Consider the following 57,671-nt stretch of genomic DNA (forward strand, 5'->3'; position numbering starts at 1 on the left):
CGTGCGGCTTGCCGCACACCCCGACAATGGTGCAGCCAGTACCCTTGGATGCCTCCTGGCATTGGAAGCAGAACATGGATGGCTGATGGTTCACGGTCATGTCCCCCGCGTTGTTATTCATTATTATTCCTCCCAGTTTCAGGTTAGTAATTGGTTCTGATCAACCTAAGTCCACCTTGCAATGGAACTGTCAGATTGAAGTATACCCTGCCGCTCTAGCCGGATTGGTGATTGGAATCACTGCATTTCAATTTGTGACAGAAATCACTAATCTTGCCGGCCTCTTCTTTTACACTGGAGTTATTACCCTATGGATGAACGGAGAACGTGTGATCAACGCCTGTGCCGGGCAAATGATAACCTTGGTTCACACGTCCTTCCTGCAGCCCAATCCATATAGAACAAGATGAAATGGGGAGAGAGCGTGTCTATTTTGCCTCACACAAATGAACTGGGATTCTACGAGATTCGTCTCGAATCCATTGGTGGACTTGGGGCCAACCTGGCTGGTAAAATGCTGGCCGAAGCCGGGGTAACCGGCGCTGGGCTTAACGGCTCCAACTTCTCAAGTTACGGTTCGGAGAAAAAAGGGTCGCCGGTCAAAAGCTTCGTGAGATTCTGCGATCCCCAGGTGGAGATCCGCGATCACAGCCCCATCGAGCAGCCGCATGTGATCGGCGTATTTCATGAAGCGTTATACAAGACAGTAGATGTGATTAGCGGATTACGGCCTAATGGAACGGTGCTTGTGAATACCGCGCGTGATCTTGCCGCAGTAGCCGCGGATCTGAAGATGACGCGAGGCACGCTGGCCGCGATTGATGCGCTGAGAATCTCCGTCGAGGAGAAGACGAAGGTCAATACGGCGATGCTGGGCGCGCTGTTCCGGATCTGCAGCTTCCTTGACCCGGACGACATGCGGCGGGTGATCCGCAGGACTTTTGAGAAAAAGCTGCCTCATCTCGTGGAACCGAACCTGCGGACTTTTGACAGAGGATATCACGAAGTCCAATTCCTTACCATAGGAGACGGAACAGGTCTTATGGACCCATCTACCTTCACAAGAATGCAGCCGGTTCTTGGATATGAGACACAGGAACTCGGCGGTATTCTCAAGGTTACGGCCAACAGTGTCCTGAAAGATCTTAGCGGGTCCCGGCAGGGATATCTGCCGGAATACAAGATGGAGGACTGCATTAACTGTGCCGCCTGCGATACGGTATGCCCGGACTTCTGCATCGTATGGGAGCAGAGACCGGATAAGCGCGGCAATCTGCAGATGTTCATGAAGGGCATTGATTACCAATATTGCAAAGGCTGCCTGAAGTGTGTGGAGGCCTGCCCGACCACCGCGCTGGCTGCCATGCTGGAAGAGCCGCAGTATGCGGAGCAGCACCGTGTGCCGCAGGTATTCCCCTATTTAAGTATGGAGGGAGTCAGATCATGACCTTACAGACCAAAGACTTAACAGAGCAAAGGGTGCCAGCCGCCCAGACAGCAGTCTTCGAATCAGGCAACGAAATGGCCGCAATGGCGGCTGCCCAGATTAACTACCACATCATGGGTTATTTCCCGATTACGCCATCTACGGAGATCGCTCAATACCTTGACATGATGCGTACGCGCGGCGAACACGACATCAAGCTGATTCCGGCCGACGGTGAACATGGCTCGGCGGGGATCTGCTACGGCGCGGCCGCAGCGGGCGCGCGGGTATTCAACGCTACCAGCGCGAACGGCTTCCTGTATATGATCGAACAGCTGCCCGTGCAGGCGGGAACCCGCTTCCCGATGGTCATGAACCTGGTGACGCGTGCGGTCAGCGGCCCGCTGGATATCCGCGGCGACCACTCGGATCTGTACTACGGACTGAATACCGGCTGGGTCATTCTGACCGCCCGTTCGCCGCAGGCCGTGTACGACATGAATATCATGGCGCTTCGCATCGCCGAGCACGCGGACGTACGCCTGCCGGTCATCGTAGCCTATGACGGCTTCTTCACCTCGCACCAGAAACGCCGGGTGCAGATTTTTGCGGACCGGGAGACCGTGCAGGAATTCGTAGGGGAACAGCCGGAATTCCCGCACGTGCTGGACGAGAACAAACCGATTGTCGTTGGGGCTTATATGAACGGCGACGACCTTATGAACAACCACTTCCAGCAGTCGGAGGCCATGTACCGGGCGGGCGAGGTGTTCAAGGAAGTGGCGGAGGAATATGCAGCATTGTCGGGAAGATCCTACTCGCCGCTGGATCTGTACCGCATGGAAGATGCTGAAGTGGCCTTGTTCCTGCTCAATTCTGCGGCGGAATCCTCGAAGGATGTGGTGGATCGTCTGCGGGCGCAAGGAATCAAGGCGGGCGTAATCAGCCCGAATATAATCCGGCCGTTCCCGGCGCGGGAGATCCGCGAGGCGCTGACGGGAGTCAAAGCGCTGCTGGTCGGCGAACGCGCCGATTCGTACGGCGCGAACGGTGCCAATTTGACACATGAGGTCAAATCGGCCCTGCAGGAGATTCGCGGCCCGCAGCCGATTGTCCTCTCCCGCATATTCGGGCTTGGCGGCAAAGATTATTACGCGGATGACGCGGAGGCTTTCTTTGCCCTGACGCTGGAGGCGATTGAGCTTGGGTACGCCCAGGTGCCGTTCGATTATTACGGGCACACGCCGGGCGATGAGGCGCACAAGCTGCAGCCGGTCATTGCGCCGATGAACGGGGACAGCTTCACATCCGGCCTGATCACCGTCAAGGTGGAGGAGGCAACGGGCAAGCTGGCCGTTAAAGTGCCGCCGATGCGCGCGCTTGCCGCGAAGCCCAAACGCTTTGCTTCCGGACATGGAGCTTGTCCGGGCTGCGGGATTTTCCCGGGGCTGGAGCTGTTCTTCAAAGGGATCGAAGGCAATGTCGTAACTCTGTTCCATACCGGCTGCGCGTATATCACCACTACAGGTTATCCATATAACTCGCACAAGCAGAGTTTCATTCATAATCTGTTTCAGAACGGGCCGGCTACGTTATCCGGTACAGTAGAGGCGTTCCTTGAACGGAAACGCCGGGGAGAGATTGAAGTTCCCGAGGACTTCACTTTTGTGATGGTGACCGGCGACGGCGGTATGGACATCGGGATGGGTTCAGCCATCGGGACGGCACTTCGGGGCCATAAGCTGATCATTCTGGAGTACGACAATGAAGGCTATATGAACACGGGTGCACAGCTGTCGTACTCCACGCCTCTAGGCCACATGACAAGCACGTCTGGCGTCGGCAAGCAGCAGCAGGGCAAGACCTTCCACCACAAAGATACTGTGCAAATGATGGCGGCGGCGCATGTTCCGTATGTATTTACGGGGACAGAAGCTTTCCCGCAGGACCTTGTGAAAAAGGCGGCCAAAGCGCAGTGGTACGCCCAGAATGTGGGTACCGTCTACGGCAAGCTGCTGATCGCATGCCCGCTGAACTGGAAGTCCGATGACAAAGAAGGCGAGAATATCGTCCGCGCGGCGGTTAACTCGTGCTTTTTCCCGCTGTATGAAGTGGAGCAGGGGGAGACGAACATTACGTACAACCCGGAGGAAAAGAACAAACGGGTGCCGCTCGGCGACTGGCTGAAATATATGGGCAAATCAAAGCATTTGCTCAAGGAAGAGAACCAGGAGACGCTCAGCGAATTCGAGCGCGAAGTAGAGCGGCGCTGGTCGATTCTGAAGGCGAAGCACGAGAGTCCGCTGCTGTAGCGGGGGCGGAGTTTAAGCAGGGGAGCAGTAATTAGTAAGTAATTTAGAAGTTAGTAGTAAGGAGATACCAAGCGAAGTAGTTATCAATGAAGCAATTAGCAAAAAGCAGTAAGCAGTACGAAATTAAAATAATTACCAATAAGCATTTAGCAATAAAGAAATTATCAGTAAGCAATAAGCAGTCAAATTGCAAAGCTGTAAAGCTTCAGCACCGGCGTCCGGCCAAGTTGGTTGGCTGTCGGTGTTTTTTCTAATGAACAACTAACTGACTGGTTATGAGAAGTTGCTGGCAATGACTGTCTCCGCAGTTCAACCCCCGAAATCCACTCAAGCAGGATATCCACCGGTACATACATAATCGCAAAATTCACGAATGTCGCATCATACGTCCAAGGTAACAAAAAAAGGATGCATCCTGCCCAGTACAGGATGCATCCTTTTCAACGTTCCACTACTTTTCTGTTTTAAATTGACCCACCTGAGCCTGGAGCTCCTCTGCCATCTTGGAAAGAGCGGATGACGCGGCGGAGATCTCTTCCATGGAAGCCAGTTGTTCCTCTGAAGCGGAAGCAACGTTCTGAATATTGGTGGCGGAGTTCTGTGCAATATGGGCAATCTCGTCGATGGAGGCGCTCACCTGCTCCGCGCTGGCGGACATCTCTTGTGAGACCGCGGAAGCTTCCTGTATCTGATCCGCAACCTGCTCAATAAGCTGAAGGATCTTGTTAAATCCTATTTCCGCCACGTGAACCACGTCTACCCCTTGCTTCACTTCCTGGGTTCCCTTATCCATGACGTCCACGGCAAGGGAGGTGTCCCTTTGAATTTTGTTGATCAATCCCGTGATTTGATTAGCCGAATCCCTGGACTGCTCAGCAAGCTTTCTGACCTCATTAGCTACAACCGCAAAGCCTTTCCCATGCTCGCCTGCACGAGCAGACTCGATGGCCGCGTTAAGAGCTAACAGATTCGTTTGATTCGCGATGGAAGTAATAACCTCCGTTATTTTGCCAATTTCCTCCGCGTGTTCTCTTAAATCTCTGACTACCGAAGCGGAGTTGTGGACAGCTTCATCTATGGAGCTCATCTGGTTAATCACCTGCCGCAGAGACTCATGCCCGCTGCTTGCTTCTCTACTAGTTGCCATCGCGAGTTCAGTCACAGAAGAAGTTGTCTCTGCGACATGCTGAATGCCGACCGCCATCTCATTCATAGCTGTTGAGCTTTCAATCGCTCCTTGACCCTGAGTATCCGCCCCGCCTGCAACCTCCTGAATGGATGTGGTAATTTGATTCGTTGCCTGGGTGGTCTGGGCGGCGCTTGCTGTTAATTCTTCAGAAGAAGCGGCCACCTGCTCCGAGATAGTTCCAATCTGACCAATCATCCTGCGGAGATTGCCAAGCATTTTATTAAATGAAGTGGCTAAATCACCAATCTCATCTTGTGATTTGACCTGAAGCTCTTTCGTAAGATCTCCTTCTCCTTCCGCAATCTCATTCAATTGTTTGTTGATTGTAAGAATCGGACGTACCATGGAACGGGTGAACAGGATGCTCAATACAACCGCAATAGCCGCTACGATTACGAGGGTAACAGCGAACATGATCATTAGCGATAGCACGGTCTCATTAATAACTTGAAGCTTTGGTCCTACCAGCCACATTCCGATTACGGTTCCGTCTCTGTCTTTAATAGGCTTATACAGGGTTAAGTGCTCTGTCCCCACCACGTTGGCTTTCCCGAGGTAAGTCTGCCCGGTCTTCAATACCGTATCCGTTACTTGGGGGTCTGCTTTTGTTCCGATTTGTCTCTGGCCCTTATTCATTACATTGGTCGCAATTCTCGTATCCCCCAGGAAGATGGTAACCGCTCCATTTGTAATCTTTCCTATTTGATCAGGGATTTCGTTATTATTGTTGATCTTGGTACTGCCTTTATATAATTCTCCACCTTTCACAGACCAGTCACCCGGGTAAGTCGTATTCAACCAGCTGTACCCCAGTGCGGAGACAATCTTCACCCGGCTTGTGAACACGTCCAGCATTGCTTTTTCGATTTGGTACTTCGCCGTGAGACTGATAACAATAGATAAAAATACAACAATTCCGATTACTAATAGATTGAATTTCGTTCCGATTTTAAGTTTGTTCAAACGCATTATTCATTGCTCCTCTGTCGATTCTAGCCCTATTGCTGAGGAATATTCCCATAATAAAGGCTGGTGTTGTGGATTTTGCAAGATACATATTTGCTATAAATTACCATGGTAAGTGTTCATTATAAGATCGTGCTGAAGAATTGGCAATGATTTCTGTCGGTTTTACTCGAAAAAATAGGAAAATTATCGTATTTAGACACAAAATAGTTAAATAACCTGGATTCACTATATGGAGTGCAAGTATCCTTCCCCCAGGGTTATGATATAATTTGATTTAATATGCACTAGAGAGGTTTTTGACATGACAACTAACTTTTGGCGTGACTTGCCACGCCCCTTTTTTATACTGGCGCCCATGGAGGATGTTACGGATGTGGTGTTTCGCCATGTCGTGAGTGAGGCGGCCAGACCGGATGTGTTTTTTACAGAGTTCGCAAATACAGAAAGCTATTGTCACCCGGAGGGGAACCATAGCGTGCGCGGCCGGTTGACGTTCACTGAGGATGAACAGCCCATTGTGGCGCATATCTGGGGAGACAAGCCGGAATACTTCCGGCAGATGAGTATCGGCATGGCGAAGGAAGGCTTCAAGGGCATAGATATTAATATGGGTTGTCCTGTAGCGAATGTAGCGGAGAATGGAAAAGGTAGCGGCCTGATCTGCCGGCCGGAGCTCGCGGCGGATATTATCCAGGCGGCCAAAGCCGGGGGACTGCCCGTCAGTGTCAAGACAAGGCTCGGCTTCACTGACGTTGAGGAATGGCGCGGCTGGTTAACCCATATTTTGCGGCAGGACATTGTGAATCTGTCTATTCATCTGCGCACAAGAGAAGAAATGAGCAAAGTAGCTGCCCACTGGGAGCTGATTCCAGAGATCAAAAAGCTCCGGGATGAGATAGCGCCAGACACCCTGCTGACCATTAACGGGGATATCCCTGACCGTCAGACCGGCCTCCGGCTCGCTGAGCAGTATGGTGTGGATGGGATTATGATTGGGCGCGGTATTTTTCATAATCCATTTGCTTTTGAGAAGGAACAGAGAGAGCATACCAGCGAGGAATTGCTTGATCTGCTGCGGCTGCATCTGGATCTTCATGATCAATATTCGGCACAGGAACTACGTTCGTTTCGGCCACTTGCCCGATTCTTTAAAATATACGTTCGCGGATTCCGCGGGGCAAGTGAATTAAGAAATAACTTAATGAACGCCAAGTCTACAAGCGAAGTGCGTGCGCTGCTTGATGAGTTTGGAAGCAGGGAGCATGATGAGGCTGAGGAACGAGAGAACTAAGCTGCCAAGATTGGAGAAACATCGGACGATTTAGGTAAATACGGGTTAGTTCACTATATAAGTTGAAATTTAAGAATTACTAATAGGCAAGAGTGTGAAATGATTCCGGAGAAGCGGAGCGTTCGCCTACAAGCTTTCTGAAAGAAAGCTACATCGAAAGCATATGCTTTGTGATTAGACTTCTACCTTAGAAAATGAATAAAGAAGTCTGAGAACAACAGCGATCGTAGGAACATTTCACACGGCAGCCTAGCACGTAAATCATTAGTTCGACTTATATAGTAAGAATAAATCTGTCTAGAAATATTAAATACATGAACAGATTGAGGATCGGACGAATGGAGAGGGTTACAAACCTGAGCCAGCAAGCCTTTCCTCTGTTTTTATATAGAGGGGGATTATATGTCCTGGAGCAAATTGAAGCAGCAGCTTGAGAGCTTTCTCTGTCCTGCGTTGAATGGAAGGGTAGAATACCGCGCCCCGGCTTACCGTTATTTAGCGGATAAACCGGGGACTTGCTATATCTCGGTAGATAAAAAGAATGTACTCAATATGAGTGATAAAGCCAGCTTCATCAAATGGTATCTAACGGAGTTGGAAATTAAGAATGATCCGGATATCCAAATCCCTGTCACCCAAGACGAAATTGAAGCTGTCAGACAAGCCAGCAAGGGGCCGGTGCCAGAGGATCGTCTAGTAGTCATGGCCAGAAGCAGAAAAAGCTCAGAACATGCCAAAGAGCTGTTGTCAGCACAGGCTTCATTAAGTAGATCGAATTTCATCGTTGTGGCGAATAAGTATCTTTCTACCTCTGTAGAGGAAAGCATAGAGAGCCATGATATCCTATTGAATGTTCTAGCTTTGTTGGACCGGAGAGTTGGGAAAAAGCGGATTGTGAACTTGTCCGAGAAGATGAAGTTAAAGCATCCGATTGTGCAGTATTTTTATGGACTACGGCGTAGTACATTGTGAAGTGAATGGACATATCGAAAAGGGCTGGATATGCCATAAGGGAAAATTAACGATCTGTCATGAACATTATTGGGCATAACAAGATCTATGGCTTGGTACTTAAAGGACCTTCGGTTTGCTGCGAAGTGGCAGCAGGTGTTAGCGGTAATGGTTATATGGAGTGTTGAAGTTGATAGCTATATATTTATGGTCGTCGCTATGTTGCCATCTTTATTAGCTTGAGGTTACTTTTTGTATGAATTAAATAGTTAATGATATAAGGCGCCAGGAATCCTGGCGTCTATGTAACGTTAATTGGTTTTCCAGACTGCAAAAAATGAAATGTTAAATTGCTGCCTTGATTTAGGGTATTCTCCCGAGTTCACACTGACCTTTCCTCCTTCTCTCCGATTTCTTTCTCAATTCTCCGATAAAAATCCCGAAAGTCACTTGCCAGAACTGGCTTCTTCTCGATTAACAAAAATATATTACAATTTTCTCAGTTACTTATTGCATTATTAGGTTTATATACCCAGATTATAATAGCTAGATTAAGGAGTTTAATGTTAATATTACTTGAGAATTAGTTCTTTTGGTGGAAGGAGCACGTAACATGTACTGTACAAACTGTGGAAAAAAATTAAACTCTAACATCTTATTTTGCGGTGAATGTGGACAACAAGTAATTCAATCTGAACCAAGGTCGGTTGAAGAACAGGATTCCAATACTTCCCCCATAGGAGGCAATGGCATAGTTATAGATGTATTATCTGAGGAGAGGCAGGATTCCCTGAATACCGGAAATAGAACGACTTCAAAGAGGACTTATCCCAAATGGGTAATGATATCGGCAGCAGCTTTAGTTCTTATTGGGGGAGTATCAGGAGTATGGTATTGGAATTCATCCAAGGGTCCTTCCGATGTACAGGTTGTAAACACGGCAAAGCAAAATTCAAATAATGCCCCATCAACTAGCGAATCACCTAAGGAGTCAACTAGTGAACCAACTGAAAAACCGATGAATGTGAAATTAGAACCTGCGTTTATCCAAGTGAACCAAGTTGATTCATCTAATTATGAAAATGGACAAGTCGATGTGTACTTTTCTCTTTTTGCTGATGACGCATTCTCTGTTGCATTAGATTCAGAGAATTTGACTCGAGAAATGTTCAAAGTTAATGGCTCACCAGTAACTCAGGTTTCCAAGGTTAACGAGATAGATCCCGTTAGTGTGAATTTAGTAATAGACAAGAGTGGCAGTATGATGGACCCGCCAAACGAAATGACGGAACAATCCAAAATAGACCTAGTACGAAGTGCGGCAATACAATTCCTACATAATGTTCCGAGTAATAGCAGAGGGCAATTTGAGTTATTAACCTTCTCTAGTTTCGCACCTGATGCTGCAGACATTCCATTTAATTCAAATCGACAATATATTACCTCCTACTTAAGCACTTTAGAGTCTGATAATGGCAAGACAGCTTTGTACGATTCGTTAACTAAAGCGTTATATGATACGAATTTACAAGATGGGCCTAAATACATAATAGCGTTTACTGATGGTGAAAATACGGAAGTTTCGGACTATGGTTCTTCAGCACAATCTGTGATCGACCTGTCAAAACAATTGGGCATACCTATCTATACGATTGGTTTTGGAGGTACTTCTACAGATCTGCAATGGATTTCTGATGAGACTGGAGGCAGCTATTTTTCGATCGATGAACAAGATGATCTTCAGTCAGAACTGCAGAATATATATCAGAATGTATTTCAGAAGTATGTGAAGCAATATAAATTGACCTTTAAGCCGGCCCAAACCATCGACCCAGGAGGGGATTTCCCAATTACAGTTGAGATGAACTCAAATACTCATACTGCGAAAACCTCAACATTAGAATATACACGTAAAATTGATACAGAATCTATTCAAGTTATGAACGGATTGTTTGAATATCAAGTCAATTACGCTAATGCGGTGAACAATCTTGATTTTAGTCTGGTTAGCGATAATGTGATGAGTAATTCGAACTTTTACCAGAATTTAAAGAATAGGATAGAAATAGATTATGTCAACTTAAGAAACGAGGGTACTCCGAAGATAATAGACCCCCTTGAGAATTACAGAACAGTGTCTATTGAGCCACAGCCTGATGGTAGCTATAAAGTTAAGTTTTTCAAACTGTTTCCATTAGAACTAAATCAGGAACGGGTATACGAGGCAGATTTGAATTCCTATACCTTAATCCAGGATCCCGAGTCCAGCAAATGGAAAGTTGGAGATTTTGGTAGAAGCGAATGTTCAATTTATAAAAATGAATCAGATCCGGGTTCAACATGCAAAAGTGTAAACGGAACATCCGCATTGTATAGTGGCGATCCTTGGCCTAAGAACTAGTAGTAAATGCCGATAAGTAATAACAGACGCATGTCAATCTTGCTGTACTATACATATGACACTCAATGGGGGAAACGAAGAATGAAGAGGATGTTTGGTTTGCTGCTAGTTTTGTTAATCGTAACACCGGCATTTGGCACCACAACCTTTGCAAGTAATACCGTGAAGGCTACGGTGACCGGGAGCAGCACTTATTTTGACGGGGAGGAGAAGAGTTCTCACGGCTTCAATATTGCGGGCAGCAATTACTTCAATCTGCGTGATTTGGCCCGAAATTTCTCGGGAACACCGAGTCAATTTGACATCACCTGGAATCAGAAGAATAAGGCTATCGAAATCGTGACAGGAAAAGCTTATACGGCTCAGGGGACTGAGGACAGTCTCTACTTTAGCCCGGGCAGGACTTATGCTGCCGCTCTGTCCACCTCCAAGGTCATGGTCGACGGGGTGCTGCAGTCCATTAAGGCTTACACGATAGAGGGGAACAATTATTTTCAATTAAGAGATTTGGCCGGCAAAATCCCTTTCGAGCTGTCGTATAACAGTCAGCAGAATCAGCTGGTCATGTCCTCCAGAACACCGGACAATGCTTACCGGGTTGCAGTATCCAGCGAAACGAAGGGGAATGCCGAATCTTCCTATTTTCCGAGATGGAAAAGCACAGTGTCGTCCTATCTTGTTAACAATTCCGATGGGACGGTAAGTGTCGTGGAAGCGGGCAGCAACATTACAATAGATACCTATAATACTCGGAATGAGCTAACGGCAACTCAAAAGATCGCTTATGAGCTTCCATTGTTCGGCGGGTTTTATAGCGGGAAGCAATATAATTATATTGCTTTTGGACAAGAGAACCGCGAAGAGAACGACAGCAAGGAAGTGATCCGCATTGTCCGTTATGATAAAAGCTTTAAAAGAATTGACAGCGTCTCTATAACAGGGGGGCAGAGCTATACGGTGGTACCTTTTGATGCCGGTTCCGGAAGAATGGCCGAGTCAGGGAATACCCTGGTGTTCCATACCTCGCGTACAAGATATACCACAGAGGACAAGCTGAATCATCAATCCCAACTTACCATTATCGTCAATACCTCAAATATGACAGTAACCAACGATCTGGGGCGCTTCCAGGAGAACCATGTCAGCCACTCTTTCGATCAATACGTGTTGTTTGACGGCAGTTCGCAAGTGCTTGTGGATCATGGGGATGCCTATCCCCGCTCCGTAGTTCTTCATAAGGGTGACGGAACGAGTTACAACGAGGTGGATTTGTTTAAGATTCCGGGCGAAACTGGAGCGAATGCGACTGGGGTATCTATTGGCGGGGTTGAGATGTCCTCCAGCAGCTATATTGTCGCAATGAACTCGGTTGACCATTCCTTGGTCAAGGACTATACCTCATATGAGATGGTAGGGCTTAAAAGTGACCAACGGGATATCATCCTGAATGTATTGCCAAGGACCAGCATGGACAGCACCTCCGTTCATACGATTACACTGGCTAAATATGTAGGCACCGACCGGATCGCCTCCATTCCGAAGCTTGTTCGCATCTCTGATGAACAAATGATGGTGCTGTGGCAGGAATTCGATAAAGAAAACCATCCGGGTGATGTGAAATATGTGCTTATCGATGGCAAGGGTAAGGCTGTTGGTAATATTCAGAGTATCAAGTATTTTATGCTGTCCGAATGTAATCCGGTTGTCAGCGGCGGGAAGGTTGTCTGGTACACCAACAGTCATGGAAGCCAGATGTTTTATACGATCCCTATGAAGGGAGTCTGATTCAGACTTAAACCCTCGATATACGTTCATGGGAACATATCGAGGGTTTATTTTTGAGTGTGAAAAGGGGGAGGATAGGAGAAATGTAAATTAATGATGCAGCGAGAATACATAATGAAGGTTATGACGATTTTCCTTATATTCATCGTATTGATAAAGATTGCGTTGGAATTTTATCATTATAATGATAAAATAAAACAGGAAAGGAGAGATGCCCTTTGCCTAAAATTAGACCTAGATCCGATTTGAGAAATAATTTCGCTGAAATATCAAAGCTTGTTCATGAGAGTGGCGAGCCGGTGTTTCTCACAAAAAATGGACATGGCGATATGGTGGTTATGAGCATAGAGAAATATGAGAGTATGAAATTTGAAAGCGAAATTTATGAGAAGTTGAAAGAAGCTGAAGTAGAAGCTAATCAATCGGATGAGCGGTTTAGTCATGCTGAGGTATTTCATTCTTTAAGGCAGCGAATTCGTAAGGAGAATTAAAATATAGTTGCTGAGATGAACCGGAGAAAGTACTTCTTCGGTTTTTATCTTTTGACAACAAACTTTACCAAGGATATTAGGCATAAACATACATATTTTTTTGATTATATTTATTAGGTATGTCCATACCTAGACGAGGCGGATTTAATTGAAAGATAAAGAAGAAGCAATACTGCGTAAATTTGCATTAAACGGATGGGAATATAAATAAAACTTTAAAGGGGGAGAACTAATGGGGAAGAGGTATGAAGTAAGTTACCTTGCTGTTGCGAAAAAAGACCTATTTGACATTATCTTATATATTAGTGATGAACTTTGTGCGCCTGAGGCTGCGTTTAAATTAGCTGATAGGTTTGAAGAAGCGATATCTGTGTTAGAGGACTTTCCTTTATCGGGATATATTTACAAACATACAAAAGGATTAAAGGATGAGTATCGGGTGCTTGTTGTCGAGAGTTATCTTGTTTTTTATGTTGTTATGAACAATGCAGTCGAAATCCGACGTATCGTTTATAGTAAACGCGATCATAACAGTTTATTATGAATGTGATAGAGGCAGTTTGTTAAAGAAATTATAGCTTAGAGGTAATGAAGATTTTAAGGCAACGGTGGATGCCAAAAATAAAGGAGCTAAGCGGGCTTGACCGCTTAGCTCCTTGTTGCTCACTGCATTTCATTATTTCTCTATTCCGCCGGGGGTTCCGGAATAAATTATTGGATACCCTGATCCATCACGCCCCCAAGAACATCTTCATGTCGTCTTCTACATTAGTAATACCACCAATTCCGAAGTTCTCAACGAGAACTTTGGCAACGTTAGGCGAGAGGAAGGCAGGAAGGGTAGGGCCAAGATGAATATTTTTGACGCCGAGATAGAGCAGGGCGAGCAGTACGATCACCGCTTTTTGCTCGTACCAGGCAATGTTGTAGGAAATCGGCAGTTCGTTGATATCTTCAAGGCCGAATACTTCCTTTAGCTTCATGGCGATTACGACCAGGGAGTAAGAATCATTGCATTGTCCGGCGTCCAGTACGCGCGGGATTCCGCCAATTTCTCCGAGATCCAGCTTATTGTATTTGTACTTGGCGCAGCCCGCAGTCATGATGACGGTATCCTGTGGAAGCTGAGCTGCAAAGTCAGTGTAATAGTTGCGGGATTTCATCCGCCCGTCACAGCCGGCCATGACGAAGAAGCGGCGGATGGCGCCGGATTTCACGGCATCGACGACTTGATCGGCTACGTTCATCACCGCAGCGTGAGCGAAGCCTCCGATAATTTCGCCGGTTTCAATCTCCGTAGGAGCTGGGCATCCTTTCGCTTGCTCGATCAGCGCAGAGAAGTCCTTGGCAGCGCCGTTCTCTCCTTCAGGGATATGGCGGACGCCCGGGAAGCCCGTGTTACCTGTCGTATAAATGCGGTCCTTATAGCTGTCCTTCGGCGGAACGATACAGTTGGTCGTCATTAGAATCGGTCCGTTAAAGGCTTCAAATTCGCTATTCTGCTTCCACCAGGCATTTCCGTAATTGCCTACGAAATGCTCATATTTCTTAAATGCCGGATAGTAGTGGGCAGGCAGCATTTCGCTGTGCGTATACACATCCACGCCGGTTCCTTCCGTCTGCTTCAGCAGCTCTTCCATGTCCTTCAGGTCATGGCCGCTGATAAGTATGCCCGGACGATTTCCAACCCCGATATTCACCTTCGTAATTTCCGGATTTCCGTAAGCGGAAGTGTTCGCATTGTCGAGCATCGCCATGGCATCTACGCCGTACTTACCGGTCTCCATCGTCAAAGCGATCAGATCCTGCACTTCAAGACTGTCGTCCAGCGTAGCCGCAAGCGCACGGCGCATGAACCGGTTAAGCTCGCCATCGTCCTTCTCCAGGTGCAGCGCATGGTACGTATAAGCGGCCATTCCCTTGAGGCCGTAAATGATCAATTCGCGGAGCGAGCGAACGTCTTCGTTACGGGTGGAGAGGACGCCAACGGTACGTGCTTTTACATCAAAATCAGCTTCTTTATCCGCTTCCCAGACGGCAGCATCCGGGAGATTAGCCGTTCCTTCGGGATACTGTTCGTCATAATAAGCGCGCACCTCGCTGCGGAGCGCCATAGCATCGCGGACTTTCCCCACAAATACCTCGCGGTCAAAGTTGGCATTGGTGATGGTTGCGAACAAGGAGTCCATGATAAACAGCGATACGCGCTGTTCAAGCACCTCAGGCAATTGGACATCCAGACTGAGCCAAGAGATCCCCTTCAGCAGGTAAATGAGCAAATCCTGTAAGTTCGCCACGTCATGCGGTTTGCCGCATACCCCGACAATGGTGCAGCCTGTTCCTTTGGATGCTTCCTGGCATTGAAAGCAGAACATGGATGGCTGATGGTTTATGGTCATTTTCGCTTCGTTGTTATTCATTATTTCTCCTCCTATTATCGCGTTTCTATATTGTTAAATGTCGTCATAAGTTTGCCTTGCAATGGACTGTCAGACTGAAGTATACCCTGCCTCCAAAGTCGGTTTAGTGATTAAGATCACTGCAACTCATTTTGTGATACAAATCACTAACTTGGTGTGATTCTTCTTTTACACTTGAGCTATTAACCTTTTATGAATTGAACTAAAGAAGCATGTTTGTCTAGTTCATTCCATATAGAACAAGAAGAAATGAGGGAGAGCACGTGTCAATTTTGCCTCACAAAAATGAACTCGGATTCTACGAGATTCGTCTCGAATCCATCGGCGGACTTGGCGCCAATCTGGCCGGGAAGATGCTGGCTGAAGCCGGAGTAACAGGCTCTGGACTTAACGGGTCCAACTTTTCAAGTTATGGCTCGGAGAAGAAAGGGTCGCCGGTCAAAAGCTTCGTAAGATTCTGCGATCCCCAGGTGGAAATCCGCGATCACAGCCCGATTGAGCAGCCGCATGTGGTCGGCGTATTTCATGAAGCGTTATATAAGACGATAGATGTGATAAGCGGTTTACGGTCTGATGGGACGGTGCTTGTGAATACAGCGCGAAATCTTGCCGAAGTGGCCGCGGATCTGAAGATGACGCAAGGAACGCTGGCTGCGATCGATGCGCTAAGAATTGCCGTCGAGGAGAAGACCAAAGTCAATACGGCGATGCTGGGCGCCTTGTTCCGGATCTGCAGCTTCCTTGACCCGGACGACATGCGGCGGGTGATCCGCAAGACCTTTGAGAAAAAGCTGCCTCATCTCGTGGAACCGAATTTGCGGACTTTTGACAGAGGATATAACGAAGTCCAGTTCCTCGCCTTAGGGAACGGCACAGGGGATATGAACCAGGCAGCTTTCACAAGAACACAGCCAGTTCTCGGATATGAAACACAGGAGTTAGGTGGAATTCTGAACGTTACGGCAAACAGCGTGCTGAAGGATCTCAGCGGCTCCCGGCAGGGGTATTTGCCGGAATACAAGATGGAGGACTGCATTAACTGTGCCGCCTGCGATACGGTATGCCCGGACTTCTGCATCGTATGGGAGCAGAAGCCGGATAAGCGCGGCAATCTGCAGATGTTCATGAAGGGTATCGATTACCAGTACTGCAAGGGCTGCCTGAAGTGCGTGGAAGCTTGTCCGACTACCGCTTTGGCCGCCATGTTGGAAGAGCCGCATTATGCGGAGCAGCACCGCGTGCCGCAAGTCTTCCCCTATTTAACTGTGGAGGGAGTCAGATCATGACCGTACAAATGAAAGACCTAACGGAGCAAAAGGTACCGGCCGCTCAGACAGCCGTCTTCGAATCGGGCAACGAAATGGCAGCCATGGCGGCCGCCCAGATTAACTATCATATTATGGGTTATTTTCCGATTACGCCTTCAACGGAAATCGCCCAATACCTTGACATGATGCGTACGCGCGGCGAACACGACATCAAGCTGATTCCGGCCGATGGCGAACACGGCTCGGCTGGGATTTGCTACGGCGCAGCTGCAGCCGGAGCCCGGGTATTCAACGCCACCAGCGCGAATGGCTTCCTGTATATGATCGAACAGCTACCCGTGCAGGCGGGAACTCGCTTCCCAATGGTCATGAACCTGGTAACACGGGCGGTCAGCGGCCCGCTGGATATCCGCGGCGACCATTCGGATCTGTACTACGGTCTGAACACCGGCTGGGTGATTCTCACCGCCCGTTCACCACAGGCCGTGTATGACATGAATATCATGGCGCTGCGCATCGCCGAGCATGAGGACGTGCGGCTGCCGGTTATTGTGGCTTATGACGGCTTCTTCACCTCACACCAGAAGCGGCGGGTGCAAATCTTTGAGAACCGGCACACTGTTCAAGAGTTTGTAGGGGAACAGCCTGAATTCCCGCACGTGCTTGATGAGAACAATCCGATCGTCGTTGGGGCTTATATGAACGGCGAAGACCTCATGAACAACCACTTCCAACAGTCGGAGGCCATGTACCGTGCGGGCGAGGTGTTCAAGGAAGTTGCGGAGGAATATGCGGCCTTGTCCGGAAGACCTTATTCACCGCTTGATCTGTACCGCATGGAAGACGCGGAGGTGGCTTTGTTCCTGCTTAATTCCGCGGCCGAATCCTCCAAGGACGTAGTGGATCGTCTGCGGGCAAAAGGGATCAAAGCGGGCGTGATCAGCCCGAATATTCTCCGGCCGTTCCCGGCACGGGAAATCCGCGAGGCGCTGACGGGCGTCAAAGCGCTGCTGATCGGCGAACGCGCCGATTCCTACGGCGCGAACGGGGCCAATTTGACGCATGAGGTCAAATCGGCGCTGCAGGAGATCCGCGGCCCGCAGCCGATCGTACTTTCCCGCATATTCGGCCTTGGCGGGAAAGATTATTACGCGGATGACGCGGAAGCCTTTTTTGCCCTAACGCTGGAGGCGATGGAGCTGGGCTATGCCAAGGTGCCGTTCGATTATTACGGGCAAACGCCTGGCGATGAAGCGCACAAGCTGCAGCCGGTCATTGCGCCGATGAACGGGGACAGCTTCAAATCCGGCCTGATCACCGTCAAGGTGGATGAGACAACGGGCAAGCTGGCCGTTAAAGTGCCGCCGATGCGCGCGCTTGCCGCGAAGCCGAAACGTTTTGCTTCCGGTCACGGGGCTTGTCCGGGCTGCGGGATTTTTCCGGGGCTGGAGCTGTTCTTCAAAGGGATCGAAGGCAATGTCGTAACTCTATTCCATACCGGCTGCGCTTATATCACTACCACGGGTTATCCGTATAACTCGCATAAGCAAAGCTTCATTCATAACCTGTTCCAGAATGGGCCGGCTACGTTATCCGGTACGGTAGAGGCGTTCCTCGAGCGGAAGCGCCGCGGGGAGATCGAGGTTCCCGAGGATTTCACTTTTGTCATGGTAACCGGCGACGGCGGTATGGACATTGGGATGGGTTCAGCAATCGGGACGGCGTTGCGGGGCCATAATCTGATCATTCTGGAATATGACAATGAAGGCTACATGAACACTGGCGCACAGCTTTCATACTCCACGCCTTTAGGCCACATGACCAGCACGTCCGGTGTCGGCAAACAGCAGCAGGGCAAAACGTTCCATCACAAGGACACGGTGCAAATGATGGCGGCGGCGCATGTGCCGTATGTATTTACGGGGACAGAAGCTTTCCCGCAGGATCTTGTGAAAAAGGCGGCCAAAGCCCAGTGGTACGCCCAGAATGTAGGTACCGTCTACGGCAAGCTGCTGATCACGTGCCCGCTGAACTGGAAGTCCGATGACAAAGAAGGCGAGAACATCGTGCGCGCGGCCGTGAATTCGTGCTTTTTCCCACTGTATGAGGTAGAGCAGGGAGAGACGAACATTACGTATGATCCGGAAGAGAAGAACAAACGAGTGCCGCTAGGCGACTGGCTCAAATATATGGGCAAATCAAGACACTTGCTCAAGGAAGAGAACAAAGAAATGCTTGGCGAATTCGAGCGCGAAGTGCAGCGGCGCTGGTCGATTCTGAAAGCGAAACACGAGAACCCGCTGCTGTAGTGGCGGGGGAAGCTCAGGTCAAAATACGCGGGTAGCTGACTAAAAGGGTTGGCTGCCCGCGTTCTATTATGAATCTGTTATAGTTAGACCATTTCTAGTAAAGAGTAGGTATTGGAGGGCACGAAACCGCACTGATTAAGTTCGAGTTAAATCCATAGAACGTCCAATATACGCCATTCCATCGATAACCTGAAACTTCCCCATACTCAACCCGAGTTGGGTAGAACCAGAAGCTTTCCCCGGTCCATAGCCAGACATAAGTGTAGTTAAACATGCAGTCAATGATATAAGAATAAGCTGGTTTTGGTGGGACGAAAGTTGGGGGCGGAGACTGTGGCATAAAAGTCATATTCATTTCACTCCCTGTAAGTGGTTATTTGTATAGCAGAAGTTGAACATAGCCTGGATTGGTCGTCTTTTCTAGATAGGATATGTAGGTGAACAACTACATGAGTGTGCAGATGCCCAATTGCTAAACAAAGGGAGTTCGCCAGCGAGGGCTCCACATTAGGTTATTCTCACTGTCTACTGGCAGATGTGGAGTGCTGTTGAGTATTAGTGCGGAAGTACAATAAATCGGAGATGTGTTGGCGGAAATAGTAAAGAGGGGCGACGCCCCTCTTTTTTGCTGACTTATTATGTAGCAACTTTAGCATATCGAGGATATCTTTTGGGCAATCATCTTGGTCATGGCATGCTTGTGAGGAATGCCTGATGAATTGCAGTCGAATACAATTTCCGAACTATCCTTGATCAGCCAGTCGTAATAATGGGTGAGTAATTCACCAGAATACCACTTAAAGGCATTTGGTTCTTTTTCAGGTGGTGGAGCAATAAACGGCTTATTTACAAACACATTAAAGACATGTATGCCATATTCATTTGTAAATTGCTTATAATTATCAAATATATCCCGGCGGTATTCCGGCTTTATATAGTGGAGCACCCCACTAGAGAAGATAATGTCATAATGCGTCTCTAGACGATAATCTAATATGTCTGCCTTAAAGACATTAACATGAACCCCGACTTTATCAGCAAGACTTTTTGTTTTCTCAATACCTGCGTCCGTGACATCAAACGCGCTAACATCATATCCATTTCGAGCAAAGAATACGGCGTCCTTCCCCTCACCACATCCAACGTCGAGCAGCTTCAAGTGTCTTGTTGGCGGCATAAGCTTCAAGACCTGATAACAAGCACTATTAGGCTCTGTACCCCAATAATATGCTTGTGTTCTATATTCCTTCTCATAAATAGTAATCTGTCTGTCCTGCCCTGGATACCCAAGAAGTTTATCGATGCTTACTTCTAAGATTCTTGATAACTGAGGTAATAGCGAAATATCCGGCATGGTCTGAGCATTCTCCCACTTGGATATAGCTTGAAAAGAAAGCCCGAGCATTTGCGCAAGCTCTTCTTGTGTAAGTCCCTTCTCTTTGCGGTATAGGCTTATGTTTCTTGCTAATTGTTCTCTCAAAATATTTCACGCTCCTCTATGTAACCCAATTCTATTGGAGCTGCTTGGAATGAACAATAACTTCTTATTTGAATTTTTATGAATATTCAACCGTCAGTTGAGCTAAGAAATACAGCAATGTTAATTCTGAGCTAGTTGTTCTTACTCATATTGAGCCCATTCGGGCATCTCAATACGGTGGATCCTGCAAGCACGCCGAATCAAGCTTCTGAATCCCTCAGGGTTCTCTAACTTTTGTATTATATCCATATGTTGATTATAAAACTTGATATTATCAACTAAGTTCTCTCTATCTAGTTCTCCAACTTCTTTGTTTGATATGCAGCTATGACAATAGAACCAACCATCATGCCAATAGTCTGTATCCGATATGTCTAAATAATCATTACACCCTCCATCACATAAATGTGCAGTATAAGTGTCTAATTCTAGTGGGCTTGAATGAAAATAGGGCGAAAGCACTTCGAACCAGAAATCCCGATCCCCTTCAAAATTAAATACCCAGTCAAAATATTCATGGAAAGGGTGGGGTCTTTGATACCGGTCATCTTCCAGCTCAGAACCTTCCTTTTCCATTATATCGTTTAAGTAGCTGCTTATCAGTTCGTCGGAAATCGTATCATCATAATTAAAGCAGCATTGCATCCCATAATAAGTTTCACGATGGGGCCGCCATTTCAATATATGATCTTGAATTTCCCTGAGCTTTAAGGTGTATTGATAGATTTCGCGGGCAAATACCCCGTCGCCACCCTCCGTAAATATATACTGTTCGTAGCTCCAGATGATTTCATCAAGGCTGTCCACCAGGTCATCGGCAGTCCACTGCGCATATTCGTTAGAGTACTTAAGTTCCTCTTGAAGGAACTTGGTCCAGTTCTGTGACCAATGAATAAACTCTTGGCGTATAGACGAATAGTCAAAATAATAAGGATGGCCATCATCTGATTCATTGAATTCATGAGCGTTGGCTTCATGATAGGTCTCATGGCAGTTTTCTCCACAGAAGTAGTCGCCCCGGTAGTTTATCAGGTAATGCTCGTCAATAGAGTGGGCGCATTGTTTGCAAATAATTATTTTTTCTGACACTTGTAAATCCTCCTTGAATACAAACTATTCTTTTATATTGATGATAACTGTAATTTTCTGATTGGCATTATATGCTCTAACTGACGCATCTCTTATTTGGTAAGCGGAATTCATCTTGACTTGATAGTCATCGGTATTATTTTTGATAATTTGCCATTCGTATACGTTAAGAACTGCTTCCACGAACTCCGTAACTAAACGTCCCAGGGCTTTGTCTGTGCTAGACCAATGAAGGGAGGCTTCTTCTAAATCCAGCTCAATCTGATTAATATCTATGTCTGAGAAAATAGCATTGATCCTCCCGTTATTAGAAGTATCTTCGCTTATTACTTCGAGTAGGGTTTTATAGCGCTTAAAAATATCATTTTTCAATGTGATCAATTCAGTTCGAGAAGCATACTTTACGGCTGTATTGACGTTGAAATATTTGCAGATTTTCTCAGTTTCATTGATGGTTGTTCTACTGGTAAGCTGCATGGCAATGCCGCGGACATAGTTGTCTTTCGCGTAAATGATGATGTCGTAGTTATTAAAATAGTACACATAGGCCAGATCTCCATTAGGGGTGTCTGACTGCTTCTTTGGGCTTCCCAAGATCTCCTCGATTTTTTGCTCATTATCTCCAATGTTCAAATTAACATTCAGACCTTTGCCTGGTTCACGAATGAGAATGTAATCAAGAACTCCCTTCCAAGTAAATGACAAGTCAAGGTACCTGGACGTGAAGCTATACTGCATATAGCTGTTGTCCAACTTTATATCTTTTGGAAGTTTAGAAACAACTTTGGAGAAGGGGACTCCTACACTCCAGCCATCAATGGATATTTCTTCAGGCAACTTTACCTTTCTTTGCTTGTTCTCTTCATTGGAAAAAGTAACCGTGGTGTCTGATTGAACAACTTTCGGTGTAAGTTTGTCTTTTTGATCTTTTGCTTGAGATTGCTGGCTTTTATCAGATAGGCTTGAACTAAGCTTCGATTCTGGATGAGTGATACAACCTGTTAATACTACTAAAATAATGCCCGTCACGATGATTAACCTAGACTTCATACGTCTCGTCTCATCTCCTATTAATTATTGATTGTAAAGTACCTGTTCCGGACATTATTAACATACACAGGCTTCTGTTAAAACTCTTTTATGCAACTGAAGTATGTAACCACGTTAAAATTATATAAGTTGATTTTAAGAATTACTTATAGGCAAGAGTGTGAAATGATTCTGGAGAAGCGGAGCGTTCGCCTTTGTGATCAGACTTCTACCTATAAAAATTCAATTAAGAAGTCTGAGAACAACAGCGATCGTAGGAACATTTCATACGGCTGACTAGCATGTAAATCAGTAGTTCAACTAATATAGTATTAAATCGCAGCTATCCTTGTATTCCACTTCGCGTGTATAATTTTGGTAGTTGGTAATCCATAGATAATTGGAGATTGCGATAAATGAATAATGACTATAAAGATAGAATCGATAGAGTAATTAAATACATAGAGGAACATAGTAATCAAAAACTCACTCTTGATATATTGGCCGGTGTCTCAAATTTTTCGAAATATCATTTTACAAGAATATTTACATCCATAGTCGGTGTGACTCCAGTCGCATTTGTGAATCAAGAGCGTGTACGAAAGGCTGTGCATTTGTTGGTTGAAACGGACAAGCCCATCTTGGAAATATCGAGTCAATGCGGTTTCGAATCGGTGTCAACCTTCAATGCCCTTTTTAAGAAACATTATGGCAAGACACCAACTGAGGTTAGAAACAGCGTAAGGAAACATAGCAATTTTTCACCATACTTAAGCAATAGGCAGGAAGAGTTATCTCCCCTACAGGATTACAATAGAAATAGGGACAATCAACTCTTAAAGAGAGCGTGGGGAAATATGATAACCATCAAGCAGCTTCCAGAATATGAAGTGGCGTACGTTAGACATGTCGGGAGTTATTTGGATACTCATGTTGCTTGGGACAAGTTAGGCCGCTGGGCAAGCGAGCAGGGACTTACTCCGGACAACCAGCATTTTATCGGAATATCATTGGATGATGGAAATCTTGTTGATGAATTCGCTTGTCGATACGACGCCTGTGTAACGTTACCAAATGGATTCGAGAGACACGGGCATAACATGCATGTGGAATTCAAAACGCTTTCTGGTGGAATGTATGCTTTATATCCCTACTACGACACAATCGATAGATTTGTTCTGGCCTATCAGAACGTATTCAATCTATGGTTGCCCAGTAGTGAGTATGATGCCGACGATAGACCATGCCTCGAATTCTGTATGAACGATCCTGCCAAGGATGAGGAAGGGAAATGTAAAGTTGATTTATACATCCCGATCAAGAAGAGAATATGAATAACCGTGGAGGATGACCGAATGAACATTGAAGCAGTCTTTGAGCAGTTTCCTAACCTGGAATCAGATGGTTACATATTGAAGAAGATTGAGGATCATCATCTTGAGGAAGTTTTTGAAATCTATAACAATGACAAGGTGTTTGAATACTGCGGCATTATACCCAAGCACAATAAAGATACTGTGAAAAATATGATCGGCCATTTCGAGAGAGATTATAACAAGAGGTCTAGGGTGAAGTGGGGGATATTCGTGGGTTCTCAGCCCGATCGGCTGCTTGGAATTATGGAGGCAGTCGACTTTAATCAAAAGGTGAATGCCGTGACGATTGGCTACTTTTTGTCTGAAGCACATTGGGGCAAAGGTATCGCTACTGAATCGGTAAGCATACTACTCGATTTTTTGTTCACGGCTGTTAACGTCAACAGAATTCAGGCTGAGGTCATGCCTCCAAATGAGGCTTCAAAAAATGTATTGCTGAAGAATGGCTTTATCAAAGAAGGAACATTAAGACAAGCGGCACTATGGGCAGGTAAAGGAATTGTCGACTTGGAAATATACAGTATTTTAAAAGAAGACTATGTAAAATGATCGAGGGAGCGCAATAAAGTCCGGCATATAGCCGGACTTTTATATATGCCCCGCCGGTTAACCAGCCAATAAAACGGCTGCAATAAAAATAAGCTGAATTATGGTTCGGGGGAGCAGGTTGGGGACAGGCCGACCGCCGATCGTTAAATGTCCCCGGGCCGCTCGTACGTTTGCAGGAAACATAGCGATGAACAGTATGACTAAGCAAATGGATGCTAAGCGAGAAGTAGCGGGTATCAGGATGCCAATAGCCCCGGCTATTTCCAGCAGTCCTGTCACCGTAATGATCCAATCGGGCTTTGGAAATACCTGAGGAACCATGCGGATCAGATCTGGGCGTCTGCTCCCCCAATGAGCGGATGCGCTAATGAGCAGCATGATAGCCACAGCTCCTTGCAGAGGTGAATGCCATCCTTCGAAATGTGAGAGGCCTGTCATACCAAGCACTTTAAATAATAGAAATGAGACAATAAGCACATACAAGGGTACCATTCTGGTTCTCTCCTTTCGTCCTAGAAACCCTTCGCTACCATGAGGTACAGAATGACGATCGGCAGCAGCGTAGCAATGAGGCCATAGATCGCCCATGAACGGGAAGCATTACGGTACTCATTAGAGATACTGCCGGTACTGATACTTTGTTCGCTATACTTAATCATCCCGCGCTGAAGTGGAATCAGAATGACAGCCCAGATTATCCCGGTAATGGCGAACAAAATCAACGATAATGTGAGCCAATTCAACCCCGATAGCGACATCCCGGCTTGCGCGGCCATCATACTGCCCGAGATAATGATCAGGACAATTCCAGGGAGCGTGAACACATAATCAGCAAGCATTACATTTTTGACCGCGTAATGAATTACAACCGGTTGTTTAGTCAGATCGGCCCGAACCTTCCAGAAAGCGGCCGTAATAATATTGCCAATGCTGATCAGGATTCCAATAAGGTGGAGCGTCAACCAGATATTCATATGGATTGATCCTTTCCATTCACGAGTTTCATCGAGCCTTCAAAAAATCTGTAATCAATGATGAGAAATCTTGAGCCGTATAAACGGCTGAACCATTCGGAATCGAAGATCGAATTCGCAATCCGAATGTAAGAAGAACAAACATTTCGGCTGTTTTTCCAGCATCGACAGTCTCTGGTATAACGCCATGTTGTTGACCAGTCTTAATCCACTGCTCGGATAAAGACACCGACCGATTATAATACTGATTAAGAGCATCCGCGATAATAGGCTCTTCCTCTTTCCCCAGCAAATACATCAGCACTTTGTTCGTAACATCCGCATTGCCGTAGGCCGAGATACTCTCAGAAATCTTCATCATAGGCTCAGCGAAAGATCGGCGGCCTTGCTCCACTTCGTTCATGAAGCGTTTGTTTGTGTCCTCAAGCCTCTCCTGCAGTACCCAGACGAAAATCTCGTCTTTGCTCTTCACATAGTGGAAGATCGCCCCCTTGGACAGCCCCGATCTGTCCATAATGTCCTTCATCGTGATCGAATGGCATCCTTTTTCCTGGATCAGTAGCTTGGTTGTTTCAAGTAGAAGGCTTATGGTTTGTTGTCTGCGTTCCTCTTGTTTCAAAAGCGTTCCTCCATACGGATAATGTATATATTTCATATTATAAAAACCAACCATCGGTTTGTAAATAGGCAGAATTACGAATGGGTAATATATATTTCCAAATCACCAAAAAATTATATAATGTGATATATTATGACTTAATATTTCATAAATCCTCAAAGGAGCGAAAGAATTTTGAAGAAATTATTCACTCTAATCTTTGTTATTGCTTTACTATTATCGGGTTGCGAAGGAGATCATAGGGATAACCCGGATGCAGCTCAGAAACAATCCAAAGCACAAGAAACATCAACAGTACATACATCACTAACATCGGTTTCAGACTTAAAGAAGAAATATAAAGAAGAAGCACCGCGATACTTAAAACCGATGTACAATGTGAATCACAATCGAGTTTTTACAATTAAATTCAACTCAGATATCTATTCTACCGATGCTTTCCCTCATAGTGATAAAGATATAGCTAAAATGTTCAAAGAAGATGATAAAGAAAGATATAATCGAAGTATCGTAACTGTACATACAGACTCCAAGTGTTTATATGATAGTGAAGTATCTACTTATGAAGCAGTGAAGGATGGCACGAATAATGTACTGACTGTAAGTTCAACCCGCCCCGTACTAACCTCTTTTGATTCTACCAGGGATAAAGAAAATTCATGGGGAAATGCTCCCATCTACTACATTTGTATCCGTTATGATCTAGATGCTAAGACCCCGACAAAATTGGATAATCCTCTGATCATACCTTTTACCATCAAGTCTCCATTACAATCACCGAATGCCACATATCAAATTGATGCTGAAGGAAAATATAAATTAGTATGGAACAACGTTAAAGGTGCTAAGAAATATAATATTTATAATGTGATGTCTATGAATAATGCCGAGCAAATCAATGGGCCCGAGCAAGGATACAAACATACGAATCCATCTCTGATCGGAACGGTTACGGATACAGAATTTCAGGACTTTGCCTCAGATGGAAATCAAGGATTGTTACATGTAGGCAATGAACCGAATGATATCAACAGAAAAGCAACGATTGCGCAGAACAGGATGGTTCAAGGAGAATTCTATGTTACGGCTGTTGATGAAAATGGAAATGAATCAAATTATAGCCCTGCAGTCAGCACTATCAATTTATCAAAAACCCTTGTAACGGGGATGAAAGAGCTGCATGAATTATATTACTTGGGTTTTGAAACTATTGATGCTTTACCTAAAAAGATCAAGTTAACAACAATAGATCAAGCAGCTACTTTAGATAGAGATATTATTTATGAAGATCATATCCAATATGACAAAGATGGGTATGCTCTAATCCCTTATAAGGTAAAAGGAACAGCGATTAGCGGTACAACCTTGGTGTATACATTTGATAAACAAAAATGGAGTCAGTACTTACGGGATCAAGATAAGAGGGATCACAGCAGTGGGGGGCTGGTTGAGCCGGATAACATGATGGATTACGCTCCCGATTCTTCTACTGTCGATAATTCCAAAAATAAAAGTGATGATCTGATTGAACGTGAGAAAGAAAATACACGACAACAACTGGATGAAGGCAATAAAGAGAACGTTGCGGTTAATGATTATAAAATCAATGCGGATTCTGCACTAGAAGAATACCTGGCATTAAATTTAATAGCGGCTAATAGTAAAATTGCATTAAAGGCATTCCCCGAGGCTCTAAATATGGGGGTGTTGTCTGATACCTTGCAAAAGGTTGGATATCAAAATCCGCTAATATTAGGTGTTAAGAGATATGCATTCGATTATAAAACATCGACTCTTATTGTTGGTTATAGTGAAAGTAAAGATATGATCGCCAAGAAACAAAAAGAAATAATGACAGAAGCGAACCATATTATTTCGCAAATCATTACGAAAAATATGAGTGATGACGAAAAGCGGCAAGCTATTTATGACTACTTAAATGATCATACCCAATATGATGACGCAGCCTTGAAAAGTGCTGAGAACAACAATTATAAGAATGTTGATAAGAAGTTTAATGATTCTTTTACCGCCTATGGGATTATGGTGAAGAAAGTTGGGGTGTGCGCTAGCTACGCGGCAACCTACAAGCTGCTTAGTGATTTGTCTGGCTTAAATAGTATTGTCGTAACGGGTTATCTTGGGGGAGTACCTCATGCTTGGAACAAGGTAGAGATCAATGGGAAATGGTACAATGTGGATTCAACAAATAATGGAACAAACTCGGGTGTCAGTTACTTGTTATATAATTCTGACGATGGCACAGCAGAGGATCTAGAGTTTACCTTTAACAAAGCTTATTGGACAGATGAAGGATTAAAGCAATTTGAAAGCAAAGATAACTCCTTGGACTATTATAAAAAGAAAGGGCTGGAGATTAACTCTCCCAAAGAATATAAGAATAAACTTATAACTTTCCTAAAGAGCAATGATAAGACCTTCACGGTTCGATTAAAGGATGATGTGAGTGAAGATGTCGTTATTCAGGTAATACAAGACGTCTATAATGAAACTTCTAATATCAAATTAGCGAATGCAAAAATAAGCGGGCTGCTGAGTTATCTTATTTTGAAGGATAAGTAATTCGGCTCGGAGCGTGAAAGTGATTAAGCGGCTTGTGGTCCTATATTTCATAGGACCACAAGCCGTTTAATTATGGCTTTAGCCGGTTGAGTGCGTGAAACGCGCGAAACAAAAAACCACCCGCTATGCGGGTGGAGGGATCAGCGGTTTGACCACTAAGACCATTCCGATAAAATTGAGATGTTCAGGCTCAAAGAAAGGAATGGTCTTAAATGGCAAACAAGAGCTATAGTCTAGCTCACACAAAGTGGATGTGCAAATACCACATTGTCTTCACCCCGAAGTATAGACGGAAAGAGATCTATAATCAAGTAAGAAGAGATTTAATAGAAATTTTCAAACGCTTATGTAAGTACAAGGGAGTAGAAATTATAGAAGGTCACATGATGCCTGATCATGTCCATATGTTGGTCGCTATCCCACCGAAAATTTCAGTCTCATCATTCATGGGATATCTAAAGGGAAAAAGTTCGTTAATGATCTTCGAGAAGCACGCACAACTAAAGTATAAATACGGGAATCGAAAATTCTGGGCAGAAGGATATTATGTGAGTACGGTAGGTTTGAATGAAGCAACCGTAGCGAAGTACATTCGTGAACAAGAGGCACATGACCAAGCTGTAGATAAGCTGAGCGTAAAAGAGTACGAAGATCCATTCAGCAGCAACAGGGGCAAAAAGAAATAAACCAGTTTAACTGGTAAGTGAAAGTGACAATTAACACTGAGCCTGAACAGATTTGTGGTCAGGCTAGCGTCTTTAGGCGCAGTTTGGCAACAGGGGGTTATACCCCAAGAGCAAACCACCCGTTGGACGGGTGGTCATGATTATGGCTTTAGCCGGTTGAGTGCGTGAAACGCGCGAAACAAAAAACCACCCGCTATGCGGGTGGAGGGATCAGCGGTTTGACCACTAAGACCATTCCGATAAAATTGAGATGTTCAGGCTCAAAGAAAGGAATGGTCTTAAATGGCAAACAAGAGCTATAGTCTAGCTCACACAAAGTGGATGTGCAAATACCACATTGTCTTCACCCCGAAGTATAGACGGAAAGAGATCTATAATCAAGTAAGAAGAGATTTAATAGAAATTTTCAAACGCTTATGTAAGTACAAGGGAGTAGAAATTATAGAAGGTCACATGATGCCTGATCATGTCCATATGTTGGTCGCTATCCCACCGAAAATTTCAGTCTCATCATTCATGGGATATCTAAAGGGAAAAAGTTCGTTAATGATCTTCGAGAAGCACGCACAACTAAAGTATAAATACGGGAATCGAAAATTCTGGGCAGAAGGATATTATGTGAGTACGGTAGGTTTGAATGAAGCAACCGTAGCGAAGTACATTCGTGAACAAGAGGCACATGACCAAGCTGTAGATAAGCTGAGCGTAAAAGAGTACGAAGATCCATTCAGCAGCAACAGGGGCAAAAAGAAATAAACCAGTTTAACTGGTAAGTGAAAGTGACAATTAACACTGAGCCTGAACAGATTTGTGGTCAGGCTAGCGTCTTTAGGCGCAGTTTGGCAACAGGGGGTTATACCCCAAGAGCAAACCACCCGTTGGACGGGTGGTCATGATTTGCTATTTTACTTTTGTGTTACTCAAAATTTCTATTCCGATCTAGGTCAAGGTACGTCTTGCTGTCAACAACCAGCCGCCAGTAAGCAGCAGGAGTGCTATTATGATGTTTATACCGAAACCTTGCAGCAGGGAATCGTTGGCGAGCAAGTCGCGAAGCCCGTCAGCGAGAATCTTACGAAGCGGCGCGATCGACGTGAAGATAGGAATCGCAGCAATGAAGACCACCCAGATCACCCGGCCGACGAGATGACGAGTCCCGGAGAACAACAAATTCAGGAGCGACAGGAGAACCAGGTACACGCCGAACTGGTATATGAACATGCCGAAGACACCAAACTGACTCCATCCGAAAATTTCAAGAATATTAAACGTAGTTATGTAGTCACGAATCACGTGGATCTCCAATTGTAGCCATATTATGTTGAGCACAGCAAAGAAGGCTGCCCATGCCGCATACACTAGCAAGATACCGAGGTAGTACTCTCGGCGCGTTGCGCCTAGATTAATCATCCGCTTGAAGAAACTTGCAGGGAGGACGCTGCCCACAAAGAATAGGAACAAAGTAAACAAATTAGCGGTCGACAATGTCGAATTCTCACCCGATCTCATCGATAAACTTATGATCAGATTCGTCGTGACACTGACAACGAGAGCGCCCACAATAATCCACAAATACAGTTTAAGCTGCAAGAAGGATGCCTTCATCCAGACGGCCGATTTATTCAATTCGCTGACCCCCTTCGATTAAATAAGAGAAGAATTTCTGAAGCGGCAACCCTTCAATGGATATGTCGAGTTCGTGGGCCTGGCGTCGGTCTACATCTTCGATCGTCCCATATACCGCTGCTAGTACGCCCTTGCCATACGCCTCTTTATAGATAACCTGCCTTCCATTTGTGAAGCGTTCAACAGATTCCCGGGCGCCCATCAACACATGGGATTGTGTGCGGATATTGTCCACTTCTTCGTGCATCAGAATGGAACCGGAATCCATAATGTAGACTTGCTCGGTCACCATGGCAATCTCGTCGATCAGATGGGTGGAGAGCAGAATGGTACGCGGGTGCTCAGCATAATCCTCAACTAGAATGCGATAGAACTTCTCCCGCATCAGCACATCCAGGCCAAGTACTGGTTCATCATAAATCGTAAGCGGCGCGCGGCTGGCCAGACCGATGATGTTCCCTACCAAGGATTCCATTCCCCTGGAGAGCTGGCGAATTTTCTTGTTCGGATTGAGTTTGAAGGTGTTCAGCAGCTCATGGGCAAAATCCCAATCCCAATTTTTGTGGAATGCGGATGCGAGCTGCAGACTCTCTATGACTTTCGCGCCGCCAAAAAATAAATTTTTTTCTCGCACGTAACAGACATCTTGCGGTGTCTCACCTTTTTTGAGCTGCACGCCTGCGATCTCAATTTGACCGTAACTGGGAAAGATGCCCCCGGTCAGCATATTGAGCAAAGTAGTTTTACCCGCACCGTTGCGGCCAAACAGTCCGTAGATGGTGTTCTCGTTCAGTCTTAATTCGAGATTGCGTACGGCATCATGTTTACCATAACTTTTGGTTACATTCGAACATGTAATAATCGTGCTCATTTTCCACCATCTCCCGACCTTTGTTTAATCATCTCAATCACGTCTTCGTAAGTCATCTCTAGCTTCTCAGCTTCATCCAGAAGATTCACAATCAACTCGTCGTAGAATCGAGTCCTCCGTTTGTCCATGATCGTTCTCCTTGCGCCTGCAGCGACGTACATGCCAAGCCCTCTCTTCTTGTAGATAATTCCTTCATTAACCAACAAAGCGATGCCTTTCACGATCGTAGCTGGATTGATCTGGAATGTGCTGGCGAATTGCGCCACTGAGATAATTTGTTCATCTTCTCCGTAAACCCCCTTCAAGATATCATCCTCAATCATTTCCGCGATTTGTTGAAAGATCGGTTGACTGTCGTTAAAGTTAATCTGCATGGTACCACCATTTCTGTATGTTAGTATTGTAACATACTATAATACATCCTGATGCTCTGGTCAACTTTTCTGTTAAAATCTACTTAAAGCTAGCCTAAATCCATTTAGTTAAGCGGAAAGGGCGGGGCTGGGAGGTTGATGTGAGGATTGGCAACAATACTGAAGCTTCGTTCACCGTCGAATAATAATCGTGGTACGATAAAACCGAAGGCACACTTCAATTGGAACAAGAGGGGAAGATAGGGGTGACACAACCGAATATTGTAGAAGTGGCAACGCTCGTCGGTGATCCTTCACGCGTCACGATGCTTCTGGAACTGTTAGGCGGCAATGCTCTTCCGGCTAGTGAATTGGCACGTGCCGCACATATTAAGCAATCGAGGCAAAAGTCTTTAGCTTCTACGAGTCAGAGGGATTTGTCATCATTGAGGTAAAGGCGCAAAAAGTACATGCCCACGAAGAAATTATATGGAGTGAGCAGTATGTCAATCCAACCGCGTGGAACTCGATGATATACAACTTTCGCCATTACTTTGGCCTGGATCGGGAGTTGGGCAAGACCTTTAAGTCAGAGACTTGATAACATGCCCGTTTGGGAGTCATAGATCTTATTCAACACGGAAGCTTTGACTGGACCGGAAGAGATCGTACGTGCGGCGCAGGTACTTCCATTTCGTAAAGGGGATCATTACCATACTACAAAAACTAAAACAAACTGCAAAACGGCTCAAATCCAATTTGATTGTATTATATCTATCTTACAGAGATCCTAGAGTGAAATGGTATGCAAAACTGTTTACACTGTGTGTTGTGGCTTATGCGTTCAGTCCCATCGACTTAATTCCCGATTTCATCCCGATTCTAGGCTATGTTGACGATTTGATCATTGTCCCACTAGGCATAGTTCTTGCCCTTAAGATGATACCTGGGGATGTTATTGAAGAGAATAAAGCGAGGGCACAGGAGATTCAAGGAAAGCCCAAGAACTGGCTTACAGCTGCTCTGTTCATAATCGTATGGATCCTGCTTGCCATTTGGATCGCATCGTATGTCTATAAAAAGTTCAGTCATTAGACATGAAAGTCACATCCATGAGGTAAGTCTATTAACCAAGAAAAATGACCTTAACACGGTATAGTGTAAGGTCAAAACTCGTGATTAGCTCCCTATTACCTCAAGGATTTTATCGTAAGCGCTCAGTAATCGATCGGGGTCAGGATCCTCTCCTATACGCTTGGGTACGTTAAATTTCGATAAATCGAAGTGATAGTTAGGCTGGGTGCCATGCCTGGCTAGACAGCTTTTGCAGCAGGCTAAAGGACAACCGTCAATGGCAATGATGCGGCGTCCTGACTTTGCTGTGTTGACGAGCGGTTTGACATCACCACCGACACCGGCGATGCAGGACATTTCGGCTATCTTTTTCCGGTCCATCTTAATTGCGATCATGTTAGCGGTTTGTGCCGCCGACGAACATCCTGAACATGAATAGACAAGAGGCAGTTCATTATTCTTCATTTGGCACGTTTCCTCACTTTCACTAATCAATCCGGTTTATTAATAAATAAATTTTCAAGTATCATAACCTGAGTTAGGCGAATGAACTGTGAGGACGGTCACTTTTGGATAAATTCAGTACAGTCTATTCGCATAAAACAGGTGAGCATCCATTGATGTAATGGAGGGGCGAGCCTAGTAGGCTTACCCCTCTGTTGGAATGGTTTTCATGGTTTTTCCGAATGAATAGACGGCATCGGGGCGAGAATGATAGTACAGTTGCGGTGAATTGATGATAGATCGCTGGAAAGGCGGATGAGTAAGATGACTCTGAAAACATTAAGCGGAGTGTATGCCTTGGTTAGCGGAGCTTCAAGCGGACTGGGCTATGCCATGTCGGAGGCCTTGCTGGTAAAGGGGAGAACCTTAGAGTTCTCCCCTTTGTCATTGCAAATCCTGGTCGGGCCTTGTTGTCCCTTCTGTGGAAACCCCTGGGAAACCCTAAGAGGACAATTTCTAAACCCCTTAGTATATTCATAACTTAAATTAGCGCCTTGACGCAACCATTTCCATTTATATAAGGAATCTCTGTTCCATCTCGCCTGAGGAGGATGATCATGTTGAATTCTTTATTACCTGCTGCACAATATTTCGGGGAGATCGAACCCGTTTTTTTATTTTATGGGGCGATGCCTACAGGGGTTAGTGTATCTGAAACCGGGCGTATATTTGTTTGTTTCCCGAAATGGGGGGATAAGGTTGAATTTACGGTAGCGGAAATAGTTGGGGGTCAACTGCAGCCTTATCCTAACCTGGAGACCAATATGGAGAGCCCTTGGAATATCACAACGTCTTTCATTAGCGTCCAAAGTATAGTCGCGGATGGTAGAGGAACACTGTGGGTGTTGGATACAGGAGCACCGAATTTCTCGGAGCCGATTAAAGGTGGGGCCAAATTAGTCGCTGTGGATTTAACAACAAACACAATAAGAAGAGTATACACGTTCACAGAAGTTGTTGTCCTCCCGACTACTTACCTGAATGATGTGCGGGTTGATTATCGTGTTGGCAACGCAGGCTACGCCTATATAACGGATTCTTCTACCAAAGGACCGGGAGCTATTATCGTCGTAGATTTAGACAATGGAGCTGCGTTCCGACGGTTGAATGGGACAGAGTCAACTTCACCCGATCCCTGTATGCTGCCGAAAGTAGAAGGCAGGATTCTAATGAATCGTAGTAGAGAGGGCGTAATTTCACCTTTTAGGTTGGCCTCGGATGGGATAGCCATTTCTCCAGATGGAAGGGTCTTATTCTATTGTCCCCTAACCAGCCGTCATTTGTTCGCGGTCTCAACCGAAGCCTTAAGAGACAGAACGATACCGGATGCGGATCTAAGTTACTGTGTGGAGTATTGGGGAGAAAAAGGCGCGTCTGACGGGATGATCACCGATGCTCAAGGAAATGTGTACGCCGGAGACTATGAAAACAACAGTATTCGTAAAATATATCCGGACGGCGCTATGGATACCATCGCGCATGACCCGAGAATCTTATGGCCGGATACATTCTCCATTGGTCCGGATCAATACTTATATTTTATTGTGAATCAATTACATCGGCAGCCAAGATTTCACTATGGCCATGACTTACGGCAAAAGCCTTACAGCTTACTCCGCATAAAAATAGGCGAGCTTCCTGCTCCAACCTTTTCATAATTCCTTCATATACCAAGCGTCACAGGCATTATGCTCCGATTCGTCCAGCCCTTGTTCAAGCTGACGGAAACCGAATTTAAGATAAAGAGAGTTCGCGGCTTTCAGCTTCTCGAATGTCTCTAAGTAGCAGAACTTATAATGCTTGGCGGCAAAATCCAAGGCCACTTTCATCAGCTCTTTAGACAGACCTTTGCCTTGTTCTTGAGGCGCAAGATAGAGCTTCTGCAGCTCACAAACTTCTGGATTCTGCCCGAAGCGGCCTATACCCACGCCGCCTGCAATTTCACCTTGATCCGTAACAATAACCCAGTACTTGGAGCCAGGCTGCTGCTTATAGTACTCAGCCAGACTGCCCAGCTGGGGGTCAAAGTAGGCGGTTCCTGGAATATTCAGTCCAAAAGACTCCAGTGAGCGTTTAATGATCCGCTCCATGGCTTGATTGTCTCGTTCTTCAATCTCTCGTATTAGCATGATGTTCATCCTCGCATCTAGATGTATTAAAGACTATATAAGTTGAACTGCTTAATTTTAAGGATTTATTGTAAGGCGGGCTCCTTCAAATGTCAATTTGATGTCCTTATATTTGGTGATAATATACCAGGTATGAGGCCTTTTTATTTGCGCGGTTAATTTATTAAGATTTGGAAGTGTGAATAGTAGGGGAGGGTATTTATACCTGTTAGGGGAGTTAGGGTTAAAACACGTTGCATCCTCACATTTATGTAACATTGGCGATTCGTCTTTCGTATTTGGGAAGGGTTATATTAGCTAAGCAGATTGGACTAGAGAGAAAAAGTATTTTATGAGACTAATGTATAAATTATTTTGAAACATCGGAGATTTTTGAACCCGTCTTTCCGAAAAATTCTCCATTAACGGAGTAATTGCCACCATTCCATTGAAGAATATAGTCTCCACCACGCATACCTTGGTCATAACCCTCTTCGAAATTTCTCCAGGTTAAAGATCCGTTGCCTTCAATTTTTCTTGAGAAATATACCAACCCGGAATTCACGTGTGTTAGGCTAACAGTAACTGCTTGTCTGCTATAGTTTTTCATTAAAAGTTTAAGATGACCAAATCCTGCATTTACAGTAAAGGTTTTTTGTACAACTGCGCCTCCCTTTACAGCACTGCCAATAGGATTGGACGTATCCATAACTTGTGGGCTAATCAGGCGATTATCGATAAAAGGATTACTAGTGCGAGTTTCTGTTACACTAGAGTCAGGAGTTACCTTCCCCTGAGTTGATCTTGATGAAGCAAAAGCTGTTATCGCCGGCGCTAAAGATAATATCGCAATCAAGGCCCATTTTTTCTTCATAATATTAATTTCCTCATGACTTTCTTTATTATGAATTAACTGGTTATTACTGTATTTATGGTATGTTGTTAGTTAAATATTGTCAAATGCTTAATGTGTAGGAAATAAGCGAAGAGAAATGTAGTAAAAAGAGTGGTTCGAGTGAAGTATGGTATGAAACAGGAAGTATGAATATTAACCGAGAATAATTTATACTGAAACAGCTGTAATAACTTCCAGAAAGAAGTGATAGCTATGGACTTTGACATCGTTATGCAGGAGCTCGAAGCTCTCGGCAAGGAACGAACCAAGAAGATTTATATATCGAACGGCGCGCAGGAGCCGCTTTTTGGCGTGGCTACAGGGGCTATGAAGCCCATGTCCAAGAAAATCAAGAAGAATCAGCCTCTGGCCGAGCAGCTTTACGCCACTGGGAACTACGACGCCATGTACTTTGCCGGCGTAATTGCGGACCCGGCTGCGATGACGGAAGCGGATTTCGACCGTTGGATAGATGCGGCATACTTCTACATGCTGTCCGATTATGTGGTTGCGGTAACCCTTGCAGAGACAGATATTGCACAAGAAGTTGCGGATAAATGGATTGCAAGCGGCGAAGAACTGAGAATGTCCGCTGGATGGAGCTGCTACTGCTGGCTGCTCGGGAGCCGCCCGGATGCTGAATTCGAGGGAAGCAAAATCGCGAAAATGCTAGAGATGGTCAAAGATACGATTCATGACTCTCCCGAGCGTACGAAGTACGCGATGAATAATTTCATTTACACCGTGGCCACGTCCTATTCACCGCTTCACGATCTAGCGGTCCAGACCGCCCAAGCTGTGGGACCTGTTGAAGTCGGACAAGACAAGGGAAAGAGTAAGTACCTGAACGCTTCGGGCAATATTCAGAAGGCCATAGATAGGGGACAGCTTGGGTTCAAGCGCAAGCATGTAAGATGTTGAAATAATTCAACCAATCTCCCGGCAGTTTTGTCCATTCAAAAGCATCTACTCCGTCATTAACTATAGTATAACAACTAAGGAGTTGATTTTTTTTGAGAAAAGCAACCTTGATGAGAATTAAAAAGGCGGAAGCAAAGCTGGGGAGAAAATTCAAAAAACAAAGTCACGTAGTTAAAAATGTTAGAAAAGCCCTCCGTAGAACAGACCTTGGAGATGGATTTGCACGCTTCACGTTCTCTTCGGTCACTCTTCCTCCGAATAGCTTCAGAAGCACTACAATTAACGGCAATGGCTTCAATATCATTAGCGGTTCCTGGATTTTCTCCGGAAATGACCAAGGCTTCCTTCTCGACAACTATTCCGCAGCTGAGGACAGATGGTTCTTCACCGCATGGAATCCGACCAATTTCACAAGATCTGTAAGTTATGCGGTTATTGCTAAGGTGAAGCCATAAATTTAATGCTACATTAGGTGGGGAAAAGGAGCTGATGAGGCTCCTTTTTTGCTTGCTCACACGGACCGCCGGGTTTTGTCGCTGATCAGCTTTAGCTCTTTGGCTTGGGCAATGGCATTGATGCGACGGTTGACCTTTAGCTTGGCGAAAATATTCTTCACATGAACCTTCACGGTACCAATAGCGATAACCAAACGTTCGGCGATTTCCTTATTGGTTAATCCTGCGGCTAATAGGGCGAGTACCTCAAGCTCACGCTCAGTTAACGGCTCTTCGATGGGGTCAGGTGCGGATTGCTCATCTTCTCCGGCATCCGGCTGGACGTAAGAAGGTTCAGGCGAACTTTGAAGCACACACATAAAGATTCCGTGGGATGCCATGGCCTGAAGAACAGCCGTACGGCCGGGCGTGAACACATGCCCTGCAAGCTTGTTCTCAAGATAAAGGACGCCCATCATCGTGCCATGAACGGTTACGGGAATACATAGCGCCGACTGGGGCTGATGCTGAGCGAAGTACGGGTTATGAATCAACCAGCTTTCCTCTTCTCCGCTATAATAAATATCCTCCTGGCTTCGAAACACATAGCGGATGATTCCTTCCGGCAGCAGGGAGCTGTCACTTAATTCAGAAGGTGACGTAAGTGTGGATGGTTCCGAATCCGCATAGACCTGAATCACAAGCGTATCCTCGGTGCCCGTAAGGAGCGCGCCTTTGCTGGCTCCGGCATGCTTCATAATGGTGTTCATGATTTCCGTAAGCACCGTGTCCAGGGTCATCTGATGGGTGATGGCCTGGGTAGTTTTTAGAATCGCGGCAAGGTCTATACTGTCCACCGAATGGGGGACGCTTCGAATTTTAGAAATATCCTCTGCGGCATGATCCGCGGCCTCAATCCCCTGGTCCAGGAATGTCAAGGTACGATCAGATGCTGCATGACGATTCACCTGACTCTGCACCATCTGAATGAGTTCCTCCAACTCTGATACCTTCAGCTGAACTCCCCACTGCTGATACCCTTCAACAGCCAGCTGCAGATAATACCCCGCCGTCTTACTTTTGCCGCATCCCAAATAGTAGTTGGCCGCAGCTTCACCCGCAATACTTGTCACATGGAAATCCTCCAGCTCTCTCGCCGTACGGATGGCCTGATCGTACATCGCCTCTGCCTTCTGCAATTCACCTGATATACGGGCAAATTCCGCTTGAAGGAGGTCATACCGGGGCTGATGATTATCCGGACTGCACTGTGCCCATTGTCTAAAGCGCTGGAGATGGCGGTTTAACTTTTGGGTATCTGCCCGTGATGGGGCAGGGGCCGCCATGATGGCGAGAGAGGCATAGAATAAGCATTCCGGCAAGTGAGGCAAATGAGTTGCGTAAGCCTCATAGGCCTCCGCCTGCTCAGCCCACTTGATGGCCTCCGCATATTGACCTGTCAGATAGCTGAGCTGAGTCTTGTACGTGCTGAACTGAAACAACGTGGTTGCCGAAGTCTCTTCCCGGCGAATTTGCCCCAGAAATTGTTCTTCATCGAAATCCGGGCCGCTGAATGCCGCAGGTATTGACGTCCTTCCCTGAAGCGCGAGAATGACCTGCTGGTACAGGTGAAAGTTCTTCCTCACGAACTCATCCTTGGTTGTAGCGAGCACATCCATGTATTCGGCAATGGCTCTGGCCAATTCACTTAACGATGCTCTGGTGTATAAGGAATTGACATGAGCGCCCATGGCATAGCTTGCAAACACGTAATCCCCCGAATCCAGACCGCACCGAAGCGCTTTGATCAAATAAGTGTCTCCTTCACGCGCATTCCCGGCAAATTGGCAGAGTACACTGCCGAACATGGTATAGGTATTGCTTTTAATTGAAGTGACATTGTAGCGCTCGGAGAGCTCCACACCCAGCTTGGCAATAGCATAACCCTTCTCGAATTTGCCTAATGCGGTTCCGAGCAGCATACCCATCGCGGTATAAATAGCCGCGGAGGCGGGGGTATTGCCGTGTTTCAATGTAAGCTGAATAGCTCGGCACGTCAGCAGGAAGAACACTTCTTTATTGGTGAAGAAGGTGGAGGGAATGATCGCATAAATAAGATTCATCGCACTGATCCGTTCTTTATCCGTCATCTCCTCCAGGTACGCAAGCCGGCCGTACTCTTTACCGAGATTAGCCTCAATTCGCTTGCCTTCCATGAGTAACAGGTATTTGCTTGGATGTGGTGAGATATAGATCTGATGCTCCTTCAGACTCGCAAGACCGAGAGCTGTACTTTCATGATATCTGCCCTGATTAATGTACTGCATAATCCGGATCATCTGCACACGGCTCCGTTCAACCGGACCGCGCGCCTTGCCAAGCAGGAAGTCGATATCCCGCTCGGAATCGGCTGAATTTCCGCACAAGTACTCACATTCCGCTTTCTGGGTGTGCAGCTCGAAGATCAAGTCGAACTCACGATCCCAGTCCCCCGGTGACAGCAGCTTCACGCCTTTGCGGAAATAACCCAGGGCAATATCGTAAGCAGTGGAAGACTTGGCCCGATGTCCCGCCTCCAGATTTAATCTGACGAGCTGCAGGATTACTTGGGCGTCCTTCATGCTTGCCGATCCCCGATTCAGATGATTAACCGCATCAAAGAGAGAGTTCTCTCCATATGCATTGTCCCTGCCATACAGAATCTGGCCAATACGGATATGGATATCCTGCTTCGATTCGTCATCTATCCCGCTATAGATGAGCTTTTGGATATTATCGTGAGTAAAGCGGTACATCTCCCCTTCGAACGGAACTATCAACCCCTCGGCTTCGATGACGGACCAATTAATATCCTCATCCTCATTACCCTGATAGGAGACAGAGGCGATTAATGAAGGATGGAAGGTGCTCCCTACACAGGCGGCTATTTTCAACAGTTCTTGGGCATCCGCGGGCAGACGATGTAATTTGTGCTCCATCAGCTCATGGATGGCATAACGGGGCACCTGCTCAAGCACCTTTTCCAGGTTCCACTGCCAGCGGCGTTCCTCATGATTGTAGCTCAGAATATGGTCATCCTGTAGACGGAGCAGTATTTGCTTGAAATGAAACGGGTTGCCCTTCGATTGATGGCACAAGAGCTCTGTTAGAGAATGCGTCGTATCGGCTGGACTATGAAGCGTCTCCATCACAATTTGATTCATTTCCGCTGGTCCCAGCTGACTCAGATGAATGTGGCGGACTACCGCCTGGTCGGTCATGCTCCCGTCCAGCTCGTACCCCGGCAGCTTAGCCCGGTCTGTCTCCATAAGTCGATATGCACAGACGATCATCAAATACTGGCATTCGGGATCGGATAACAACGCGTGAATCAACTGGAGTGAGGAAGCATCGGCCCACTGCAGATCATCAATGAACAGAACAAGCGGGTGCTCCTTCGATGCCAGGGCCTGAACAAATTTGCGAAAAGCATAAATGAACCGCTTCTTCGATTCATTCGCTTGCAGTTCCTCTAACGCAGGCGCGTGGTCACTGGCCAGAATTAGCCTAGCTTCAGGAATAATATCCGCGATGACATGGACATTGGCCCCAAGTGCCTCCTGAAGCTTCTGTCTCCACAGCATGGACTGGTCTCTCCGCTGTCCTAACAAATGCCGCATCAACCCGCGGAAAGCCTGAATAATGGGATGATAGGGGCTTTCTTTGGAGAGCTGTTCGAATTTCCCGGTGATGTAGTAGAAATCCCGGTCATGCTGCTGCTTCCTGAGCACCTCTTCAATCAGGCTGGTTTTGCCGATCCCGGCCTCGCCTGAGACATAGACCATTTCTGTTGACCCGAGGCACGCGGAATAGAAGGCCTGAGTCAGCATCGCCATTTCATGTTCCCGCCCGTGAAGCCCCTGCTCGATCAGGTGGATATCGTGGGGTCTTCCGATTTTGTCCAAATCGGCCAGCAGAACGCCGACACTGGGATAGCGCTTATCCGGATTCTTCTCTAATAGCTTGGTGATGATCGCTTCCAGGCCCTCGGGCAGGGGCAATGCGAGGTTCGTCAGGGGCGGGGGGCTTTGAGCCAGATGCATGTATACCCACTCCAAGGGCTGATCTGTTAGAAAAGGCGGGCGGCCTGCAAGCATTTCATAGAAAATCACACCCAGTGAATATAAATCACTTCGCTCATCCACACTTCGGTGCATTCTTCCCGTATTCTCAGGCGAGCAATACGGCAAGCCTGATTTCATTACACCGCCAGTAAGATACGGGTAGCCCTCGGCCGTGCGGTGAACGGCATAACCCGAATCTATTAAATAAGCCTCATCTCCCCCGGATGAAATACCTATCCGCTCCGGCCGCAGATCCAAATGAATCATTTGCTGCTGATGCAGTCTTCCGATACTAGCCGTCATAGATCTCGCCAGGGGGAGAAATTGGTCTGGGTCCATTCCTCTAGGTCCACGGACATACTCTCTTAATGTTGTATCAGTTTTGAACACTTGCCCACCGGGAGGATCTGTTTCTTTCACAGATCTGCCCATGGATGTACCAATAGGATGGTTGGTTTCCAATTTCCGAACACCTCTGATTTCACTTAACCTTCATACCTCCTATTGTAATGCAATGGCCGGTCTTGTTACAGATATAAAATGGGATTTTGTGGAACGAGTCACCTGGAATATGGCTTGCAGACAAGGTTTGGAACCAAAAATACTCCATTGTAGGTATGGAGGTAGAGACGGCTTTTAGATTATTTTAGATGGCATAAGTTCGTCATTTCTGATGATAGGGAGGTTAGAACAGGAACATGGAAAATGGGTTGATTGCGCTGGTCAGTATTCTCCTGCTAGGCATAGTGATCTATGCCAAGCTGTGGTGGGACGGAAGTACAATGAGCCTTCGGTTTACCAAATGGTACTTTGGTCTGTTTTTGCTCGGGGCGGTGATTGTTGGGGGATATTTCTATGTTACAGCTTGAGGACTCGATAAGCAGAGGGGAGATGGGCAAGGGGATCTCTTACAGGACTTGTACCAGGAAATTTAGTATCGGAGCAAAAGGATGGAGGATTAGATTATAAATGTATAGTTGTAAAAGAAGTAGGCGATGGATGTCCATTGCGCTTGTGATTGTTATCCTGTTTGGTATGACAAACAGCTCAACTCTTGCGGCAGACGCGGCCTTGCCGGATCAGGAGCAGACACAGCACAATGGAAGTGTCTGGGCGAATAAAGACTATCCGCGCTTCCAGACCTTTACGCCTGCCGTTACGGGCACTTTGGATAAAATTGATCTACATGTATTTGCTGTGGCAGGTACGCCAGGGGCTATTCGTGTAGATCTGTATAAGGATGGAGATTCAACGCCGCTTTCGACAGGACAGTCGGCTTCGGGGTACTCTGATGAGAGCTGGGTGACGGTCGACTTCTCCGGGGCACCGCCTTATCTGAAGAAGGAGACGATGTACAAAATGGTCGTATCCACAGAAAACGGAGCTCCTTTCGGCTTTAACTGGTATGGGAGTAGTGGTGATGTATACAAAAGAGGGTATAGCGGAGGAAATGGTTATGACTTTGGTTTCCGGACGTACATGATTGCCGATTATTCCGTTTCCGAGACAGAGAGCGAAATTCTTGCAGCTTCCAACAGCCTGGTAGCAGATGGCTCAAGCCAGACGCCGATTACGGTAAAGCTGAGGGATGCTCAGGGCAACGAGATCACCAGTGGGGGGGAGACGGTGACAGTCACCTCGACATTAGGGACGGTTGGTCCTGTGACCGACAATGGGGACGGCACGTATACGGCTGCACTGACGGCGCCAACGACAGCAGGGACTGCAACGTTGAGCGCAAGTGTTGGTGGGAAACCACTGGCGAAGACGGCTGCAGTACAATTGGTTGCCGGAGACCCGTCGACAGGGACGAGCACGATAGAAACGGCTGCAGCGGTGCTGCCTGCCGATGGAACGAGTCACACCCTGGTAACGGTGAAGCTGAGGGACGCGTACGGCAATGAGTTGAAGACCGGAGGAGCCTCGATAGGAATTACCTCGACGTCAGGGACAGTGAGCACTGTAACGGACAAGGGAGACGGCACGTATACGGCTGATCTGACGGCGCCAACGGAGATAGGCACAGCGACGGTGAGCGCAAGTATTAGCGGTACGCCGCTAGCGTCTGCTGCCAGTGTGCAGTTCGTAGCTGGGGCGCCGTCGGAGGAGACGAGTACGGTCGAAGCGGCGAAATCAACGCTTCCGGCGGACGGCAAGAGCCACACGGAGATCACCGTGAGGCTGAAGGATGCTCAGGACCGGGCGTTGACGCAGGGTGGAGCCTTTGTGGTTATTCACTCGACGTCAGGAGAAGTCTCCGAGGTGAGGGATAACGGGGACGGCACGTATACGGCGAGACTCACGGCGCCAACGGAGGTGGGGACAGCCAGCGTGAGCGCATTTGTTAATGAGAGACCGCTGACGAAGACGGCGACCGTGCAATTTGTGATCGGAGCGCCATCGGCCCAGACGAGCACGATCGAGGCGGCGGACGCCGAGCTTCCTGCAGACGGAACGAGCCAGACGGAGATCACTGTAAGGCTGAAGGATGCGCAGGGCCGGGCGTTGACGAAGGGCGGAGCCTTCGTATTCATCGACACGTCATTAGGAGAAGTCACCGAGGTAAGGGATAACGAGAACGGAACGTATACGGCGAGATTGACGGCGCCAACGGAGGTGGGGACAGCAGAGGTGAGAGCATTTGTCAATGAGAGACCGCTGACGGCCACGACTTCTGTGGAATTCCTTCCCGGGAACGTCAGCGCCTCGCACTCGACCCTTACCGCGAGCGACCTCGTTGTTCGGGCTGATGGAACCAGCAAGGCGGAAATCGTTGTAACGCTAAAGGATGAATATGACCACCTCCTCATCGGGAAGAAGGTGAAGCTTGAAGCCAGCGGCGGACAATCGGTCATCGAACCGGTATCTGCGATTACCAACGAGACTGGAATTGCCAAGTTCTCGGTGGGCAATACAGCCGCTGAGGCAGTAACCTATACTGCTAAGGAAGAGAGCAGCGGGATTGCGGTCGACCAATCAGTGAAGATTACGTTTACTTACGATCAGCCGCCAACGATTGAACTAACCCAGGACCCAAGCACGCCAACCTTGGAAGGTGTGAGTGTCACGGCAACCGCCAAGGTCTACGGACAATTGAACAAGGTTGCTGTGATGAAGTGGGCGCCGGGCAATCAGCAGGTCTCGTATTTTGAGAAGGAAGGTACTGCGTTTACAGAGCATTTTACCGTGCAGGAGAACGGGGTCTATTCTGTCTATGTGGCAGATACGGCGGGTAACGCCAATGTCCGGGTAATTGAGATCAATAATATTGTTCCCAAGAGCAGCAATAACAACTTAAGCGGCTGGCAGGTTACGGGCGTGGGGGGAACGCTTGGTTTTACTTTTGATCCGGAGAGGGCGAGTTATTCCATACCAGCCAATTCTGAAGTAAACGGACTGAAAATGCTCCTGACCTCCGTGGACAGTCACGCTGTGATCTACGTCAACGAGTCGGAGATCAAGAGCGGCGCGATCACCGATGTATATTCTCTGGTCACGGGCACTAACACCTTTGTAATCCGTGTCAAAGCACAGGATGGTTCGGTGAAGACATATAAGCTTCTAGTCGTTCGTTCCAGTCCAACCCCGAATCCAGATCCGGGTAGTTCTTCAGGTTCGTCTGGAGGAGGGACTGCAAGTCCTTCAAGCCCTACCTATCCAGCAAGCACGCCGGATGACGATTCATTGAAGGTAAGTGTGAACGGGACTGAAATTTCAGGAATCGCCAAGATGGTGAAGGATGCGAGCGGAGCGAATTACATCGACATTGAACTGAAGCTGGATGCGCTGAAAAAAGTGCTGGATTCACTGCCCTCTTCGAATAATGTCTCACTCACGGTTTCGGTGGACAAGAAAGCCGATCGGACCGTACTGCGGGTTCCGGGCGAGGTAGTTGGACTCCTAAGCGGAAAGTCCGCTAACGTAATATTGGCAGCCTATCACGGTCAATACCGGCTGCCTTTGGCTGAAGTCATCAAGCCGGGTTCGGTCTGGCCCAAAGATACCGAGCTTCAGCTAACAATGGAGCGTGGTGAGCTTGGGTCCCTAACCGGACTACAGGCTGCAGTGAATGAGAACGGGCTTAAATTAGTGTCGGACCCGATTTCTAGTCATGTCTATGTGGCACGTCAAGGTGAGAAGAAGGAAATTACCTTGTTCGGCCAGTATGTTGAACGGATTATGTATCTGCCGGATGCTTCTGCCCAAGCGGCTTCGACCGTTGTGGTATGGGACGATAAGCTGGGCCTGCGTCCCGTGCCAACGAAATTTACTAAAATTGACGGGAAGCCGGCTGTCATTGTTCGCAGTCTCATGAATGGCACATATGCCCTGGTCTCCAAGTCATCCCAGCTAACAGACCTGCAAGGACATTGGGCAGCGAGCGAGATCCTCGATATGAACAGCAGACTGATCATTCAAGGCATCGATGCTGCCCGGTTCGCGCCGGAAGCCGCAATTACCCGCGCGGAGCTTGCCGCTCTGTTATCCAGAGCGCTTGGCTTGCCGGAAGCCGGCGGGGAACCATCCCAGTTCCGGGATGTAAGCCCGTCAAGCTGGTACAGCGGAGCGGTTGCAGCAGTTCACGCACACCACATTATGGATGGGGTGAGTGATGGAACTTTTGCTCCGAATCAGAAGGTATCGCGGCAGGAAGCGATCGTGACGATCATTCGGGCGCTTCAACTGGCAGGAGCCGGAGCCGCTCCGTCTGGCAACATCGCCGGGGAGGGCGTAAATCTATCCGCCTACTCGGACGGCAGCGAGGTCGCGAAATGGGCCAAGGCCGCGGTAGCCACGGCTATCCAGCAGGGCTTGGTTAAGGGCTACGGCAAGGAGCTGCGTCCACAGAAATTGCTGACGCGGGCTGAGACGAGCGTGCTTTTGTACCGGATGCTGGAGAAGGCTGGGTTGATTGATGGGAAGTGAAGAGCGTAGTAAGGGATGAATGGGTTTGAGAAATTGAATGAGTTAGTGGATATTAGAATGAGAAGGACGAGCCATTGGGGGGCTCGTCTTTTTTTATGGGGAGATTTACTTTGATATTTATATGGATTGAACTAAAGACTGCGTGACCGGTTTCCTGCCGCAACAAGTGGTTGCCAGAATCCAAACGTTCATTTCTTTAGTTCATTCCATTTAGCGAGTTATTGATGATCTCCGATGGAGTGCTCAGATCCTCATCATTAAAAGAGTATATTCCAGGTCCTTCCTCTCGATGAATATTGTTATACTGAATTCCTACTCTTTTATTGATAGAATGAAAAGGTAGGATAGAGCAGAATTTATAGCTAATGAGCAGATACGTGAGGGATTTGATGACCACAATAGAACGCGTTTTTGCATATATATCGCAGTATATTTTAAAGAGCGGCGAGTACCTGGATCCGGATACTCCGGGAACTGAAGCTTCTATAATTGACGTCAGTATCGTAAAAAAAACCGCGCGAACCTTACGTACGGTGGGCACTATAACTCTGTCGCTACGCGAATTTCCTGAAGAGGACCTGGAAATCCCACATTTATCGTTATGGAAGTGGACTCCGGGCAAGCGTGCCAATCTTGAGGAGAATATGCTGGCCTTTGAGTGGTTGAATAATGGATGGATCATGAAGGAGATGCGTTTCAAGCGAGACGGGAAGACGATTGAACGCATGCAATATCGGATGGGCTATCGTCTTTTCACATTTTTACAGAAGCAGATGGATCAGGAAAGACTGGACCAGATCAGTCAACTTAAGAACTATCAGCTAACTGCCGGAAATGCACTGGAAGACGTAAGAGGTCTTGAGGATCAAGGGCGCGCAGCATACTTGTCTTTAATCCGCCATCATATATCTACAAGTATTCTTTGGACAATTGAAGAACTGGGCGAACTAGAGCTATTTCCTAAGCCGTGGAGCATGTCCAAAAGAATTAATTATTTACACTTCTTGCTGGCATTCTTCTTGATATCCAGTCGCAAGGAGGTATTTGATTGGAAAGAGATAGGTGCACAGTATTATCAAAATATCGGTGGATCTAAAGCCTTCGATGCGAATAAGGATGATTTTATTACTCTTCTGGAGGTATGGAGCGGGCAGTCTGTAGAATTCCTTGGGATGATTAGCTCCGGGGCAATCACACCTTTGTATTTCGCAGGACATTTGAGTGGACAATGGTCGCATTATGAGGCAGGTCCTGTTCATGCCTTAACGGATCTTTCTATTGCCCAGGATCAGTATACAACTGATGCAACGACACTCTGGTTGGTCGAGAATCGCGGAGTTCTGACCCGATTATCTGCCGAGCGTGGTTTTTTGAGAGAGACGGGTTCTTTGGTTGTGTGTGTAGATGGCCATCTTAGAAGCTCACATCGAGCGTTCATTCATCAGCTGCTGAGTAACACTCAAATTCAGCAAGCCATTTTGTGGAGTGATTATGACAAGGACGGCCTTCTTATTGCGGGAGAAATGCTTAACTCAGTTGCTGCATACCCCCTTAGGCTGAAATGGATTTGCCACAATCATAAGGTTGTGGACAGCTGGGAGGCTTATCAAGAATATATGAAGGAGCTCCTGACGGTAACCAAGTTGGAGCAAGAGCAAATATTAGGAGGTGCTCAGGACTGGAGACAATGGATAGAAGATTAATATCTATATTTCAAAATGACGATTCCTCACCAGAAATGCTTCAGTCGATGAGGGATATTGCTTCATTATCAGGTGTGCTGAGTGACCTTGGATCACAGAATGCATTTCAATCACCTTCTGAAATTTTACGGTTTCTAAGAATTATACAATTGATCAATGAGGAAGCGCTTGGACTTGACGAGCCCATCGAGAATTCGGACACGTTATATTACCGTTACAGGAACCGCTACCGTGATCCAGAACCGCCAAGCAGGAAGAAGGTAGAACAGATCATTCATGTGCTCGTTAAATATAATTGGATCTCCAAGCAGACAAGGCAACTGAAGATGCGAGATGTTGGCAAACGATTAATGGATGTCCTTATTCGGCTGGCTAACGACTCTCTTGCTTATTACATGCATGACGATATTGGTCGTTCGTTATTTCAAGCCAGGCGTGATGCTGAGCTAAGCGAGGCCTACGATGATCATGGGATATCCGGGGGCAATAAAATTGCAAGTATGATTCGTAACGTTGAAAATGCGATTAACTTGATGAAGGAAAGGGAGCTCGAGCTGCTTGCCGACCGTAACGCCTTGCCACAGCTGGAAATCATTCATCAGCTCATGGAGGAGCTTGAGGTGAAGCTTACAGAGCGATTTCGGCAGTTTCAGACGATCGAGGAGAGTCTCATTCTGAGCAACCTGATGCATCAAGGAACCGCTGTATTGGCAGAAGGAACGAATTTGAGTGTTGGTATGATCAATAAATATCTGAAGTTTACAACGATGCAGCGTACGGTACTCTCATCTGCTATTCATCCGGACAAAGTAAGAGAGTTCATTCTGAAAATGTATGATCCTCCATTGGAATCAGATATCCCGAACGTCCATCAGCTTATGAGCTTCATGGAGCAGGATCAATATGAAGGGGAAGCAGCCGATGGATTATGGGTACCCGTTAAATTCGCTGCGCCTATCTCGTCAGAGTCTATCCGTGACGCCGTTCATTACTTGGAGACGTATGAACCTGTGATGGACTCTGCGATGGAAGAAGAGACCGAGGTGGAGTATGGGGAAGAGGAAATATCCATAGATCAACTAAGTGAGTTGATGGGGGAATCGGAGTGGCTACTTACGAAATCAATGATCCAGACAGAGGCCATTGAGACGTATATGGAGCATATTGAAGAAGCGCCGCTGGAACAGGTCATGATCGAAGCAACCTCTGCGGAATGGGGGGATGCTGTTAATGCGTTGACTGCTGTAGCAGCTTTGGTCGGTAACAAGAAGATGACGATTGATCAAGCACAGACGGAGACAGCAAAAAAAACGCCAATCTACGAGAAACAGTGGGAATGGTTACATCGTGAAGAGCGAAATCAGCTACTCAGGAAACGAAGCGACAGAGTTCATGATCAATCCGGATCAGAAGAAATTGGAGGAATAGAGGATGATATCTGAGTCCGATATGAATGCCATAGAGCAGGTGGAGGAATTCAATACGAATCCCCTGAACGTGATGCAGTTGCTCAAGGGAGTATTGACACAGGAAGAGGAAATGGCGTTCATGAACATCTTATTCTCCTCTTCCGCTACGATGCGGGCCGGTAATTTCGGCTTATCTAGAAGAGAAGTAGAGAAGCAGCTTCGGATTTCGGAGCAGGATGAGAAGTTTTTCTCGTTTTTGCAAAGAGTTAATCAGGCAGTAAGCCGTTATTTCCAAGTTATATATGATGAGAGGCGCGATCAAGTCGTGGCCATGATGAGGGTCCCGGCCAGAGCAGCCCGCAGTACTTTATCCAAAGAAAGCCTCGCTATACTCTTATTTATGTTCTATCAACAAGAGGTATTGCAGCATGAATTCACTCTCTTCGATCAGTTACTGAATGCATTTGGTCATGAGACTACGAAGGCCAATCAACGGCTGTTGCTTAATATAGATCAGCTACGGAAGATTGGGGCGCTAGAAGAGTATGATACGAATTCCAGGGAAAAGGCGTATCAACTTACAGCGATTGGAGTGCACATGTTCTCGGATTCTTTCTTACGTCGGACTGTCGAATTCAGCCAATCGAATCAATTGAACAAGGAAGAAGTACTGAAGTTTTTTAAGCGATACAACTTGTATCAGGAAGGATCTGAGGAATAGATCATGATACCTTGGAAAATGCGATTTAGCGGAATTCGGGACTACGAGGCTACTCTTATGGACTTGTCTGGACAGCAAGAGCATGTCCTTATTACAGGTCCAAACGGTGCTGGGAAATCAACGATAACCTATTGCATGGGGGCCGTACTGTACTCCTCTAAGGTAGAAGTAGAGGGTCTAAGATCCCGTAATCTGGGGGCGGATGAGAGGTGGAAGGCGCAGATCCATTTTCTTTTTAAGAACGAGGGTTACATGCGAATTGACGCTCCGGATTACGTAGAGTTCTCCCTATATTTGTTACAGGAGCCGGGTCAGGGACAACCGATCAAGAAGGAATTTGTCATCTCCTCTGGGGACGATCCTTTGAACTGGGAGGAGGAGATTCATTATACCTCCGGTGACCGCCAATACAATTTCACTGCCTATAAGAAGGATCTTCAATATAAGTATAAGATTGACCCGGACTTATTCTATCTAATTTGGTATCAGCAGGAAGTGAACCAGTTCTCTGTGATGCATCCTGAGGAGAGATTTAGAATTTTTGCTGAAATGCATGGGATTGACCGGGTGCAGAAGAACTGGGAAGAGAGCATTGAGAAGCTGAAGGAAACCCAGGAGACGCTTCGTGTGGCAGAAGGTAATGTAGCGAATAAGAAGCTCATGTTGAAAATAAAGAAAAGTGAACTGGATCGGTACGAGGACAATCAGCGGCGTCTACTTGAGGGCGGTAGATTGTACGCTGGCTCCTTGCTTCAGCTGGAAGGATTCTATAAGCGCGAGCAAGAGCAATTGATCGGCCTAATAGATCAACTTGAGCTGGATAAGGAAGAACAGCAAGAACAAATGCATGAGACTAAAGTGCAGCAAACTGTAGCAAGTGAGCAAATTGCAGGAATTCAGAAGAATATGAATGAGCTGCAGAGCCAACTATCTCATTATGATGGTCTGATTCAAGCTCTGGATCTTAAGCGTAAGGAGACGGGGAGGATTGTAGATGAGCTGGAGCAGGAGCTTAAGGAAGTTATTAAGGAGAAGGAGCGTATTACCCGGACGGAGGAAGAAGTTAAGGAACAATTGGAATCTGTGACCTTACAGTTGAGTGGTGTGCTGGAGCAAGAGGACGACATTAAGATGGGGCTCGGAAAGGGAGAAGAAGAAAACCAGGCATTAATAAGAGTAATATCAAGTATTGAGGCAGAGATACAACAGGATCAAAAGTTGGAGGCCGTTCATCAGGAAAGAATTCGTCAATATATAACGAGTCACCATGTACAAGAGGAGCTGAACCGGCTAGAGGAGCTGCTTTCTTATACCAAGGACACAAGAAATAAGCATTCCAGCCAAATTGGCGATTTGGAGGAGGAACTCGCCCGTCTAGAAGAGGAACATGACTGGTCTCGAAGACAAATCGAATCTTTGAATTATTTTAGCTCAAAGGGAATTCGGGCTTATGCCTTGCGAGAATTGGTAGAGCTTGACCATTCTGCTCAGTTGAAATCGGAAGAGCGCTTCAATTCCATAAAATACTCAATATTCTTCGATGGGCATGTGGTTATTCCACCAAATGATCTATACCATGTTCCTTTGCGTAAGGTAGTACCTGACCGATCAGTGACTGAGCTTGCATCTCTGCAGCTGCGTGTAAAGGAAGGGTTAGATGAAGAAGTGCTTCCTCATGCAATGAAAGCCTTGTGGTGGATTGAACAGTTCTTCAAAGATGGAGATATTCGAATCGAACATGGTGTACTTGTAGATGCGATGGGGATTCGCGGCCCACAAGAACAACATCGCTATATTATGAGTGCACGGGCGCTCTTCGCACGCAAAGAAGAAGCCATGAAGAGCATCCGCACACTGACTCATCAATGTGAAGAGGCAGATGAGAAGATCAAGCTAAATACCAAGCGATTGCAGGAGCTGAATGGCATTATCCACTTGGTACGAGAAGCCGAAGCCTTCATGACAAGGGAGCACGAGCGGATCAGCAGAGCCAACAAGCATACAGAGGAAGTCGCGAAGTTAAGCCAATTGCAAAAACATATGGGTGAGCTGCGTGAGGTTCAATTGGAATTAATGAAAAAGCGCTTGAAGATGGAACGTGATCAAAATGAACTGCAGAGTGAAGCTGAATTCTATGTGAGAATTGGCCAACAGAAGGAAAAGTATGAAGTACTCAAAATTACTCAGCGGGAATTAGCAAGCTTGGATGACAAACTTGAAGAACTGCAGCGTCAGGAGAAATTAAGTGAAGAGAGCTGGAATAAGCTCGATAAGGACGCGAGAAGACAGGGGCGTGTGCTGCAAGAAATTCAGGATCAGTATGAGCGTGAGGAGAGTAAGCTTCGGCAGATAATCAATCAGTTACAGTCAAGGAACGATTCTCTCGAAGACGTGAAGAGGGAGTATATCCTCTCCATTAAGGAGATTGAGGAGTTCAAGCAGTTGGCTCCGCATATTTACAATGAAGTAACTAACTCCAATAATCTGCAATCCGGAGGAGGTAATGCAACCTCAACTCAAGGTATGACGATAGCGAATATTCGATCGAGTCTTGAGTCAGGCCGAGTCCAATTTAATCACGCTAGACAAGAAACGGGGATAGATCCTGCAGCGCCGGACAACTACAAGGTTGTGGAAGAGGAATTCTATCGCTATCAGGATGAATATAAGCGGACGAGCCTCTTGTTCGAGCAGGATCAGGAACGTACGGAACAACTGAGAGACCAGTTAGAGACTACGATACAAATGCGAGTTCTCGAAATAGAAAAGCGATTTGAATCTTATATGAGCCTATTTCAATTCGAAGGGAAGATCGAGTGGGATCAACATGAGGGCCGCCAAGGACGGATCCACTTCAATTTGTTCATCAAAGCACGCAAGGAAGGCCACCGGGGAACGATGGAGGATGTCAGCGTTAAGGCACGTGGAGGCAGAGTGGGCAAAGGGGTATCCGGTGGGGAAGAATCCCTCAGCTCCTTGTTGTTCGCCCTCGCCCTGCTGCAAAATCTGCAGACAGCTCCAGGATTCATCGTCATGGACGAATTCGACAGCGCTCTGGATGAGCAGCGAAAGCTGAAGGTATTCGATCTCTATCAGCAAGAGCTTAAACGTAAACTTATTATTCTCACGCCCAAATCACATGAGAAGTCGTACCTCGATCTCTTCTCCAAAGCTTATATTGTGCATCATGATCCAAGGGTACCTCGCAGTAAGGCTACTGGATTGAAGAGAAAGATATAGTATTAGTGACTTGCCTAGAAAAGTGCTCTTAAACTTACTAGGATCTAATTAAGGTAAGAAGACGAGGGAGAATCTATGATTCTTACGAAACTTTAGAGAGTGTAACTGACCAATCTATAAACTCCCTCAAGCCAAGAGGGGGTTTTTTTCTTCCAATTATTGATAAGAATCGATATACCCTATGGTATAAAGTGGAATATTTGGGGGAATAATCAGATGGGAAATGATATGTGGTTAAATCCTTTGGATGATAATGCACTAGAGGATATTTCATTAGAAAGACAATTTGTTAATGTTCTAGACAGACAAAGTGACCCATATCATGTAAGTGTATTTGATACATATGGAGTGGATAGAATATTTTATAATGGATACAGAAGAAGGACAAGGCATGAAATTAACACAGCAATAAGTACATATCAACAACAGGGAATAGAAATTGATGCAGAGATAATTAATTTGCCTTACACTGTATTAAACCTAAGAGGGAAACCAGCTGAAACAGCATTTACAGATAAGAATACTAACCACAGACATATATATCTTGTACCCGATCATACTCCAACAAGGATTCTTAATGATAAAGCATTTCATGGAAGTGGTTTGGAAACTTTACTTAAGACTCAACAAATAAGTCAAGTTGTTTTTGATCGTTGGAACACAGCTATGAATAACTTAGATATAGGGAATCGAGTAGCATACTCAATTAATCATGAGTACGGACATATTCTTACTTATCGGGCTATGGATGAATCAGGAATTGAAACCCCTCTGCAGGTGTACGATTGGTTAGGTGATCTGGGTTACCTTGACAATTGTTCGCATAGAATAGTACAATTTAATAACGGTGCTGCATGGCAAATTCATGTAGCCTTGGAACAATTGGCTGAAGACTACAGATTAAGTCACTTTGTTCAAAATGAACAAAGTGCATGTTCATTACCAAGTTGCCTAAGTTACCAGCAGGATATTGTTAATCCTGAGAAGTACCTAGAAGGAGTTGAGATCATGACTAAACTTTTGGACATTCAAGACAAGTTGCGTAAGAAGCAGCAAAAATCCTCACTTGAAAGTATTCTTCCTTTTGGTGAAGCTAATAGGTCTGATAGTGCAATGGAATACTTTAGTCTAGGTGTCATTACTCCAATCACTGAAGAGAATAAGAAAAAGGCAAGGGAAGAACTTCTTAAATTGTTCCCCTAGCTTCAAATTATAGTTCAAAGACTCCTTTATACATAGGAGTCTTTTTTATGTGCGCCCAGCATGGACGTCTTATCTAGGGTGAAAGTCCCGAGGGCCTACCGTTAGCCAAGGGCAAGGGGGTCCATCGCGAGGTAATACGATAAGCATATGATTTATCCGTATACATTGCGAGTGATTAACATGTTGTTCAAATATTTAACCGGGCACGAGAATGATTATGATATTTTAAGGAGGCTTTATGATAACAGAATACAGAAATATCAAAAAGGCTAAATACCGGATCTTGAACTGGGAGAATGAGTATATTGATTATAATACGCTGGATGGAACACAGTGGACACTGGACATCGAGCTTGAAGATAGATCCATTCATATAGTTGGGAGTAATGCTTATCCGGAAGAATGGGAGAGATTTTGTAAAGCAATTCGGAAGTTGACAGGTAAGCCATTTAGATAATCTTGTAGGACACGTAGCAGGTTTATGAATTTGTATTTTGAATTATAAAGGATTATAGAGGAGCAGCCCAACGTGATCGATAAAGTCATACGAATTTTTAATATTATCAACGCCATACAGGCCAACCCGGGAATATCCGCTTCAGATCTGGCGCTAAAATGTGATGTGAACATCCGGACAATATATAGGGACCTGGACTTGCTAAGTCTAATTGCACCTGTAACTAACGAGGGGCGAGGTACGGGATACCGTTTTATGGGAAGGTTTTTCTTATATCCACTCAACTTCACGGAACAAGAGGCACTAGCTTTCTCACTGCTACCGTCTGTACTGGATAAGGACAAGCTTCCACCTGGATTTGACCCGGCGTATGACAAGGTGATGGGGACTCATTTGAAAGAAAAGTCTCGGCAAAATAATATCTTTGAGGATATTGCCGATATTATTCAAATGGGTACTCCTGCTTATCGTAAGGAAAGTCCGAACTTTCTGCAGCCAGTAATCCAGGCTATGCTTGAGAAAAAATCTATTCAGACGGTATATCATACTCAATACCGGGATGAGACGACCGAACGCCGGATCGATCCCTACTATTTAGTGCCTCGCGAGCAGCGCTTTTACCTGATAGGTTATTGTCACCTCAAGCAGGCCATTCGCACCTTCCGGGTAAGCAGGTTTCAGCAGGTTGAGATTACTGACCAAACTTTTGATAAGAGCAGCTTTAACATCAAGCAGTATCTAAAGAATACCTGGTCGATTGACCGCGGGGAGAAGAACACGCGCTTTGTGGTGCGGTTTGCTCCGGAAGTGGCCCGCTATATTAAAGAGGAAGAGTTGTTTGTTCAGCCTAGAATGAAAGATATGAAGGATGGCAGTCTTCTATTTGAAGTCACGGTCAACAATGAAAAAGAGTTTTTGAAATGGATTCTTCAGTATGGCCCTCAAGCTGAAATTTTGGAGCCTGCCTCGGTACGGGAAGGTCTAAAGCAGCAGCTGATGGAATGGATGAAGTTGTATTAGCAGCTAACAGGTATGGTAAAAGTAAAAGCCCCTTATGGCAGGGGCTTTATAGAGCCAATTGCAGCAGCTGTGCAAGATTGCCGAATGGCTTGTTATCGATCCCACCCGTAGAGTACACAACTTCGCTTATATACAAAGCATCATTAGAAGCATTATTCTGCTCCAATTTGAGCTGGGGGAAGATTTTTTTGAAAAGTTTGGCCGTATTGAAGGCGTCATCGAGAGCATTGTGCTGCTTGCCAATAAAGGGAATTTCTTCGAGTTGTAATGATCTTTTGAGCCCTATTCTTTGGCCATGGTCTGCCCCATTTAGTCTGGTGTAAGGCAACTGTATATCGTTATAGTTCTTCAGCCATTCCCGGTCAACTCCTTGGGCATGGCATTCACGAACCAACTGGTGCTTATCATCAGGTCCCCAAGAACAGAGATAGTAGTCATCGCCTTCAAGCCATTCCTTGAAATTGCTAATGGCTCCAGGGAACAGCGGAGCCTTATTCACTTGTTCTTGTGTTACTCCTGTAAACTCTGTAGTCAGCTTGGATAACTTTGGACGGAGTGAGGGCTGTACATAAGAATGAAAAAGGTTGGTCATCACAAGAGTTCCATCTTGGCCCTCCTTTAGCTCTATCGCCCCAATCTCAATTGTCTCGGCCAGATGCTGCTGGGAACGTAGTACGGTAAATTCCATATCAAAAATGATATATTTCATAGTCTGCAGCTCCCTTCATTGCTTACTTGTTGCCAATATACAGGAGACAAGTGACAGCGGGTTGTCACGAATATATGTTTGGGGGTTACTTTAAATAGAACTATGTAAGACTATAATTGTGTTTTGTAGGTGCGGGAGGATGTTAGCTATATTATGTCAGCATTATTTTCTTTTTTGGATAAAGTCAGTGAGGGGTT

Annotated in this window: 48 protein-coding genes (2 of these 48 cut by a window edge); 31 read left to right on the plus strand and 17 right to left on the minus strand. The window is 46.2% G+C overall.

From position 1 onward, the window contains the following. Positions 1-121: the beginning of a hydroxylamine reductase gene (gene hcp, locus ACRRNK_RS03900; RefSeq protein ID WP_433945501.1), read on the minus strand. The gene continues 1,568 nt to the left of window position 1, outside the view; the window shows 121 of its 1,689 coding nt (coding positions 1-121); the start codon lies at positions 119-121; the stop codon falls past the left edge of the window. Between hcp (ACRRNK_RS03900) and ACRRNK_RS03905 the strand changes: the two genes are divergently transcribed. From ACRRNK_RS03905 to ACRRNK_RS03915, 3 genes are read left to right on the plus strand one after another with little or no spacing between them, the layout of a single operon-like run. After that, positions 111-410 carry a hypothetical protein gene (locus ACRRNK_RS03905; RefSeq protein ID WP_433945502.1) on the plus strand — a complete coding sequence of 100 codons (300 nt, stop codon included), beginning with the start codon at positions 111-113 and terminating at the stop codon, positions 408-410. The genes hcp (ACRRNK_RS03900) and ACRRNK_RS03905 overlap by 11 nt on opposite strands. 14 nt (positions 411-424) lie before the next feature. Continuing rightward, on the plus strand, positions 425-1,447 hold the full coding sequence (locus ACRRNK_RS03910; protein WP_433945503.1) for a 2-oxoacid:acceptor oxidoreductase family protein: 1,023 nt from the start codon (positions 425-427) through the stop codon (positions 1,445-1,447). Next, the gene (locus tag ACRRNK_RS03915) at positions 1,444-3,738 is read left to right on the plus strand and encodes a thiamine pyrophosphate-dependent enzyme (protein WP_433945504.1); all 2,295 of its coding nucleotides are present in this window, start codon (positions 1,444-1,446) and stop codon (positions 3,736-3,738) included. Before ACRRNK_RS03910 ends, ACRRNK_RS03915 begins: the two co-directional genes overlap by 4 nt. A gap of 451 nt (positions 3,739-4,189) precedes the next feature. Here ACRRNK_RS03915 and ACRRNK_RS03920 read toward each other — a convergent pair whose 3' ends face one another. Then, positions 4,190-5,896, minus strand: a complete 1,707-nt coding sequence (locus ACRRNK_RS03920; RefSeq protein ID WP_251377537.1) for a methyl-accepting chemotaxis protein — start codon at positions 5,894-5,896, stop codon at positions 4,190-4,192. 301 nt (positions 5,897-6,197) lie between these two features. Between ACRRNK_RS03920 and ACRRNK_RS03925 the strand changes: the two genes are divergently transcribed. The 6 genes from ACRRNK_RS03925 to ACRRNK_RS03950 all read left to right on the plus strand — a co-directional run bounded on the left by ACRRNK_RS03925 (position 6,198) and on the right by ACRRNK_RS03950 (position 13,359). Next, positions 6,198-7,187, plus strand: coding sequence for a tRNA dihydrouridine synthase (locus tag ACRRNK_RS03925; RefSeq protein WP_433945505.1), 990 nt, complete (start codon positions 6,198-6,200; stop codon positions 7,185-7,187). 402 nt (positions 7,188-7,589) lie between these two features. Continuing rightward, on the plus strand, positions 7,590-8,159 hold the full coding sequence (locus ACRRNK_RS03930) for an SF0329 family protein (RefSeq protein ID WP_433945506.1): 570 nt from the start codon (positions 7,590-7,592) through the stop codon (positions 8,157-8,159). Positions 8,160-8,751: 592 nt separating this feature from the next. Then, positions 8,752-10,539, plus strand: coding sequence for a VWA domain-containing protein (locus ACRRNK_RS03935; RefSeq protein ID WP_433945507.1), 1,788 nt, complete (start codon positions 8,752-8,754; stop codon positions 10,537-10,539). A gap of 81 nt (positions 10,540-10,620) precedes the next feature. Then, on the plus strand, positions 10,621-12,324 hold the full coding sequence (locus ACRRNK_RS03940) for a hypothetical protein (RefSeq protein WP_433945508.1): 1,704 nt from the start codon (positions 10,621-10,623) through the stop codon (positions 12,322-12,324). Positions 12,325-12,542: 218 nt separating this feature from the next. After that, positions 12,543-12,815: a type II toxin-antitoxin system Phd/YefM family antitoxin gene (locus ACRRNK_RS03945; protein WP_433945509.1), complete on the plus strand. Its 273-nt coding sequence runs from the start codon at positions 12,543-12,545 to the stop codon at positions 12,813-12,815. Between the two features lie 232 nt (positions 12,816-13,047). Further along, positions 13,048-13,359, plus strand: coding sequence for a type II toxin-antitoxin system RelE/ParE family toxin (locus ACRRNK_RS03950; RefSeq protein ID WP_433945510.1), 312 nt, complete (start codon positions 13,048-13,050; stop codon positions 13,357-13,359). 187 nt (positions 13,360-13,546) lie between these two features. Here ACRRNK_RS03950 and hcp (ACRRNK_RS03955) read toward each other — a convergent pair whose 3' ends face one another. Next, positions 13,547-15,235, minus strand: coding sequence for a hydroxylamine reductase (gene hcp / locus ACRRNK_RS03955; protein ID WP_433945511.1), 1,689 nt, complete (start codon positions 15,233-15,235; stop codon positions 13,547-13,549). A gap of 263 nt (positions 15,236-15,498) precedes the next feature. On the opposite strand from hcp (ACRRNK_RS03955), the gene ACRRNK_RS03960 reads away from it, so the two are divergent. Beyond that, the gene (locus ACRRNK_RS03960) at positions 15,499-16,521 is read left to right on the plus strand and encodes a 2-oxoacid:acceptor oxidoreductase family protein (RefSeq protein WP_433945512.1); all 1,023 of its coding nucleotides are present in this window, start codon (positions 15,499-15,501) and stop codon (positions 16,519-16,521) included. Further along, positions 16,518-18,812 (plus strand): thiamine pyrophosphate-dependent enzyme, encoded by a 2,295-nt coding sequence (locus ACRRNK_RS03965; protein ID WP_433945513.1) that lies wholly within the window; start codon positions 16,518-16,520, stop codon positions 18,810-18,812. The genes ACRRNK_RS03960 and ACRRNK_RS03965 overlap by 4 nt, the downstream gene beginning before the upstream one ends. A 649-nt stretch (positions 18,813-19,461) precedes the next feature. Here ACRRNK_RS03965 and ACRRNK_RS03970 read toward each other — a convergent pair. The 3 genes from ACRRNK_RS03970 to ACRRNK_RS03980 form a co-directional block, all read right to left on the minus strand. Beyond that, a complete protein-coding gene (locus ACRRNK_RS03970; protein WP_433945514.1) occupies positions 19,462-20,292 on the minus strand; it encodes a helix-turn-helix domain-containing protein in 831 nt (276 codons plus the stop codon). A gap of 141 nt (positions 20,293-20,433) precedes the next feature. Next, positions 20,434-21,381 carry a hypothetical protein gene (locus ACRRNK_RS03975; RefSeq protein WP_433945515.1) on the minus strand — a complete coding sequence of 316 codons (948 nt, stop codon included), beginning with the start codon at positions 21,379-21,381 and terminating at the stop codon, positions 20,434-20,436. 24 nt (positions 21,382-21,405) lie between these two features. Continuing rightward, positions 21,406-22,431, minus strand: a complete 1,026-nt coding sequence (locus ACRRNK_RS03980) for a hypothetical protein (protein ID WP_433945516.1) — start codon at positions 22,429-22,431, stop codon at positions 21,406-21,408. A 395-nt stretch (positions 22,432-22,826) separates the two neighbouring features. On the opposite strand from ACRRNK_RS03980, the gene ACRRNK_RS03985 reads away from it, so the two are divergent. Next, a complete protein-coding gene (locus ACRRNK_RS03985; protein ID WP_433945517.1) occupies positions 22,827-23,744 on the plus strand; it encodes an AraC family transcriptional regulator in 918 nt (305 codons plus the stop codon). Positions 23,745-23,765: 21 nt separating this feature from the next. After that, on the plus strand, positions 23,766-24,335 hold the full coding sequence (locus tag ACRRNK_RS03990) for a GNAT family N-acetyltransferase (protein WP_433945518.1): 570 nt from the start codon (positions 23,766-23,768) through the stop codon (positions 24,333-24,335). A gap of 57 nt (positions 24,336-24,392) precedes the next feature. Here ACRRNK_RS03990 and ACRRNK_RS03995 read toward each other — a convergent pair whose 3' ends face one another. From ACRRNK_RS03995 to ACRRNK_RS04005, 3 genes are read right to left on the minus strand one after another with little or no spacing between them, the layout of a single operon-like run. After that, positions 24,393-24,827 carry a DoxX family protein gene (locus ACRRNK_RS03995; protein ID WP_433945519.1) on the minus strand — a complete coding sequence of 145 codons (435 nt, stop codon included), beginning with the start codon at positions 24,825-24,827 and terminating at the stop codon, positions 24,393-24,395. 20 nt (positions 24,828-24,847) lie between these two features. Then, positions 24,848-25,309 carry a DUF2269 family protein gene (locus tag ACRRNK_RS04000; RefSeq protein WP_433945520.1) on the minus strand — a complete coding sequence of 154 codons (462 nt, stop codon included), beginning with the start codon at positions 25,307-25,309 and terminating at the stop codon, positions 24,848-24,850. A 28-nt stretch (positions 25,310-25,337) separates the two neighbouring features. Then, positions 25,338-25,928 carry a TetR/AcrR family transcriptional regulator gene (locus ACRRNK_RS04005; RefSeq protein WP_433945521.1) on the minus strand — a complete coding sequence of 197 codons (591 nt, stop codon included), beginning with the start codon at positions 25,926-25,928 and terminating at the stop codon, positions 25,338-25,340. A gap of 174 nt (positions 25,929-26,102) precedes the next feature. On the opposite strand from ACRRNK_RS04005, the gene ACRRNK_RS04010 reads away from it, so the two are divergent. The 3 genes from ACRRNK_RS04010 (at position 26,103) to tnpA (ACRRNK_RS04020) (ending at position 29,953) form a co-directional block, all read left to right on the plus strand. Further along, on the plus strand, positions 26,103-28,511 hold the full coding sequence (locus ACRRNK_RS04010; RefSeq protein ID WP_433945522.1) for a transglutaminase domain-containing protein: 2,409 nt from the start codon (positions 26,103-26,105) through the stop codon (positions 28,509-28,511). Positions 28,512-28,723: 212 nt separating this feature from the next. Then, positions 28,724-29,197, plus strand: a complete 474-nt coding sequence (gene tnpA / locus ACRRNK_RS04015; protein WP_433942914.1) for an IS200/IS605 family transposase — start codon at positions 28,724-28,726, stop codon at positions 29,195-29,197. Positions 29,198-29,479: 282 nt separating this feature from the next. Then, positions 29,480-29,953 carry an IS200/IS605 family transposase gene (tnpA, locus tag ACRRNK_RS04020; protein WP_433942914.1) on the plus strand — a complete coding sequence of 158 codons (474 nt, stop codon included), beginning with the start codon at positions 29,480-29,482 and terminating at the stop codon, positions 29,951-29,953. 183 nt (positions 29,954-30,136) lie between these two features. Here the strand turns inward: tnpA (ACRRNK_RS04020) and ACRRNK_RS04025 are convergent, their stop codons facing one another. Genes ACRRNK_RS04025 through ACRRNK_RS04035 form a run of 3 tightly spaced genes read right to left on the minus strand, consistent with a single transcriptional unit; the run spans position 30,137 to position 32,068 of the window. Further along, on the minus strand, positions 30,137-30,823 hold the full coding sequence (locus ACRRNK_RS04025; protein ID WP_433945523.1) for a hypothetical protein: 687 nt from the start codon (positions 30,821-30,823) through the stop codon (positions 30,137-30,139). Continuing rightward, positions 30,816-31,694 (minus strand): ATP-binding cassette domain-containing protein, encoded by an 879-nt coding sequence (locus tag ACRRNK_RS04030; RefSeq protein ID WP_433945524.1) that lies wholly within the window; start codon positions 31,692-31,694, stop codon positions 30,816-30,818. Before ACRRNK_RS04030 ends, ACRRNK_RS04025 begins: the two co-directional genes overlap by 8 nt. After that, positions 31,691-32,068: a GntR family transcriptional regulator gene (locus ACRRNK_RS04035; RefSeq protein ID WP_433945525.1), complete on the minus strand. Its 378-nt coding sequence runs from the start codon at positions 32,066-32,068 to the stop codon at positions 31,691-31,693. Before ACRRNK_RS04035 ends, ACRRNK_RS04030 begins: the two co-directional genes overlap by 4 nt. Positions 32,069-32,313: 245 nt before the next feature. Between ACRRNK_RS04035 and ACRRNK_RS04040 the strand changes: the two genes are divergently transcribed. Both ACRRNK_RS04040 and ACRRNK_RS04045 read left to right on the plus strand, forming a co-directional pair. After that, complete coding sequence (locus ACRRNK_RS04040) at positions 32,314-32,502, plus strand: hypothetical protein (RefSeq protein ID WP_433945526.1); 189 nt, start codon at positions 32,314-32,316, stop codon at positions 32,500-32,502. Between the two features lie 259 nt (positions 32,503-32,761). Beyond that, the gene (locus tag ACRRNK_RS04045) at positions 32,762-33,142 is read left to right on the plus strand and encodes a YkvA family protein (protein WP_433946796.1); all 381 of its coding nucleotides are present in this window, start codon (positions 32,762-32,764) and stop codon (positions 33,140-33,142) included. Between the two features lie 84 nt (positions 33,143-33,226). Here the strand turns inward: ACRRNK_RS04045 and ACRRNK_RS04050 are convergent, their stop codons facing one another. After that, positions 33,227-33,586 carry a putative zinc-binding protein gene (locus ACRRNK_RS04050; RefSeq protein ID WP_433945527.1) on the minus strand — a complete coding sequence of 120 codons (360 nt, stop codon included), beginning with the start codon at positions 33,584-33,586 and terminating at the stop codon, positions 33,227-33,229. A 596-nt stretch (positions 33,587-34,182) separates the two neighbouring features. On the opposite strand from ACRRNK_RS04050, the gene ACRRNK_RS04055 reads away from it, so the two are divergent. Further along, positions 34,183-35,283 carry an L-dopachrome tautomerase-related protein gene (locus ACRRNK_RS04055; protein WP_433945528.1) on the plus strand — a complete coding sequence of 367 codons (1,101 nt, stop codon included), beginning with the start codon at positions 34,183-34,185 and terminating at the stop codon, positions 35,281-35,283. Here ACRRNK_RS04055 and ACRRNK_RS04060 read toward each other — a convergent pair. Next, entirely contained in the window at positions 35,278-35,754 is a 477-nt protein-coding gene (locus tag ACRRNK_RS04060; protein ID WP_433945529.1) for a GNAT family N-acetyltransferase, read from the minus strand. The two genes, ACRRNK_RS04055 and ACRRNK_RS04060, sit on opposite strands and share 6 nt — an antisense overlap. A gap of 349 nt (positions 35,755-36,103) precedes the next feature. Further along, positions 36,104-36,607 (minus strand): hypothetical protein, encoded by a 504-nt coding sequence (locus ACRRNK_RS04065; protein ID WP_433945530.1) that lies wholly within the window; start codon positions 36,605-36,607, stop codon positions 36,104-36,106. Between the two features lie 234 nt (positions 36,608-36,841). Between ACRRNK_RS04065 and ACRRNK_RS04070 the strand changes: the two genes are divergently transcribed. Both ACRRNK_RS04070 and ACRRNK_RS04075 read left to right on the plus strand, forming a co-directional pair. After that, positions 36,842-37,549: a DNA alkylation repair protein gene (locus tag ACRRNK_RS04070; protein WP_433945531.1), complete on the plus strand. Its 708-nt coding sequence runs from the start codon at positions 36,842-36,844 to the stop codon at positions 37,547-37,549. 92 nt (positions 37,550-37,641) lie between these two features. Next, positions 37,642-38,004, plus strand: a complete 363-nt coding sequence (locus tag ACRRNK_RS04075; RefSeq protein ID WP_433945532.1) for a hypothetical protein — start codon at positions 37,642-37,644, stop codon at positions 38,002-38,004. Positions 38,005-38,060: 56 nt separating this feature from the next. Here the strand turns inward: ACRRNK_RS04075 and ACRRNK_RS04080 are convergent, their stop codons facing one another. Beyond that, entirely contained in the window at positions 38,061-42,476 is a 4,416-nt protein-coding gene (locus ACRRNK_RS04080) for an AAA family ATPase (RefSeq protein WP_433945533.1), read from the minus strand. A 308-nt stretch (positions 42,477-42,784) separates the two neighbouring features. Between ACRRNK_RS04080 and ACRRNK_RS04085 the strand changes: the two genes are divergently transcribed. The 9 genes from ACRRNK_RS04085 (at position 42,785) to ACRRNK_RS04125 (ending at position 56,765) form a co-directional block, all read left to right on the plus strand. Next, positions 42,785-42,955, plus strand: coding sequence for a hypothetical protein (locus ACRRNK_RS04085; protein ID WP_433945534.1), 171 nt, complete (start codon positions 42,785-42,787; stop codon positions 42,953-42,955). A gap of 130 nt (positions 42,956-43,085) precedes the next feature. Next, complete coding sequence (locus tag ACRRNK_RS04090) at positions 43,086-47,012, plus strand: invasin domain 3-containing protein (RefSeq protein ID WP_433945535.1); 3,927 nt, start codon at positions 43,086-43,088, stop codon at positions 47,010-47,012. Positions 47,013-47,377: 365 nt separating this feature from the next. Further along, positions 47,378-48,715 carry a DUF2399 domain-containing protein gene (locus tag ACRRNK_RS04095; RefSeq protein WP_433945536.1) on the plus strand — a complete coding sequence of 446 codons (1,338 nt, stop codon included), beginning with the start codon at positions 47,378-47,380 and terminating at the stop codon, positions 48,713-48,715. After that, positions 48,700-50,157, plus strand: coding sequence for a hypothetical protein (locus ACRRNK_RS04100; protein WP_433945537.1), 1,458 nt, complete (start codon positions 48,700-48,702; stop codon positions 50,155-50,157). The genes ACRRNK_RS04095 and ACRRNK_RS04100 overlap by 16 nt, the downstream gene beginning before the upstream one ends. After that, positions 50,147-50,845, plus strand: coding sequence for a hypothetical protein (locus ACRRNK_RS04105; RefSeq protein WP_433945538.1), 699 nt, complete (start codon positions 50,147-50,149; stop codon positions 50,843-50,845). Before ACRRNK_RS04100 ends, ACRRNK_RS04105 begins: the two co-directional genes overlap by 11 nt. Positions 50,846-50,848: 3 nt before the next feature. Continuing rightward, positions 50,849-54,085, plus strand: coding sequence for a chromosome segregation protein SMC (locus tag ACRRNK_RS04110; RefSeq protein WP_433945539.1), 3,237 nt, complete (start codon positions 50,849-50,851; stop codon positions 54,083-54,085). A gap of 216 nt (positions 54,086-54,301) precedes the next feature. After that, entirely contained in the window at positions 54,302-55,288 is a 987-nt protein-coding gene (locus ACRRNK_RS04115) for a hypothetical protein (RefSeq protein ID WP_433945540.1), read from the plus strand. 238 nt (positions 55,289-55,526) lie between these two features. Then, positions 55,527-55,745 carry a hypothetical protein gene (locus ACRRNK_RS04120; protein ID WP_433945541.1) on the plus strand — a complete coding sequence of 73 codons (219 nt, stop codon included), beginning with the start codon at positions 55,527-55,529 and terminating at the stop codon, positions 55,743-55,745. A gap of 72 nt (positions 55,746-55,817) precedes the next feature. After that, entirely contained in the window at positions 55,818-56,765 is a 948-nt protein-coding gene (locus ACRRNK_RS04125) for a helix-turn-helix transcriptional regulator (RefSeq protein ID WP_433945542.1), read from the plus strand. 46 nt (positions 56,766-56,811) lie between these two features. Here ACRRNK_RS04125 and ACRRNK_RS04130 read toward each other — a convergent pair whose 3' ends face one another. Further along, positions 56,812-57,474: an exonuclease domain-containing protein gene (locus tag ACRRNK_RS04130; RefSeq protein ID WP_433945543.1), complete on the minus strand. Its 663-nt coding sequence runs from the start codon at positions 57,472-57,474 to the stop codon at positions 56,812-56,814. A gap of 153 nt (positions 57,475-57,627) precedes the next feature. On the opposite strand from ACRRNK_RS04130, the gene ACRRNK_RS04135 reads away from it, so the two are divergent. Next, positions 57,628-57,671, plus strand: partial view of a hypothetical protein gene (locus tag ACRRNK_RS04135; protein ID WP_433945544.1) — the 5' end (the start) only. Its footprint extends 1,573 nt past the window's final position; 44 of the gene's 1,617 nt are visible here — the first part of the coding sequence; it begins with the start codon at positions 57,628-57,630; its stop codon lies beyond the right edge, outside the window.

The organism is Paenibacillus sp. SN-8-1 (assembly GCF_050995535.1).
GTDB lineage: Bacteria > Bacillota > Bacilli > Paenibacillales > Paenibacillaceae > Fontibacillus.

Excerpts from the sequence above, each read along its gene's own strand:
- ACRRNK_RS03915 (WP_433945504.1), top strand. The coding sequence starts at position 1,444 with ATGACCTTACAGACCAAAGACTTAACAGAGCAAAGGGTGCCAGCCGCC.
- ACRRNK_RS03935 (WP_433945507.1), top strand. The coding sequence starts at position 8,752 with ATGTACTGTACAAACTGTGGAAAAAAATTAAACTCTAACATCTTATTT.
- ACRRNK_RS03985 (WP_433945517.1), top strand. The coding sequence starts at position 22,827 with ATGAATAATGACTATAAAGATAGAATCGATAGAGTAATTAAATACATA.
- ACRRNK_RS04130 (WP_433945543.1), bottom strand. The coding sequence starts at position 57,474 with ATGAAATATATCATTTTTGATATGGAATTTACCGTACTACGTTCCCAG.
- ACRRNK_RS04120 (WP_433945541.1), top strand. The coding sequence starts at position 55,527 with ATGATAACAGAATACAGAAATATCAAAAAGGCTAAATACCGGATCTTG.
- ACRRNK_RS03925 (WP_433945505.1), top strand. The coding sequence starts at position 6,198 with ATGACAACTAACTTTTGGCGTGACTTGCCACGCCCCTTTTTTATACTG.
- ACRRNK_RS03940 (WP_433945508.1), top strand. The coding sequence starts at position 10,621 with ATGAAGAGGATGTTTGGTTTGCTGCTAGTTTTGTTAATCGTAACACCG.
- ACRRNK_RS03965 (WP_433945513.1), top strand. The coding sequence starts at position 16,518 with ATGACCGTACAAATGAAAGACCTAACGGAGCAAAAGGTACCGGCCGCT.
- hcp (WP_433945511.1), bottom strand. The coding sequence starts at position 15,235 with ATGAATAACAACGAAGCGAAAATGACCATAAACCATCAGCCATCCATG.
- ACRRNK_RS04035 (WP_433945525.1), bottom strand. The coding sequence starts at position 32,068 with ATGCAGATTAACTTTAACGACAGTCAACCGATCTTTCAACAAATCGCG.
- tnpA (WP_433942914.1), top strand. The coding sequence starts at position 28,724 with ATGGCAAACAAGAGCTATAGTCTAGCTCACACAAAGTGGATGTGCAAA.
- ACRRNK_RS03950 (WP_433945510.1), top strand. The coding sequence starts at position 13,048 with ATGGGGAAGAGGTATGAAGTAAGTTACCTTGCTGTTGCGAAAAAAGAC.
- ACRRNK_RS04000 (WP_433945520.1), bottom strand. The coding sequence starts at position 25,309 with ATGAATATCTGGTTGACGCTCCACCTTATTGGAATCCTGATCAGCATT.
- ACRRNK_RS03980 (WP_433945516.1), bottom strand. The coding sequence starts at position 22,431 with ATGAAGTCTAGGTTAATCATCGTGACGGGCATTATTTTAGTAGTATTA.
- ACRRNK_RS03930 (WP_433945506.1), top strand. The coding sequence starts at position 7,590 with ATGTCCTGGAGCAAATTGAAGCAGCAGCTTGAGAGCTTTCTCTGTCCT.
- ACRRNK_RS04100 (WP_433945537.1), top strand. The coding sequence starts at position 48,700 with ATGGATAGAAGATTAATATCTATATTTCAAAATGACGATTCCTCACCA.
- ACRRNK_RS03995 (WP_433945519.1), bottom strand. The coding sequence starts at position 24,827 with ATGGTACCCTTGTATGTGCTTATTGTCTCATTTCTATTATTTAAAGTG.
- ACRRNK_RS04115 (WP_433945540.1), top strand. The coding sequence starts at position 54,302 with ATGGGAAATGATATGTGGTTAAATCCTTTGGATGATAATGCACTAGAG.
- ACRRNK_RS04030 (WP_433945524.1), bottom strand. The coding sequence starts at position 31,694 with ATGAGCACGATTATTACATGTTCGAATGTAACCAAAAGTTATGGTAAA.
- ACRRNK_RS04095 (WP_433945536.1), top strand. The coding sequence starts at position 47,378 with ATGAGCAGATACGTGAGGGATTTGATGACCACAATAGAACGCGTTTTT.
- ACRRNK_RS04055 (WP_433945528.1), top strand. The coding sequence starts at position 34,183 with ATGTTGAATTCTTTATTACCTGCTGCACAATATTTCGGGGAGATCGAA.
- ACRRNK_RS03990 (WP_433945518.1), top strand. The coding sequence starts at position 23,766 with ATGAACATTGAAGCAGTCTTTGAGCAGTTTCCTAACCTGGAATCAGAT.
- ACRRNK_RS04105 (WP_433945538.1), top strand. The coding sequence starts at position 50,147 with ATGATATCTGAGTCCGATATGAATGCCATAGAGCAGGTGGAGGAATTC.
- ACRRNK_RS04085 (WP_433945534.1), top strand. The coding sequence starts at position 42,785 with ATGGAAAATGGGTTGATTGCGCTGGTCAGTATTCTCCTGCTAGGCATA.
- ACRRNK_RS03920 (WP_251377537.1), bottom strand. The coding sequence starts at position 5,896 with ATGCGTTTGAACAAACTTAAAATCGGAACGAAATTCAATCTATTAGTA.
- ACRRNK_RS04065 (WP_433945530.1), bottom strand. The coding sequence starts at position 36,607 with ATGAAGAAAAAATGGGCCTTGATTGCGATATTATCTTTAGCGCCGGCG.
- ACRRNK_RS04050 (WP_433945527.1), bottom strand. The coding sequence starts at position 33,586 with ATGAAGAATAATGAACTGCCTCTTGTCTATTCATGTTCAGGATGTTCG.
- tnpA (WP_433942914.1), top strand. The coding sequence starts at position 29,480 with ATGGCAAACAAGAGCTATAGTCTAGCTCACACAAAGTGGATGTGCAAA.
- ACRRNK_RS04060 (WP_433945529.1), bottom strand. The coding sequence starts at position 35,754 with ATGCTAATACGAGAGATTGAAGAACGAGACAATCAAGCCATGGAGCGG.
- ACRRNK_RS04070 (WP_433945531.1), top strand. The coding sequence starts at position 36,842 with ATGGACTTTGACATCGTTATGCAGGAGCTCGAAGCTCTCGGCAAGGAA.
- ACRRNK_RS04090 (WP_433945535.1), top strand. The coding sequence starts at position 43,086 with ATGTCCATTGCGCTTGTGATTGTTATCCTGTTTGGTATGACAAACAGC.
- ACRRNK_RS04110 (WP_433945539.1), top strand. The coding sequence starts at position 50,849 with ATGATACCTTGGAAAATGCGATTTAGCGGAATTCGGGACTACGAGGCT.